The organism is Ekhidna sp. (genome assembly GCF_040220215.1).
Lineage (GTDB): Bacteria > Bacteroidota > Bacteroidia > Cytophagales > Cyclobacteriaceae > Ekhidna.
Map to the genome: position 1 here is coordinate 467,672 of NZ_JAVJTR010000011.1, position 57,671 is coordinate 525,342.

Below are 57,671 nucleotides of genomic sequence, written 5' to 3' on the forward strand. Positions count from 1 at the left end.
GACGTAACCCTTCGTTCGGGCATCAAAGAAGTAAACGAAGATCTGGAAAAGGAACTGGACGAAAGATTGGCGATAGCAGGCATTGAGATTCTGGAAGCCAGAATTGGCTACCTGGCTTATGCACAGGAAATAGCTAGTGCTATGCTTAGAAGGCAACAGGCTACAGCGATTGTTGCAGCCAGGCACAAAATAGTAGAAGGGGCCGTTAGCATGGTAGAAATGGCGCTCGATCAACTAAAAGAAAAAGAGGTGATAGACCTGGATGAGGATAAAAGGGCCGCAATGGTCAGCAACCTTATGGTGGTGCTTTGCGCTGATAAAGATGTAGCACCTGTTGTTAACTCAGGAACACTTAATCATTAAGCCAATGAACAATCATAAATTTCTAAAACAAAAAACGTTTGAGAGTCTAGAGAAATTCGAGAAAAGGCTACAAGAAACAATCAGTCAAGGTTGGAGGGTGCATGGTTTTACTTCTGATCATCGTACAATAATTGTTATGCTAGATAGAGACAGGTGAACTTAACTCGATATGAAAGGAAAGATCATTTTTAAAGAAGAGCAAAGTTTTGTTGGTACCTGGATGTGGTATCTGGTGATTGGGATTGCGTTATTGACAATCGCAGGTATAGCAATAAGTTTGACACAAGGGGTAGATAATGAGGGTATCAGCGGTCTGGTACTTGCCATTGTTGTTATCGCCGGAATTATCCTATTTCTCTACTTTGCTAAATTATATGTCACCATCGATCAGCATTCGCTTTATTATCGCTACCCTCCTTTTGTCAACAATGAGAAAAAAGTAACGAAGGATGATGTCGACGAAATCCATGTTAGAAAGTACCGGCCAATTTGGGAATATGGGGGGTATGGCTATCGCTTTCGTTTCCGATCAGGAAGGGCGATGAGTGTAGCTGGAAATGTAGGTGTACAGCTCATCAAAAAGGACGGCAAAAGACTATTAATAGGCACTCAAAAACCAGATGCGATGAAACAGGCAGTGAGGCGATTGAAAGAAAACTGGGAAATAAATGGCTAAGAAAAAACCATTTGCACTTCGACTAAATGAAGACACTATGAAGGCCGTTGAAAAATGGGCAGCAGATGAATTTCGCTCTACCAATGGACAAATCGAGTGGATTATTCATAAGGCTTTGAAAGAAAACGGGAGATTGAAAAAGTCGGAGGATTGAAGATGGAAGCTAGAAGTTTGAACCTACTTCTAGCTTCCATCTATCTCATTGCCCAACAAAAAACATTGCATTAACCAACAGCAGCTTCCCATTTTGCCAAAAAGAACGGAATAGTGGATTATCTACAATGTGAACGATTTGACCTCTGCCCTTTTCCTCCACTCCAAAAACCAGTGAACCTGCCATATCTTCTTTGGCATACTGACCTGTAAATCCACTCATCAGGTCGTCCTTATCTGTCACTATTCCCACGTTGTTTCCATCCAGGTAAGCCACTTTATTAGATCCGGTTTTCAATGTGTAATAAGTGTCCCCATAGCCAAAAGCCAGTGGATGTGTATTATCCATTTTCACTTTGTAAATAGCGCCCGGCGCAAATCCTTTAATGAATTCCCTTTCCTGATCTTCATAGGAAACCAGTCTTGCGGCCTCCTCACGTTTCTTTTCATTCTCCTCTGCCTTTTTCTTTTCGTCCTCATCTACATAGGCGGATAGTGAGGAATAATCAGAGTCTTTTAGTTTATTCAACGCATCTTCAACAGCTATCAGTTTTCCTCCGGCAGCTACCCATTCCATCATTTTTTTCATTTCTCGCTCTTCTAAACTACTGTACCATCCGCTCTGCATGAGTAAAACATCATATTCTGATAAGTCTATTCGATTGAAATAATCAGTCCCCAGGATAGTCACAGGGTACTGTAGTTCCTGCTCCATAAAATGCCAAGTCGCACCGAATGCTAGCGAGGAAGTTCCTTCATGTCCCAATAAAGCAATCTTTGGCTTCTTCAAATACCTTACATCTGAAGATCCGATATCAGGGCCGCCATCCATAAAACCTGTTTGAATGACAGACAAAGTACGTTCGTTTTCATTGGCTAATTGCGTAATCTTTGATTCAAAATCAGGCATGTTCTTATTGTCTCGTTTGGCTATTATCAAACTCCCTCGATCAAAGGACTCTCCCTTGTAATCCATTGGCTTTTGTGTGAAACGGACCTTTACATCGTTTTTCAATAGCCCGGCTAAAAATCGCGCATCATCCATACTATTCCACTTACAGATAAATGCGTACGCCTTTTCTGGCGCGACTACAGCTTTGAAGTCACTTTGGACAGACTTTGAAACCGCGATGTTTTGCTCAGATGCATAGGCTTGAATACCATAAGCATAAGGTACTCCCCAGGCGGTGATGTCATAGGTCACCGAATCAACCAGCTTGGTCTTAGGTTCAAAAAGTATATGTGCCAATGTCGCTTTTGGTTGGTTTGTGCTTACAACCAGGTCGGTTGAAGAGATAGTAAAATCTGTCATTCGTCCGGATTGATAATCATAGCCCTTGAGCTTGGCATTCGCGTTTCCATATTCAATCCCCTGATCATCAAGCCAAGCCTTTATCGCATTGAACTTGTCCTCATTTCCATCATATTTTAGCACAAAGGTTTTGTACTTTAAGCTAGCATTATCTCCAAAGAAGCTACCAAATTGCCTTAGAAGTCTGTCAGAATTATTAACTGCAATTTCTATGGTGGAAAGTCCTGTTGTGTAGTGATGAGCAATTCGATCCTTTAGCGTAAGCGTATCCCCTTCCTGCTTTATAATTCCCAATCCGGCTCTTCCATGTCCGGCCTGCTCATAAGTCATCCCAATGGCACCATTGTAAGTTGGGTAGGTATCCCCATAACTTGGGTACAACAGATCGAAAAATTGTTTGGTAAAATAAAACCAGTTGTTTTCGTCAAAATACTTTGCATGATTTCGGCCAATTTCCTTTTGGAAATCACGCTGAAACCCGGTGATCAATTCATGATATGGTTGGGCAGCCGGAGCAAAGTAATACGGAGAGTTGATTCCCTGCTCATGAAAATCTACATGGATTTGTGGTAGCCATTGATTGTATACCTTGATTCTACTTTTTGACTCAATTTGTGTTTGCCATGCCCAGTCTCTATTCAAATCAAATAAATAGTGATTAGGTCTTCCTCCCGGCCATACTTCATTATGCTCTATTGCATTTGGGTCAGGATTATATGGTTGGCTACCGTATTGCCAATAAAAATTCACATATCTGTCTCTTCCATCAGGATTGATACATGGATCGATCACGACAATAGCCTTTTCCAACCATTCACTTTTATCAGATCCTTCACGTATCAGTTCATAAATGGTAGCCATGGACGCTTCTGTAGATGAAGATTCATTCCCATGCACATTGTAGCTAAGCCATACAATTGGAATGTTAGTACCGGGTATTCCTTCAATAATTCCTGCTCTTTTTAGATTATCCCGCCGTATATTTTCCAGATTCTCCAGGTTTTCTTTTGAAGAAATAAATGCCAGAATTAGTGGCCGATCTTCGTAGGTTTTTCCATATTGTTGCAAGACTACAGCTTCTGAATTGCCAGATAAATGATTGTAGTAGTCTACTACCTGATGGTGTCTTGTGAATTTCTCACCCAACTCGTATCCTAAAAAATCTTTAGGACTTTGAATCTGAGCTACAAGTAATATGGGAAAAATGGCTAGGATACTAAAAAGCTTCTTCATCTGTGTCGGTTTTTTTTGCCACCAAGATAAATCGATAAACCTATCATGCAAACAGATAAGTGTTGGACGGTTCATTTCATTCAGCATTACCAAAAGATTATCTTTGGGTAATTAGGGCTTAATAACCATGAAGAGATTCACCAGCTTAATTCTCGTCATTCTTTCGCTAAACATCGTTTTTAGCCAAGGCAACAAGCTTGACAGCTTGAAGATAGCATTAGAAAATGCCAAAAGTGATACAGCTAAAATTACTACCTTGATAGGCCTGGCATATGAGTCAAACAACAACCCTGAGCAACAACTGGGATATGCCAAGCAGGCTTTTGAACTTGGAAAAGGCATTACTTCCATTAAACATAAGAGTAGATCAGAGCTGGTTCTTGGGTTGTTTTACTCCTCCACCAACTTAGATTCTGCAATTGTATTAATGGAACGAGGTGCTCAGAGGTACCTCAAAAATGAACTCTACAACTATACCGTAAATGCAAAATATGTCATAGGAATCACCTATGAAATAGAGAATAAGCTTGATTCTGCGATATCTAATTATACCAAAGCCTATGAGTTGGGTAAGGAACATGAAGTATTGCCTGAATATGGAAATGCTGCCTATGCTATTGCCAACATCAATAACCTAAGGGGTAAGAATGTTGAAGCGTTGAAATGGGCAATAAAGGCCAAAGAAGCTTACCAGGTAGGAGGGCTCACCAAAGAAGTTAGTCAGGCATTGAATCAAATTGGGATCATATATGATCAAAAGGGGCTTTATTCAGAAGCGCTTGAGAATTATCTACAGGCAAGGGATCTGGCTATCCAAAGTGAGGACGCTAATGGCGAAATCTTTATCAACAATAATATGGGGGTTATCTATGACAACATGAATAACCCTGACATGGCGATGCAGTATTATAGCAATGCACTAGAAAAAGCCCGTATTCATAATATGGCTGATAATGAAGCAACTCTTTTAAACAATCTTTCTTACATCCATTTAAAAAAAGGTGACACCACTAAAGCAATAAGTTTGCTGAAAAGCTCCCTAAAAATAGACCTTTCGGATACCTATCCCTGCTTTGAGAGTTACCCACTGGAGGGCATGGGATCTATATATATAGCAAAAGGGAAACTTGATTCGGCTGAATTTTTTCTACAGCAAGCATTAGAAACATCGACGGCCTGTGAAGATGTAGTAGTAATTTCTACGGTAAAAAAAGATTTGGGGCAACTCTACTCGAAAAGGGGGAATGCTACAAAAGCTGTTAACGCCCTAAACGAGTCACTTGCCCTTAGCAGAAATGCAAGCCTAAGGGCTGAGACAAAGGAAGTGCTGTATGCACTCTATGAATTCCACAAGAAATATAAAAACAGTAGCCTGGCCATGAAATACCTTGAAGATTACCAGCAGCTGACAGATTCTATTTATAAAGAAAATAATATCGAAAAAGCGACCCAACTAGCTTCACAGTACGAGTTTAAAAAGCAAGTAGCGATGATGGAGCAAGAGCGCTTGGAGTCGGAACAAAAATTCAGGGAAGAGCTGGAGACCAAATCGAGAGAAAACAGGTTGGTCCTCCTGGCTCTGCTTTTATTTTTTCTGCTCGCGGTGACACTCTCGCGATCCTACTTCCTTATCCAAAAACAGAATAAGAAGTTGAAGTGGCTAAATGACGAAAAAAATAAACTCATGGGCATTGTTGCTCATGACTTACGCAATCCACTGAACATGATCATTGGGTTGATGCCATTGTTTGAAGATGTGATCAAGACTAATTCCGATAAAAATCTAAAGAAGTATGTGGAGCTTTTGGGTGTCTCGTCAGAGCGAATGCGTAACATGATAGATCGTGTACTGGACATCAGTGCTATAGAAAACATGAAGGTAAATCTCAAATTGGAGAAGACCGATTTAACTTCCCTTACATATGAATCCATTCACAATTTTGATGTCATAGCGGCTCAAAAGCAAATTGAAATCATTGACAGTATTGACAAATCAAAAGAACTTTTTTCGAATGTGGATCCAAATTACCTTGTACAGGTCATTGATAACCTTCTTTCCAATGCAATCAAATTTTCAGATCGAGGCAAAAAAATCGAAGTATCCTTGATATCTGAAAATAATCACCATGAAATTAAAGTAAAGGATCAAGGCCCTGGCATCTCTGAGGAGGAACAAAAAAGCTTATTCCAGGCCTATACTACACTTAGCTCTAAACCTACCGCCCAGGAAAGATCTACGGGACTGGGGCTGTCCATCGCATACAAATTTATCCATGCAATGGGAGGACAGATAGAATGTCAAAGCAAACCGGGAGAAGGAACCACCTTCAACCTCATCTTTGATAAGGCCTAACCTATTTCTACCCTAATTCTATCCGTAAGTGGCTTACCTACGCATGTAAGTACATATCCTTCATCCAGTTCTTCTTGTGACAAGCCTTCAGCTTCATCAATGCTTATTTTACCTTCAACGCATTTTCCTCGGCATGCAGTACACAAACCACTCTGACATGAGTAAGGCATATCCAAATCATTATCAAGCGCAGTATCTAGAACGGAAGCGTTTTTCTTAACTGTGATTGAATATTCCTCTCCATCGAGAAGAATAGTAACCTCACTTTCTGACGCTCCTTCTTTGTCAATAATTTCAGATGGTGACGTTTTCCCAGCCTCAAAACTCTCCATTCTGATTTTGGTTTGATCTACTTTGGCCTTACCTAATCCTTCTGCAACAACATCCATCATTGGTTGAGGGCCGCAGATATAAAATTCCGTATTCTTATTGACTGAAATTTCTTCACAAATTTCATTTATCAAATCAGGAGTCGGCCTGCCGGTATAGTCTGCATCACCATCCTCCAAAATATGAAGTGCTTTGAATCGTCCTTCATATTTCTTTTCCAGGCTGGAAATAAGATCTTTGAAAATGACAAATTCCGCCCTTCGGTTTCCATAAACCAATGTAGTCGTGCTCTCTGGTTCTTTGAGTAGAATTGATCTTATTATTGACATCAGCGGCGTAATTCCGCTACCACCCCCAAAAAATACCGCATTGCGCTTATTCGAAGAGTCATACTCTGTGGTGAACATACCCATTGGCTCCATAATCTGAATCTGATCACCAGCCTTAGCGTTATCATTCAGATCATTTGACATAGCTCCTCCATCAACTCTTTTAACGGTCACTGCAGGATTTTCATCTTCGAATGGTGTGGTGCAAAGCGAATAAGCTCGTCTGATCTTCTTTCCGTTTACTTCTTTAATCAAAGTAATGAATTGACCCGGCTCGTATTCAAAATTGTCTGGCTTCTCAAAAACAAGATTTACAGCATCCTTTGCCACATTCACCACCTCCTTGATGGTCAGCGTCTGGTACCTGTCGTCTGTCTTGCTCTTTTTCTTTTTAAATAATGAAAATGCCATAGTGTAATTTTTAAGGGCGCAAAGGTAATTCTCTAATTGAGGCCAGACAAGTAAAACTTACCTCCCCTTTCAGCTATGGCAAGTAAACAGTATAGGGTACTTTTGTGTTCGTTTTTAGCCAACAATAAATCCATGGAATAAGCCATGATTCCCTGATCATCGATGGTAGATGAATTGTGAACCATGCAAGTTTCAAGAATCTCGTTGAAAATAATCTACTAATGAATTTTAATCCACTTGAAGGCATCTCGCCAATTGACGGGCGTTACAGATCCAAAGTTTCTCAACTTGCCGACTTTTTTTCTGAAAAAGCCTTGATTCAATATCGTGTTAAAGTAGAAGTTCTATACTTCATTGCCTTGCATGAAAGTGGCATTCCACAGCTTAAAAGCTACGATTCTTCGAACAACAAAAAACTAAAAGATATTTATGAATCTTTTTCACTCGAGGATGCCGAGTCAATTAAAGAAATTGAAAAAACGACCAACCATGATGTGAAAGCTGTGGAGTATTTCATTAAGGAAAAGTTTGATGGAATCGGGATTTCAGAGTTTAAGGAATTCATCCACTTTGGCCTAACATCTCAAGACATCAATAATACTTCCATCCCACTTTCTCTAAAAGAGGCGCTTGAGCAAGCATTTTTACCCAAACTGGAAGCCCTGATAATAGAATTGGAATCTAAAGCAAATCAATGGGAAAGCATACCCATGTTGGCTAAAACACATGGACAGCCTGCCTCACCCACTCGATTAGGTAAGGAAATAGATGTTTTTGTAGTACGTCTTAAAGAACAAGTTAAATTGCTAAAGCTAGTACCATTTGCCGCCAAATTTGGTGGAGCTACTGGGAATTTCAATGCGCATAGCATAGCATATCCTAATCATGACTGGCATGCTTTCGGGGACAAATTTGTGGGCGAAAAACTAGGTCTTAAAAGAAGTCATCCGACTACTCAAATTGAGCATTATGACCATTTGGCGGCTCTTTTTGATGCAATGAAGCGCATCAATACCATCTTAATTGATCTGAGCAGAGATGTCTGGCAGTACATTTCCATGAACTATTTCACACAGACCATTGCGAAAAATGAAGTGGGATCTTCAGCTATGCCACATAAAGTAAACCCGATTGATTTTGAAAATGCGGAAGGAAACTTAGGGATTGCGAACGCATTGTTCGAGCATTTGAGTGCTAAACTTCCAATTTCACGGTTACAACGGGATTTGACCGATTCTACGGTGCTAAGAAATATTGGTGTTCCTATTGCTCACACATTCATTTCACTACTTTCGTTGGAAAAAGGATTGTCAAAAATCAATGCAAATAAAGGAGTCATCAGAGCGGACTTAGAGGCTAATTGGGCTGTAGTGGCAGAGGCCATCCAGACCATTTTGAGAAGGGAAGGGTATCCAAAACCATACGAAGCATTGAAGGCATTAACAAGGACCAATGAAGCTATTACCGCTGATTCAATTAAAGTATTTATTGAAGGTCTGAATGTCTCCGATGAAATTAAAGGTGAATTAAAGATGATCACGCCTTTTAACTATGTTGGAAAATAAGCTAGCTACCTCCAGCTAATAGATAAAGCACTGCCATTCGTATAGCCACACCATTTTCCACTTGCTGGAGAATAATGGAGTGCTCAGAGTCTGCAACATCACTGGTAATCTCCACACCCCTATTGATTGGGCCCGGGTGCATAATGGTTATTTCCTTATTCAGTGAATCCAGTAATTGTTTATTGACTCCAAAATACTTGGAATATTCCCGTAAGGAAGGAAAGTATTTCATTTGCTGACGCTCAATCTGAATTCTTAGGATATTGGCTATATCACACCATTCTAAAGCTTTTCTAATGTTCGTTTCAACTTTAACCCCCAATTCACCAATATGCTTAGGAAGTAAGGTAGCCGGCCCACACACCATGACCTCTGCTCCCAGGGTCTGAAGTGCGAAAATATTTGAAAGCGCAACCCGTGAATGGAGGATGTCACCGATTATTACAACCTTCTTTCCTTCTACACTTCCACGTTTTTCCTGAATAGAGAATGTATCCAGCAATGCTTGTGTTGGATGTTCATGAGTTCCATCACCAGCATTAATGATATTTGCGTCAATATGTTTTGATAAAAAGTGGGGAGCTCCAGGACTTGGGTGTCGCATCACCACCATATCCACTTTCATCGCCAAAATGTTGTTAACAGTATCGAGAAGTGTTTCTCCCTTTTTTACCGAACTCCCGGAAGAAGAAAAATTGATTACATCAGCCGAAAGTCTCTTTTCTGCCAGCTCGAAAGACAGCTTGGTGCGTGTGGAGTTCTCAAAAAAGATATTTGCGACGGTAACATCCCGGAGTGATGGCACCTTTTTTATGGGCCTGTTTATTACTTCTTTGAAATTACTGGCTGTTTGAAAAATGAGTTCTATATCCTCCCTGTCGAGGTTTTTTATACCTAAGAGATGCTTGGTTTTTAATTGACTCATTCTTCTTTAGTGATTAACCAAATATGATCTTCTTTTTGCTTTTCATCCAGCTCCACCAATACTTTCTGAGATTGGATGGTATTTACTTTCCTTCCAACATAGTTTGCCTCTACAGGAATGTGCCTGCTGTATAACCTATCAATAAGCACCAGCAATTCTACTTTAGCCGGTCTGCCAAAAGTATTCATCGCATCAAGTGCTGCTCGCACTGTCCTGCCTGTAAAGAGTACATCATCGACAAGAATTACATTCTTGTTTTCTATCAGAAAAGAAATCTTAGTCTGGCTTGGGGTGATAGGCTCATCACGCCTTCTAAAGTCATCTCTATGAAATGTAGTATCGAGATACCCAAGATGAATGTCTTTATTGATTAATTTTTTAAGTTCTGCTTTGATGCGCTCGGCAACATATATACCTCGGGGCTGCATACCAATGATGACTGATTGAGAAAAATCCTCATGTACTTCAATGAGTTGCTGACACAATCGGCGGATTGTGACCTTAAGAAGTGGGCTATCGAAAAGCAGGCGCTTTTGCATGAGTAATTATTCCTGCAAAAGTAATAGTTAACTATTAATTGGGCTGTCTATCCAGGTCGTATTGAATCTTATTAATGTAAAAAACCTTTCGATTTGTTTTACCGCCTATTCCACTTACATTTTTAATGGATTGCTCACCATAGGCAAAAAGCGTTTCATCATACCACATTTTCAAGCCTTCCACACTTGGGTCTTTTGATTTGAGCTCGTCTGTTTCAAAGGAGAGTTTAACGGGGTTAAATGTTCTTCCTTCCACGATTTTATTTCCTTCAACAACTTTAGACCGAATCTCATTCTCTTCCAAATACATTAAAATCACTCGGTCTCCTGATGCACTGACTACTACATTTTCCTCTAACGAATACGTTTGGATATCCTCAATCTTAAAAGTTTGATCCCATAAAATGTTACAATTCTGATCAAATCCCAATACAACTGCATGTGTGTATTTATACCCCAAAAAGTACGGATTTGTACTTCCAAAACCACGGTTACCGAACCCGCCATAAGGGCTAAAGCTATTATTGCTAGAATAATTATATCTTGGATAATAGGCTTCCGCAATCATGATATACTCGCCATCCCGTTCTAGAATTTTATGAACCAGTAACCGATAATTGAATTTTTTCACTTTCCCCTTTGCCCGTTTGCGCTCTATTCTATTCATGATGCGTTCCTCACGCTTTGGCTTCATGTGACCAAAGAAATTATTTAAATCAGCAAAAGCGAAGTACTTGTTAAACTGCTGCTGACCATTAATAAACTTGCTCAGATAAAACCCTTGACTGTACTGTAAAGATTTTTTGGAGTGCGTGCCGGCCAGATATTGAAGCCCTCCTGAAAAGGTAGTACTAGCCGCATCTAATAAACTTTTCCTTTCACCAGGGTTGATCAAATTATCCTGAATGATATCCCCCTTATCTGTAAAGGTCTTCACACGAACGGTATATTTCTTGTTCCTCATCTTTTCAGACATGATGACAGTAAAAAGTTTAGAATCATCATCTACGGTGAGATCCAATATTTCATTTTTATTGTCATAAAATCCAGGAACCACTCGTGGAATCCGATCACTGATGTTGTAAGTGATTACAACCGGGCGGAAGTTAGCATAGCCTGCTATGAGCAATGTTTCACCAATAGATTCAAAGTGAAATATTTCTATAGGAAAAACTGTTGTGATTTCGTAGGTTATAAAATCAGGTGATTCTGCAGTAAACTGATAAACCAATAAGTCTTCACTTCTGTATCTACTTTTATTAAACAATAAATAAAACCTCCCGTCAAAATATTCATAACCAATAATTGACCCATCGGTAGGAATAACTAGGTTTTGAGACCATCTGACCTGAAGAGCTGTATCCACCATGCTTAATTTCCACTGCCATCCGCCACCACGTCCTGACTCTGACGTTTCTTCAACCACTAATATTCCGTCCAAATCACCTGGCACCACATAGAAATCTGAATCATCGCCATCTTTTTCAAACTCAATTCGTGTGGGCTGAATAATAACCGCACTGGTATCCCTATTCTTCTTCCGTTGCGAAAAACCAAGGATAGGTATTATTAATAGGATGATTAGTAAATTCTTCATTGACATATAAAACAATTACGTTATTGACCTCCCTATCGTTCGCTCATCGCCAGGATAATGTCGAACTCTTCTTTCTTAACTCCCTGTACAGAAAGTCGTGAGTACTTTACTAATTGCATCCCACTCAGTCTCTCATCCGCTTTTACTTCGGCCAAAGTAACCGGTCGTTTTAGCTTCTTTACAGGCACAACGTCCATCACATACCATCGGTGATCATCGGTTGTGGGATCTCTATAATACTCCTTTACAACCTCCGCAATACCAACAACCGCCTTTTCATTCACGCTATGATAGAAAAGACACAAATCACCAACCTTCATTTGCTTGATGTTGTTTCGAGCTTTAAAGTTTCTGACGCCATCCCAATGATCCCTTCCAAGCTTAACAAGATCATCCCATGAATAAGTGTTGGGTTCACTCTTTATTAACCAATAATTCATTTTTGACTTTTTTAATAAATCTAACTAAAAGCTCACAGGTGTATTTCTGTTTTATAATTGTTTTTTGAACATTTTACGTTTAATTCATTTTTTATATTAATGAAAATCCTAATAATTAAGTCAGGATCTATTGGAGACGTATTACTTGTTACACCCATCGCAAGAACATTAAAAACAGAGCTTGACTCAGATGTAGATGTAATAACCAGTAAAAGCTGTGTTTCAGTTTTTGATGAAAATCCCTACATCAACAGAGTCCACAATTATGATGATTCATTTTTTCCGGTGAGACATTTGATAAAACAGCAGATGTACGATTTTATAATCGATCTGGACAATAGCTTGAAATCAAAGTTTGTAAGCTTTAGGCTCACCAAAACCAAATACACTTTCTATGGTTTTCCATTTAAAAAATGGCTATATATCAAAACAAAAATTAACCTACTTCCAAAGACACATATCGTGGATCAGTATTTCAAACTACTGACTCCACTTGGGCTTAACCATGATCACCTTGGATTGGATTATTACATCCCGGATAAAGATGAGGTTGAAAATGGCTGGCTGCCTAAACAACATCAAAATGGGTATGCCGCTGTTGTGATCAGCGGCAAATATGTTACCCGAACACTTCCCGTCAATCGATTGATTGAGCTTTGTGATCGGATCAATAAACCGATTGTAATAATTGGAAACAAAGAGGATGAACATAAAGCAAATGAGATAGAGCGTTTCTTTCAACACGGAACCAAAGCAGAGGAGGAGGCGATTGAAGAGCTTAACAAAAAAGCAGTCATTTTCAACGCTTGCGGCAAATTCAACTTCAACCAGCAGGCATCCTTAGTTAAAAATGCTTCATGGGTATTTACACATGATAACGATCTTATGCATATTGCCTCAGCTTTCAAAAAGCACATTTTTTCTATCTGGGGAAATACAACTCCTCACTTTGGTGAATATCCGTATAAAACCCAGTTTACAGTCTTTGAGAATAATAAATTAAGATGCCGTCCGTGCTCTTCTAAAGGGTTTTCAAATTGCCCAAAAGGACATTTTAAGTGCATGAATGATGTAACTTTTGACTTTTATTTGCCAGATTAATGAAAACACTCTATTTAATCCGTCATGCAAAATCGTCCTGGTCATTCGATCTAAATGATCATGATCGTCCACTTGGTAAACGAGGCAGAAAAGATGTGATTAAAATGGGGCAGCATTTAGCCTCCAATCAACCCAATCCGGAAATATTCATTTCAAGTACTGCCAGCCGGGCCTTATACACTGCTTTACATATATGCGATCAAATGGGTGTGGATGAGGGGCAAATCAGGTTAGAAAAAGGTCTTTATCATGCAGGGGCTAACGAAATTTTACAAATCGTTCAAAGCGCACCGGAGTGTGATCGTTTAGCTGTTTTCGGACATAACCCCGGATTTACCAGCATTGCAAATGCAATGGCAAATAGCAGCTTCGACAATATCCCTACATGTGGTATTGTCGGGATTGATTTCAACGCGAAATATTGGAAGGATGTGAAGTTTGGAGAAGGGGCGCTATCTTTTTTTTACTTCCCAAAAGAGATTTAAAGAATATATCTACTCAAATCTTTATCCTTAACTAACCCTGCCAACTTCTCCTCAACCATGTTCTTGTCAATAACAATTTGAGCATTTGGCCCTATGGTATCAGGTATATCAAAAAGGATTTCATTAAGCAGCTTACTCATCACTGTATGAAGCCTTCTTGCCCCAATGTTTTCTACCTCCTCATTGATCTGAAATGCCATCTCAGCGATTTCCTCTAAGGCTTCATCCTGGAATGTTAGTTTTACTTCTTCCGCTGCAACCAGCGCTTCGTATTGCTTGGTGAGCGCATTTTTAGGCTCTGTTAATATCCTTAGAAAATCAGCCTTTGTTAAATTATCCAGTTCGACACGAATAGGAAAACGCCCCTGCAACTCAGGGATCAAATCGGATGGTTTACTAAAATGAAATGCCCCGGCAGCTACAAACAAGATGTGATCAGTATTAATGATTCCGTACTTAGTATTTACAGCGCTTCCTTCCACAATCGGCAATAAATCTCGCTGAACACCTTCCCTGCTTACATCCGGACCACCTTTGCCTCCGTCTCCTCCTTTCGCAATCTTGTCCACCTCATCTATGAATATGATTCCTGTATTTTCTGCTTTGAAAATAGCTTCCTCCTTCACTTCATCCATGTCGATCATTTTTGAAGCTTCCTCTTCTAAAAGAATTTTTCTGGCCTCCGCGATCGTCACTTTTCGCTTCTTCTTCTTCTTCGGCATCATATTGCCAATCATTTCCTGGATATTGATCATTGAAGCTTCATCCATGCCCCCACCGATCACACCCATATTTCCTCCGGGTGTTTGTGTTACATCAATTTCAATTTTTCGATCATCCAGCTCTCCATTTCTTATTTTATCGCGAAAACGAGCGCGCGTTTGCTCATTTAGCTCAACCTCATTTTCCGGCTCATCACTTCCTATTTTGGTGGCGTATGCATTGGGGCTTCCTTTTAAAGGCGGGATTAATGCATCAAGGATGATCCCCTCTACTACTTCAGCAGCCTTTTCCTTTACTTCTTCTTTCTTGGCAACCTTCACCATATTTACTGCCTGCTCAACCAAGTCCCTAACCATGCTTTCGACATCACGACCTACATAGCCCACTTCAGTGAATTTAGATGCCTCAACTTTTGTGAAGGGCGCGTCAGCGATTTTTGCCAGCCTTCTGGCTATCTCTGTTTTACCGACTCCAGTTGATCCTATAAGCAGAATATTATTGGGGACGATTTCACCCTGGATTTCCTCCTTCACATTCATCCTTCTCCATCGGTTTCTCAAGGCAATCGCTACATTTCTTTTTGCATCTTTTTGTCCGATGATGTACTTATCTAACTCTTCAACTATCTGTCTCGGTGTTAAATCGTTTTTTATTTCGCTCATAAAATTTTCTTAAAGTCATTTAAATCAGTCCGCAAGCTTATAAAACTGCTTCCGCCTGCCACATGATAGGTGGCCCGTGAAAATCGAAACTCAATTCGCTTTACTTTCACCATAAGTCCATACGAAAAACCGGCTCCTCCGCCCGTTTCTTTCAATCTCAACTCCTGCTTTCTTTTATGGCTATATCCTATCAGAAATTGAAAGTTCTTACTTAACAAAACCTCTGCTCCTAGGTTCACGCGCTTCCACATTTTATCTATAGACTTGCTGCTCCGTCCGGTGGACTCTTGTTCAAGGCTTAAGTTATCATCTACCAAGTTGGTACTGGTCAATGTAAATCGCAACGGCATATATTCCGGTTTAAATGTAGTTCCCAATTTAATGTCAAAAGGAATTTGGGGTGATGAGAATGGGGTGTATTCTGATACTCTAGCCCCTATATTTTTAAATACCATGCCTACCGTCCAGTTTTTATTCACCCGAAAAACACCACCAATATCCATTAATACAGCAGTAGATCCATAATTTTCTATAGAAGAATGCGTCAATTTAAGGTTAGCACCCAATGTAAACGGCCCTAGCTGATGTGCTTTGCCCACTAGAAAAGTGTAATCCTGGGCACTAAAAATTCCAAACTGGCCTCCTGTTTCATCCGTCAATTCAAATGAACCATAATTCACATAATTGATCCCCGAGGCAAAATTTCCCACATTTCCTATATTAAAAGTATATACACCTGAATAGACGAATACATCAGCAAAATATGGATTGAAATGAAAAAAAAGATTCTGCGATCGCACTGAATCCAGAGTGGCCGGGTTTTCAAAAAATTGTGAAACATCACCATCTGCCAAAGACACTGTAGTTCCACCGAGGGCTGCTGCACGAGGGTTGCTAGTAATATTTAAGGACTGATATCCAGACTGCCCTCCTATCTGCGTCCACCCGTATAGTGGAATCAAAAATGCTATAGCAATTAAAAATTTCAATCTTTCTTTTCTTCGGGAAGGATAAACTCAATCGGATTATCGGCTTTTTGCTTGGTTAACGCAATTTCAAGTACATCAGGTACATATTCTACAAAATGAATTTTCAAACCTTTCAGGTATACCTGATTTATTTCCTCTAAATCTTTTTCATTCCGTTTACACATTATAATCTCCTTGATGCCTGCTCTCCTTGCTGCCAGAATTTTTTCTTTGATTCCACCAACAGGAAGAACCTTTCCCCTAAGAGTAATCTCACCAGTCATAGCTAGTTGCTTCTTCACCTTCCTTTGGGTAAAAACAGATGCTAATGAGGTAAGCATTGTAATTCCTGCGGATGGCCCATCTTTCGGTATTGCTCCTGCTGGTACATGAACATGAAGGTCATAATTATCAAAAACCCTGTGATCAATACCCATCTCCTTTGAATGAGACCGTAAATAAGATAATGCAGCCACCGCTGACTCCTTCATAACATCTCCAAGCTGACCGGAAAGGGTAAGCTTACCTTTTCCGCGGCTCAAAGAAGACTCAATAAACAAAATATCTCCTCCAGAAGGCGTCCAGGCTAAACCGGTTACCACTCCAGGAACAGAGTTATCTTCATAGTTATCTTTATCAAAAGTCTCCGGACCAAGAATTTCTCGAACTCTAGTGGCATTAATTTTCTTATCGTATTCCTCTTCCATCGCCACAGATTTTGCAACAGATCGAATTACAGCTGCAATCTTTCTTTCCAGACTTCTAACCCCGGATTCACGGGTGTAATCATTGATTAATTTAGCAACAGCAGTTTTATCAAAAGAAATGTCAGTTCCTTTCAGCCCATGCTCTTTTCGTTGTTTTGGAATTAAGTGTTTTTTCGCTATTTCCACTTTTTCCTCCAATGTATAGCCACTTATATCAATAATCTCCATACGATCTCTTAAAGGAGGCTGAATGGAATCTAAAGAATTTGCCGTTGCAATGAATAGAACCTTAGATAGGTCATAGTCTACCTCCAGATAGTTGTCCTTGAAAGTTGAGTTTTGTTCCGGGTCCAGAACCTCTAATAATGCTGAAGACGGATCTCCTCTGAAATCAGAGCTTACTTTATCAATTTCATCTAAAATAAAAACCGGATTGGACGATTTCGCTCTGTTCAGATTTTGAATGATTTTTCCCGGCATTGCTCCAATGTAGGTTTTTCGATGGCCTCTCACTTCAGCCTCATCGTGCACTCCACCTAATGACATACGAACATATTTTCGATTAAGTGCATCGGCAATTGATTTTCCTAATGAGGTCTTACCTACTCCGGGAGGGCCGTAAAGACACAAAATCGGTCCCTTGAGATCTTGCTTTAACTTTCGAACCGCCAGATATTCAATGATTCGATCCTTCACTTTTTCCAATCCAAAGTGATCACGATCTAAAACCTTTCTAGCGTTTTTAAGATCGAAATTATCCTCAGTAACTTCATTCCATGGTAAATCCACAAGCAATTCTGCATAGCTCATAGCAACCGGAAATTCCGCTGCTGCCGGGTTCATTCGTGAGATTTTATCCAATTCTTTTTCGAAGTGTTCATTCACCTCACCCGGCCAGTTTTTCTTTTCTCCGCGCTTACGTAAGGCTTCCACTTCCTGATCAGGTCCGTCTTGACCCAGTTCATCTTGCAAAATCCTGATTTGCTGTCTTAGGAAGTAGTCTCTCTGCTGCTGGTCTATATCCGTGTGAACTTTTTCTTGAATCTCCTGCTTTAGCTCCAGCATCTGCAAATCCTTCAGCATAAACTGAAGTAGCTTCTCTGATCGGGCTTTTGGGTCGTCCATTTCCAACAGGGACTGCTTATCGCTAACCTCTGCGTTTACATTTGAGGAAAGGAAGTGGGTCAGGAAATTAAAGCTGTCAATGTTATCTACTGCTACCCTTGCCTCTTTAGGGATTTCAGGACTCAACCCCATGATCTTTGTAGCTGTGTCTTTCAGCGATTGAATAATCGCTTTTTGCTCTTTCTTTGGTAGCCCGTTCTTTTGATCAGGAAATAGCTGATAATTGACAATATGATGTGGCTCTTCCTGAACTTGCTCAGTGATTTTAAACCGTTTTTGTCCCTGAATAATAATAGTGGTATTTCCATCCGGAAGCACAATCATTTTCAATATTTTCGCTACGGTTCCTACGTCATACAAATCCTTGAATGAAGGTTCTTCTGTTTTCACATTCTTCTGAGCGATCACTCCGATAATCCGATCTCCTCTGTAGGCCTTCTTTACCAATCGGATAGATTTTGTTCTACCAACAGTAATAGGCAAAACAACCCCAGGAAAAAGAACCGTATTTCGAATTGGCAGAATAGGTAGGTTTTTCGGAAGGTCAGATTCAGTCATCTGAGTATCCTCCGGAGAAATGATTTGGATCAATTCTTCCGAGTCTTCATCTACAAATTCAGGTATAAAAATTGATTTTAAATTAGCGTCGTTCATAAAATGTCAATGTGTCAGATAATTCAAACACATCACTGCGTTTTTGTGAAAGGTATATAATTGTCAATCGCTATGCCAAAGTAGAAGCTGATAACAAATAGTGCTAACTTTAAATTAATTTTAATTTTTACTGACGAATCGACAGCATGCGCCTGAATTTCCATCGCCATATTGGACTTTTTTTAGTTCTAAGTACTTTTTGGGTGACTGCCCAAAGAGGCGGTAAGGAAGTGCAGATAGTCACTGATTCCGTTCCGAAAGATGCTGTTTTCAATGCATATGAATTTAAGGGAATCAATAAATATCCCGAATATTTTAACAAACAGAAATTAGAGCGGATCATTGAGCTGGATAGAGCTGAAAAATGGGAAGAACTATACGGAGCACTAAAAGACTATGTAAGTCGTTTTGGTATTCGAAATTTCTATAAAGATACAAAGCTAATTTGGCGGCTTGCCAAAATGACGGAACTCTTTGGTGATCCTGATGAAGCTAAAACACTCTATAGAATGGTGCTTCGTCATCACTATCAAGGTATCAATATTAAAGAAATTGAGCTGTATTATGACTCCCTGAACCGACAAGCCGCCGAGCAGTTCGTACCTATCGACTACTACTATGAACTTGTTGAGCATAGAAAATTAATTGATACCCTGCAGCCTCCAAGAGGAGTTCTTTTGAATATGGGCATGCTGGTGAATAGCTCCAGTGCAGATTATGGGCCTTCTCTCAATATTCATAATGATATTTTAGTCTTTACCTCAAAACGCAAGAAAGTGGATGAAACAATTCGATTCAGGGAGGATGAGGATCTGTTTTTTAGTCATAAGGATCCTTATGGAACCTGGTCAAAAGCTAAGCCAATTGAAAAATTAAACTCACATTATAATGAAGGTTCACCATGCCTGAGCGGGGACGGGAAAACTTTGGTTTTCTCTAGGTGTGATTCCCCAGACTCATATGGGGATTGTGATCTATTCATTGCCAAGTTGCAAGAGGATAGCACATGGACAAGACCAGAAAATTTAGGCGTTAGTGTAAATAGTTTGGCCTGGGACTCTCATCCGGCACTTTCCCATGCTGGAGATACTTTATTTTTCGCTTCAGACCGGTTAGGCGGATTCGGCCTATCTGATATTTATTATACAGTAAAAGATGAAAAAGGAAGATGGTCAGCAGCTCTGAATATGGGCCCGGTCATCAATACTCGTCAGAATGACGTGAGTCCATTTTACCATCCGGTTTACGAGGTGTTATATTTCAGCTCTCAAGGACAACTGTACAATTTTGGGGAATTTGATATTTATAAGGCTTACCATGTCAATGGCTATTGGACAGAGCCTCAAAATATTGGGCCATTGGTAAATGGTCGAGGAAGTGAGTTCTATTTTACTATTGACTCTGAATCTGAGTTACTTTTTTATGCACGTTCGTCCACCAGGGATTTGAATAAACAAGACATTTATTCATTTCCGCTTCCAATGGAGGCACAGCCGGAAGCAACCACTACAGTTACAGGAACACTAACCGATTCGCTTACCGGAGTGCCATTTCAGGGAATTGTGTCCATTATTGATTTGGAGAAGGGCAATGAAGTTGCACCCAAATTTCTTAAGTCTGACGGCTCATTTGAATTTGACTTAATTAATCAACGGAAATACCTTCTGGTTCTTCAGGGGGACGATTTCTTCAGAATTGAAGAAGTCTTCTATCTCGACGGTCCGATGGAGCTAAACAAGGTCACAGAACCTCTGGCCTCAAAAATGAAGTTTGAATCCATCGAATTTGATGTAGGGAAGGCAGAATTGAAAACGGAAATGTATGCTGATTTAAATAAGGTTGTCAACTTTTTATACGACAACCCTGACTTTAAACTTCGTATATCCGGTCATACGGATTCTGTTGGAGATCCCGCGAAGAACCTCCAACTTTCTAAGGAGAGAGCCCAGAATATCAGGGACTACATTGTGATTTTTGCTGGTATCATTAAGGAGCGAGTAGAAGCTGAAGGATATGGTGATACCAAGCCTATCATTGCAAATGAGGTCACTGAAGCAGACCGAAAACTGAACCGCCGAGTTGAATTTGAAATCTATAGAGAAGCTCCTCCAACACCAGAGTCAGAGGAGTCAGACAATGATTTTTAGAATAAGCTAATGGTATCGTTGATGATCACAAAAGCCATCAACGATAGTAGAATGACCATCCCTACTTTTTGAGCATTTTCAAGGAATCGATCCGATGGTTTTCTGCCGGTTACTATTTCCCATGTCAAGAACATAACATGCCCACCATCTAAAGCGGGAATTGGCAAGAAGTTCATGAAAGCAAGAACCATAGAAAGCAATCCTACTATTCTCCAGAAGTTGTTCCAATCCCAGGTGCCTCCAAAAAATGTAGCAATTCTGATAGGTCCTGACAAGGACTTTCTAACATCCACATCGCCGGCAATCATCTTCTGAAATCCCTTAATATTGAGCCATACGACAGCAAATGCATTGTAGGTTCCTTCGTTAATAGCTTCACCAAAAGTAAAATCGCGAGTCACATAATTTAGCTCCCTGTATTGATAAAAACCGATCGTGCCATCTTCACTCACTGGTATTTCCAGATCAATTTTTTCACCGCTCCTAAGAATTTCAAAAGAAGCAACTTCTCCTTTAAGTCCCTCTAGTGAGGTACTCAGCTCATCAAAATATTTGATCGGCTCTGCATTAATGCCAACAATTCTATCCCCGTCTTTAAGGCCTGCCTTATCGGCATTACTTCCCGGCATAACCGACTCTACGTAAAATGGCCACCTGGGAATAATAACGTTTTCTCGATTTTTCTTATCAGCGAATTTGTCAATGAAATCATTTGGCATCTCCACTTTGACTTCTTGTCCATCTCTCAATACGGTATAGTAATTATCAGAACCAAGCAAAAGGTCAGGGCTTAACAGATCCGAGAATCTTGAATATTCTTTACCATTTATTGACAGTACCTTGTCTCCTGTTTTGAATCCAAGCTGTTCGCCTAAATCATAGGCAACAATACCATGCTTATTTAATTCTTCTTTTGGCAAAAAAGCTTCACCGTTTGCTAAAGCAAGGCCAATGAAAATAATGATTCCGGTAACCACATTTACAATGATCCCGCCCATCATCACTATTAGTCTTTGCCAGGCTGGTTTTGCCCTGAACTCATAGGGCTCTGGCTCAGCGCTCATGCTCTTTGTATCCAAAGATTCATCGATCATCCCAGTGATTTTCACAAATCCGCCTAATGGAATAGCTCCAATTGAATATTCGGTCTCACCAATTTGCTTTCCCCAGATTTTCGGGGGGAAACCAATTGAGAACTTCTCCACACGCATTCCGAAGGCCTTGGCAGCCACCATATGCCCCCATTCATGCACTCCCACCAAGATTGACAGCCCCAAAAGAAGCTGCGCTACCATTATTAAAGTTTCCATTATCGTATCAATTCGAGCGCCCGGGCCCTTGTTTCTTTGTCAGTTTGAATAAAATCGTCTAATTCCGGGTTGCGAATATAGCTCACCTTTTTCAGGCAGCTTTCAATCACATCTGAAATCTCGAGGAAACCAACCTTATCCTCTAGAAATCCTTGAACAGCAATTTCGTTTGCAGCGTTCAAAATACATGGTTGATTTCCACCTTCTTTAGCAACTTCAAAAGCAAGTCCAAGGTTACGAAAAGTTTTTATGTCCGGTTTTTCAAAAGTCAATTCAGGATAGTTTATAAAATCAAACCTGGGGTAATCAGCTTTTAGCCTTGCAGGATATGACATGGCATACTGTATTGGTACACGCATATCAGGAAATCCCATTTGTGCCTTCATTGATCCGTCTTCAAACTGAACTATTGAATGAATAATAGATTGAGGATGCACTACCACTTCAATTTGATCCAGGGAAACTCCGAACAGCCACTTTGCCTCAATTACTTCGAGACCTTTGTTCATCATAGTGGCCGAATCAATCGTGATCTTCGCTCCCATATCCCAGTTTGGGTGTTTCAAAGCTTGTTCCTTTGTCACAGAAGCAAGCAATTTCCGATTCTTACCTCTAAAAGGACCACCGGAAGCAGTCAGAATCAACTTTTCGATTGGGTTCTGGAATTCTCCAACAATGCATTGAAAAATTGCTGAATGCTCGGAATCAACAGGTAAAATATTTACACCTCTTTCCTGAGCAAGCTTTGTTATCATTTCACCCGCTACTACCAGTGTTTCTTTATTAGCCAACGCAATTGTTTTACCGGCATTTATAGCCCTTATGGTTGGGAGCAATCCGGAGTATCCAACAAGCGCAGTTAATACCATATCAATTGATTCCATTTCCACAACAGAAGCAAGCGCATTTACACCAGCATAGACCTTGATATCATGCGGATCCAATGCATCAAATACTTGCTGATATAATGCTTCATTAGCAATAACCACACAGTTTGGTTTAACCTCAAGCGCCTGAGTAATTAAGAGGTCGGCACTATTTTGAGCTGTCAATACTTCTACCTGGAAATGATCCGGATGCCTTCTTATCACATCCAAAGCTTGTGTTCCTATTGAACCTGTAGAGCCAAGAATGGCTATATTTCTTTTCTTCATTTTCAACTTTCTTCACACCTTCCTTTACGAGGTGACCGGCAAAGGTAAGAGTTTGCATTTTTTAACAGTCCTATGGATCAATTTTTGCGACGATTCAGTTTAATTTCAAGCAAACTTCAACAAATGACCATGAAGACAATAAAGACAATAGCACTTGGCCTGATAGCAGGAATGTGTGGAGCACTGCTTGTAGATAGATTTACCAAAAAGAAAGAAAGTGAAGAATTTGTCCAACAGCCAATCGTGGAGGAATCGCCTACTCCTCAAATCAGCACGGTTTCCTATCCATCAAAAGTACCTAATGAAAATTTTGTTGAGGCCTCAGAGAAAAGCACTGGAAGCGTCGTTTTCATCCAAACACTCAGTGAGATAGAATATAGAACTGGGGGATGGATGGATTGGTTTTTCGAGCCAAGATCTTCACAGCGTGTTGGAAGTGGTTCAGGAGTTGTCTTCTCAAATGATGGATACATTGTTACCAACAATCATGTGATTATGGATGCTGATGAAATTACAGTGATTGCAGGTAAAAAAAGTTTTCAGGCTGAGCTCATCGGAAGAGATCCGAGTACGGATTTAGCAGTTGTAAAAATAAATTCCGGTGAGCTACCTGTCATTGAAAAGGGTGATTCTGAACAAGTGAAAGTAGGTGAATGGGTTCTGGCAGTTGGTAATCCTTTTAATCTCACATCAACGGTTACAGCTGGGATAGTAAGTGCAAAAGGGCGTAACATCAATATCCTGCGTGACAAATTTCCGATCGAAAGTTTCATACAAACAGATGCTGCGATTAATCCTGGAAATAGTGGCGGGGCATTGGTCAACTCTGCAGGTAAACTCATTGGAATTAATACGGCTATTCTTTCAAGGACAGGATCTTATGCCGGATATGGGTTCGCAATTCCGGTCAATATTGTAAAGAAAGTGTTCAATGATCTTGTGAAATATGGCGAGGTGCAGAAGGCTTTTACTGGTGCTGACTTCATTGATATTGACAGTGAGCTAGCCTCAAGAATAGGCATTGAAGACTTAGATGGGGTATTAATTACTGAGGTGAAGGATGGGAGTGCCGCTGACAAAGCAGGCTTGAGAAAGCGTGATGTCATACGAAAAGTAAGCGGGAAGCAAATAAATAATAAAGCAAACCTTGAGGAGTTGATTGCAAAAAGCTATCCTGGAGATAAACTGAATATGCTTGTGGAGCGTGATAATGAAATGCTTAATAAGGAATTGATTTTGACAAATCGCGATGGGACTACCTCCATCATAAAAAGAGATATCTATTTTGCAGAAGACCTTGAAGCTACATTCGAAAGTGTGTCGAAAGTTGAGCGGGACTTACTTGGAATCAATAGCGGTGTAAAAGTGATTGATTACAAGATTAATGGCTTTTTTGCGGGGCTTGGAATTCCTAAAGGTTTTATTATCACCCGGATCAACAACAAAGAAATAGACAAGCCAGAAGAGCTTGCCAAAATCCTTGAAAATATCAGAGGACGATTTGATGTAATCGGAATAGACGAAAGAGGAAGAAAAGTGTACTTTCCGTTTAGACGTTAAGCCGTACGCATTTTCAGCTTTTTCTTCAATTCATCTACAGAATATCTGAATTTCGCATCAGTGTCCATCATGTCATTTACTGACTGAAGGGCATGAATCACTGTACTATGATCTCTTCCTCCAAAATGATACCCTATTGATTTTAGGGAATGATTGGTGTAATCTTTGGAAAAATACATCGCAACCTGACGAGCGATCACTATTTCCTTTTTGCGAGTTTTCGCTTTCAGATCATCCTGGCCTACATGGAAATAGTCAGAAACTGTTTTTTGGATGTAATCAATCCCAACCTCTGAATCAATTTCTTTCACGATGTTCTTAAGTACCCTCTTAGCCAGCTCAAGGTCTACCTCAACACGCATTAGTGAGGCATGGGCAATCAGTGAAACAATCACTCCTTCCAGCTCCCGGATATTGGTGTCGACCGTATAGGCAATATATTCGATCACCTCTTCCGGAATGTGAATGCCATCTTCCTGAATCTTTCGTTGGATAATGGCCATTCTGGTTTCAAAAGCAGGCTGTTGAAGATCGGCAGTAAGACCCCATTTAAATCTGGAAACCAAACGCTCTTGCAGGCCTTTCAGGTCTTTAGGTGCACAATCGCTTGTCATTACGATCTGCTTTCCGGATTGATGAAGGTGATTAAATATATGAAAGAAGATTTCCTGTGTCTTTTCCTTATCTCTCAAAAACTGAACATCATCGAGAATAAGAATATCCACTCCTCTATAATAAGAGATGAAGCTCTGAACATTATTATTCTTTAACGAATCAATAAATTGATTCGTGAATTTTTCAGAAGCCACGTATATGATTTTCTTCGATGCATCTTCCTTTTTGATGTGATTGCCAATCGCTTGCACCAAATGTGTTTTGCCCAAACCTACTCCACCATAAATCATAAGAGGATTGAATGAAGTAATCCCCGGCTTTTTCGCAACAGCATATCCAGCAGAACGTCCTAGTCTATTGCAATCCCCTTCAATAAAATTATCAAATAAGTAAGTGGGATTTAAATTATTTTCATTCTTAAGATCGTCGATAAATGCAGTATTGATGCCATTAGCATTACTTCCATTCCTATCAGCTAGGTGGTTGATTTTCAGGGAGGTGGGCTGAGTTTTCTTTGATTCTTCGTTTTCTACAACAACAGAATATTCCAATCTTGCATCCTCCCCCATCTCCTTGGCAATCGCCTCTTTTAGGATATGAACATAGTGCTCTTCTAACCACTCATAGAAAAACTGACTGGGGACTTGAATAGTAAGAACGTTACCCTCTGACTTTAAAGGGTTTATCGGTTCAAACCAAGTGCTAAAGCTTTGGCTTGGAATCCGCTCTTTTATATACTCAAGGCAGTTTTTCCATATTAATTCATGCATTTTCGATTAGCGTTATAAGTGGTTTATATTGGCTTAGGTGACCCTCTCATTTTCGGAAAGGGCATCAAATATGTTTGATTTTTTTTTCTTAAAAAAATGGATTTACCCCTTGACTTTTTCAAATAGTTTCCTATGTTCTAATAACAGCATTTTCAATTGAAAATTCTTTAAAAAATACAATTTTTCTTAAGGTGCTGTTTCTGGTCTAATTTCGTGAATTATTCATTGCAAAAGCTACCATTTTGAAAGATCTTAACTTAGATATATTTCCAGCAACAAATAAGGAACAGTGGAAGCAATTGGCTGAAAAACAGCTTAAGGGAGCTGATCCTGACAGAGAGTTGACCTGGAAAAACAATGCAGAAATTAACCTCGAGGCTTACTATGATACCAGCGATCTTGACGACCTGAAATATTTGCAAGACTACTTTGAAGGCATTGGGTCACACAAGTGGAAACTTTATGAGGAAGTAGAAGTAGATGATGAAAAAAATACCAACAAAAATATTCTAAAAGCATTAATGGGTGGTTGTGATGGAATCATTCTTAAAGTGAACGAGGATGTTGATTTTGAATCAGCTTTAAAAAATGTGGACAGGGATATTTGTGATATCGCTATACGCTCATCTAAATCCTTTGATTTAAGGGGAATTAATGGCTTCCTTAGTGCTCCAGAGGGGAATTGCTTTGAATCACCTATTTCAACGAACCCGATTTCTCAAATATCATCGATACTAAAAGGCCTTTCGGACAAAACTCATATTTACCGCACTGCCTACTCAGATTTCTTTTTGGAAATTTCTTCGCTTCGGGCTTTAAGATTTTTATTGAATCGATCTGATGTTCAAATTCACACAAACGTACCTAAACACAAATCTGATGAACATCAATGGTTTGTTAACACAACCGCCGGTCTCGCCAGTATTTTAGGTGGTACTCATTCTATCGATTTTTCAACAGTCACCGGGGATTCAAGGATTAGTAGAAATACAGGTAACCTGATTCGTGAAGAAAGTGGAATTGAAGAATATTCAGATCAGTGCGGTGGGTCTTACTATGTAGAAGTTTTGACAGACAGAATTATTCAAGAGGTAAAAGAAAAGCTGAAATAATGAAAGAAATAAAGTTTTTACAGGAGGGATTTTCAGCTGGAGCACCACCTTTTCTACGGGGGCCATACGCCACTATGTATACTTCTCGTCCATGGACTATTCGCCAATATGCCGGTTTTAGTACAGCAGAAGAATCCAATGCCTTCTACAGAAGAAATCTTGCAGCCGGCCAAAAAGGACTGTCAGTTGCTTTTGACTTAGCCACACATCGTGGGTATGATAGTGACAATCCTCGTGTAAAAGGAGATGTAGGAAAGGCAGGAGTAGCTATTGATTCGGTGGAGGATATGAAAATCCTCTTCGATCAGATACCACTGGATAAAATGTCCGTCTCGATGACCATGAATGGCGCAGTAATTCCGATAATGGCCTTTTTCATTGTAGCTGCTGAAGAGCAAGGTGTATCACCGGAACTACTCACCGGAACTATTCAAAATGACATTTTGAAGGAGTTTATGGTGCGGAACACCTATATATACCCACCAGCTCAATCGATGAGAATCATTGCTGACATCTTCAAGTATACCTCTCAGAAAATGCCCAAGTTTAACTCCATTAGCATCAGTGGATACCATATGCATGAAGCTGGAGCCACTGCGGAATTGGAAATGGCATTTACGCTTGCTGACGGACTGGAGTATGTGAGAACTGGGATAAAAGCGGGAATAGATATTGATTCTTTCGCTCCACGGCTTTCTTTTTTCTGGGGAATTGGAATGAATTTCTTTACCGAGATAGCCAAAATGAGAGCTGCGCGGGTATTGTGGGCACGAATAATCAAAGAATTCAACCCTAAGAATGAAAAGTCCATGGCGTTGAGGACCCACAGTCAGACTTCAGGCTATAGCTTAACAGCCCAGGATCCCTATAATAATGTGGCTAGAACTACCATTGAAGCACTTGCTGCAGTCCTCGGACACACCCAATCACTACATACCAATGCCTTGGATGAAGCTATTGCATTGCCAACCGACTTCTCGGCTAAAATTGCCAGAAACACTCAAATTTATTTGCAGGAAGAAACCAATGTAACCAAAGTGGTGGATCCGATGGGCGGATCGAAGCATGTTGAGAAGCTGACTCACGATTTAATTGGGAATAGCTGGAAAATCATACAGGAAGTTGAAGAAATGGGTGGCATGTCAAAAGCCATTGAGGCAGGATACCCGAAAATGAAAATAGAAGAAGCTGCAGCTCAAAAACAAGCTCGAATTGATTCAGGTGAAGAATCTATCATTGGAGTAAATAAATTTATCACCGATGAAAAAACAGAGATGGAGCTACTGGTTGTGGACAATAATCAGGTTCGAAAAAAGCAAATAGATCGAATCAATAGTGTCAAATCTTCCAGAAATGAGGATAATGCTCAACTTGCATTAAAAAACCTTGAAGAAGGAGCGAAATCAAACGGAAACCTATTGGAATTGGCCATAGATGCCGCTCGAGAGCGTGCCACACTTGGCGAAATTTCGCTGGCTATGGAAAAAGTTTTTGGTAGATTTCAGGCCACAAATCGAACTATATCCGGCGTGTATTCATCTGCAATTAAAAATAATGAAGACTTCAAGAAAGCACTCGAGCTTTCGGATAAGTTTGAAGAATTTGATGGTAGACGTCCACGAATAATGATCGCTAAAATGGGACAAGACGGACATGACCGTGGAGCCAAAGTGATTGCAACCTCCTTTGCCGACCTAGGATTTGATGTAGATATTGGGCCGTTATTTCAAACCCCTGAAGAGGTCGCAAAGCAAGCCATTGAAAACGATGTGCATATTGTTGGAGCTTCATCCCTGGCTGGTGGCCACCAAACATTAATTCCAGAATTGATAGAAGAGTTGAAAAAACAAGGACGTGGAGATATTTTAGTTGTAGCAGGTGGTATTATTCCTGAAAGTGATCATGAAGGACTGCTTTCAAAAGGGGTTACAGACATCTTTGGTCCAGGTACAATCATATCTAAAGCAGCAATTAGAATTCTTAACAAAATGATGAGCTGATAGTTCTCGCTTTTTCGATAACTTTATTCGATAGAAAATCCAATTTGAAAATGAAATATTTCCAAACCGCCATAGTGGTAGTGCTGTTGTTATGCTACACCACTACAAATGCACAATATCAAAAGTACATTGAGAAAGCCGACGAAAAATACGAATCGGGTGATTATTCGAAGGCCAGAAAACAAATTGAAAAGCTAAAAAAGAAAGCTACCAAAAGCTTAAGCTACAATAACCCATACAATGCTATTGGTCTTGTGAAAGAAGCTAAAATCAATGTTGGGCTGGGGGAACTGGTCAGTGTCATGAAACCATTAGAGGAAGCAATCACTATGAGCGAGCAAGTGAATGGTGTTGAAAGTGCGGAACATGGTTTCATATTAATGGAAGCCGCTGGTGTACTTATCTCTTATGGAAATTTTAAAACGGCTGGTGAGTTTATATCAAAAGCAGCTACCGCTTTCGAGGCTTCAGGATCATTAATTGAAGATATTCAAGCAGAGCTGGATGTGAAGAGGGCTCAGGTGTTGTCTGGAAAAGGTTTCTACAGAGATGCCATTAAATTGGTAAATCAGCAAACCAACTATTATTTACAAAGAGCAATGTCATCTGCCGGTGACAAGGATGAGCAGGAAGAGAGAAAGGAAGAGTTTGCTAAGATGATGATCGTAAAAGCCAACTCACTTAGGCACATGGGAGATTATCAGTCAGCAGATTCTGCATTTATTACTAACCTGCAATGGGTTGATGATAACCTGAAGAAAAGTCACTTGCTATGGTCACAAAATGCATTTTTGAATGCTAAACTCTTAGAAGAAAACGGATTGTCTATTGACGCTCAGGCGAAACTGTATGAGGATGCATACATCTGGGCGGTAAGAAAGTATGATCTATCACACAATACAGTAATGACCATGCAGGCAAATCTGATGCGGGCTTACTATCGGAATGGACAAAATGCCCGACTAAAAATAACCGCTGCAGATTTCAAAAAATCACTTAGAGAGTTTGATAAAACCAGTGTTTTCAACCTGGCTGAAGATAAGATGGATTTGACCTTTGATCTAGCCGATCAGGACATTAGAAGGATGGAGGATAAGATTAATAAGATGCTCGCTAGTCCAACCATTCCCGAGTTCCACTCAGAGCGAATAGAGTTGCTAGAGTTAGCTAAAAGGGTTGCGTTGTATGCTGGACGGCATAAAAATACTGAAGCTTATGATACAGAAATTCTTAAGATCAAGGAGTTTTTACTAGGCTCAGATGCCCCGGAATACCACTTAAGTAAAGTAGGACTCGCTAATTACTACGTCGACTATACGGATAAATTTACTGAGGCAAAGGAAATCTATGATAAGAGTTTCCATGAAATTGTAGAGCCGGAAATAACCAAAGGGCATTTTGAATACCTGAACATCATGAATCACCTGGCAAAATTTTACCAGGAAACTGACAACTATGGCAAAGCTTCTGAAATCCTGGATGATGCTTTGTTGGCTGCTCGGATAAAGTTTGACAATCAGGATATTGAATATGGAAAAGAACTTGAAAAGATAGCAGGTCTTCAAATTAGTATTGGTGAATATGAAAAGGCAACCAAGAATATCGATGAGGCTATTCGAATAATAGGAAATGTCAAAACCGATGAAGCTAAAAGCTACCTCGGTTCTGCTTTCATTACCAAAGCAAAATTGCTTACAATCAAAGGAGAGTATGACGAGGCAGAGGATCATATTTATGATTCTGAGGACTTGCGTAGGTCCGGGGCACTTACTACGGATGCATCTGGCCTGAGCTTTCAGGATGATTTAGGAGGATTATATACAAGCATTGGTAGATATTCGGATGCTGCAGAGTTGCTGAACGAGTCTTTAAAAGAAAAAACAGATCAATTTGGAAATACAAGTCGTCACCTCAATCAAACACTTGTGCTCAATGCAAGATTAAACCTGATAAAAGGTGATTATACTGCGGCAGAACAACAGGCTAGAAGAGCTAATACAATTTCTACAAGCATTTTTGGAGAAACATCATCAAAAGTAGTTCCTTCCATACTCCAGTTGGCAGATGTTTACACCATGATTGGTGACTATGATAAGGCTGAAACCTTGCTAAAAAACGCGATCAAAATCCAAAAAGACAAGTTTGGCCCTGAGCACGTGGATGTCGGGAACTCAACATCAAAACTGGCACTTGTGTATTTTTATCAAGATAAGCCACTCCCTCAGATTCAAACTTTATTTCAGGAAGCAGAAAATATCATTGGTAAAAAGCTAGGGTCAAGTAATCCAACGTACGCTGAGATTTTAAAGAACATGGCAATAGCCAACATTGCTGCAGGCAATTACTCGCTCGCCTTCACCTATCTCAATCAGGCTGAAGCAATTTGGAAGAAAAAAATAGGTAAGCGAAACAACATTAACGCAGCTACTGCATTGGTATTAAAAGGTGATATTTTTTACAAGCAGAAAAACTATGCGCAAGCAGAGGATTATTATGAAGACGCCCAAAAGCAATATCAGCGCGTATTCAACAATACACACCCGGAGTATGTGAAGGTTCAGTCAAAACTAAGCAAGACCTATTTCATGCAAGCCAATTATAAAAATGCTCAAAGTGAAATGGAAGCTGTTTTGGCTAACTATAAGAACTTTATTCGGGAATATTTTCCTGCCCTAAGTGAGCGTGAAAAAGCAAAGTTTTGGAATACCATAAAAGGCGATTATGAGTTTTACAATACGCTGATTGTAAGTAGGAACAGAAGTTCAAAATATATCGGCGAAATGTATAACAACGCCCTTCTGACGAAAGCCTTGCTACTTAACTCCTCCATTAAGGTTCGTCAGCGAATCATGAATAGCAATGACGAAGAACTCATTGATATGTACACCAAATGGGTTGATGACAAAGAACTCCTAACAGCTGCTTTGTCCATGAGCACTCAGGATTTAGTGGAAAATGGTATTGACCCTGTTAAACTTTCTAATGACGTTGAGTTACTGGAAAAGAATATAAGTTTAAAATCGGAGCTATTCTCCCAAAGTGCTGATAGCAGGCAGGTTTTATGGGAGGATGTGAAGAGCGCATTAGGCGAGAATGAAGTAGCCATAGAAATGGTGCGATTCAGGGTTTTTGATCATGTATTTACTGACTCAGTGATGTATGCTTTGCTTTATGTAAAAGGTAATCCAAGATCAGAACCTAAAATGATCCTCTTGGAAAATGGAAAGGATCTTGAGAGTAAGTACTTGAAAACGTACCGCAATAGTATTAAGTACAAGATCGAGGATAAGTATTCTTATGAATCATACTGGAAACCTATTCAGGATGAAGTTGGTGCCGTATCTACTTTGTACCTTTCTCCGGATGGGGTTTATAACCAAATTAATCTGGAAGCCATACCTACACCGGATGGAAAATATGTGCTTGACAACTCCAACATCCTGTTGATTAGTAATACAAAGGACCTTTTCATGAACAAAATCAGGACAAAAGTGGTGGCTGAAAAGGAGTATGCCATGATGTTCGGAAATCCTCAATTCTATCTGCAAACCCAACCCGGACAGCCTTTAGCGACTTCAGGTTTGACCAGAGCTACTGCTGAAGTAGTGAGTCCGCTCCCAGGAACAAAAGCAGAAATTGAAGAACTGAATGAACTTCTGGTTAGAAAAGGGTGGAGTATTGATAAGTTCACAGAGATACAAGCCAGTGAGACTTCTATTAAAGAAGTATCAAATCCAAGAGTGTTCCATGTGGCCACCCATGGTTTCTTTAAAGAGGCCCCCAAAGCAGCAAACCTGGATCAGGAGTATAACGAAACTGCAGCTTATGACAACCCGCTTTTAAAGACTGGCCTTCTACTTGCGGGTGCAGGAGATATCCTGAATCAAACGCAGTATAACTACAATGTTGACAATGGGATTCTAACAGCTTATGAAGCAATGAACCTGACCCTTGATCAGACAGATTTAGTGGTACTCTCAGCTTGTGAAACAGGACTTGGTGAGGTACAAGCAGGTGAAGGGGTTTATGGACTCCAGAGAGCTTTCCTTGTCGCTGGAGCACGTACGATCGTCATGTCCCTCTTTAAAGTAAGTGATGAAGCCACTCAGCAACTGATGGTGAAGTTCTATAGAAAGTGGATTGAGACCGGAAACAAACGTCAGGCATTCATTGATGCGAAGAAAGAAATACGAAACGAATATCGTGATCCAATCTACTGGGGTCCATTCGTGATGATTGGATTGGATTAAGAATCATTAAAAATCAGATAAGAAGGACACTCAATTGGGTGTCCTTTTTTTATATCCGGTTATTCATTGGGCACTCTTTACAAAAGAGCATTAGAGAGCTAAAAAAACTGAGCTTAAGTTTAAGCGATTGTCACGTAATAGAAACCCAATAGAAAGGATGTTTAGGGTGTGGATAATGCGAATCACTTAGATTTTTCACATTCCTTAAGTGCCATTCTAATTGAATCTATATTTATAATAAGAACATCATACTCAATTGATTTATTTGCCAAAGACTTTCTTAAATCGGAGATTTCACCAATTAATTCATGCTTATGATCATTCAAGCTATTAATTTCCTTGTACGATCTACTAGCACTCATAAAATAAATTATAGTGATAATAATTGAGTAGGTTATCAAAATAACCTTGAGTGTTCTTCCTTTCATAGTTGAAATTATTTCTCTCGCTAATGCAGTTTGCAACGAGTATTAATTATAATCATATAAAACAAAAAACCCTGGTCCATCCGGACCAGGGTTTCGAAAATTAGTTTCTATATGAGGAGGAAGTCTTATTTCTCCTCGTAAACTTTAATACCATTTCTTTCGATGATGTCCTTCTTAAGGATTTTGAAATCATCTACTTCAGGGTTCATTTTGATTGCTTCTTCGATAGCTGTCAAAGCATCTACAATCAATCCATTTTCTTCGTAGAAAGAAGCATAGATCACTTTGTTAAGCGGGCTGTCTTCATCCACTTCAGCTTTCAGGCTGCTAAGTCCTTCATCGTACTGAGATGGATTTTCAGGTCGCTTGATTGCAATATCTCCTGAAGTAACATCCTGGTTTTCCTTAGCTTTTACATTGATGATCCAAAGACCTTCTTCATTCTGCATTTGGCTGGAAGTGAAGTCAAGCTCGATAGCATTACCCATCACTTCTTCCTTCATTATTTCCTCGTCAAAAATGTTTTTAACAGTCACAATGAACGTATTTTCTTCCATTCCTTCCGGAGTATCCCAGTTTAAGATGGCATTGTCTCCAAGTACACTTGCATCCTCAGCAGGAATCAATACTTGAATTTGCTCGTCACCGGCCAAAGCTCTTGAAACCGCTCCCGTAGCATTCAATTTAGCCCGGTAGTTTGGCTCCTCTTTCTCATTCATCTTATTGGCTAAGAATTTAGCATATCTGCTTGATACGCTGGCAGATTTAGTATCTACCATTTTAGCTAAATCGGTTACTTTCTTAGTGCCCGGAGTTCTTACTTCCAGTGTCTTACCAGACTTGTGCATTAGTCCGATATAAGCGCCTTGAGATGCAATCAATTCATCACCATCGCTAAGGGTAGCTCCGGTTTTCAATGCGACTGCAGTAGTGGCACCATCTTTTTTTACTTGGTTCTGACCCTTATTGGCCAAAACTCTAAACGTGTATCCCTGACCATTGGCAAATCCAAAAGCAAAGACCAGCATTGTTGTGATAGCGATAGAAACAAACTTTCTCATAATAGTTCCAATTAATATTTGGTGTTTATAAAATTTATAATCTTGATACTTTAAATAATTCTTTTCTTCCTTCCCTGGATAGTGAATTTTTCACCACTCCATAGAATACTTCCAGACCATCGCCCGAAAGTGCTACTGCGAACAGTAGATATGTTAAATCCAATTTCATACTGAAGATATCCATGAAGTAAACCATCAGATAAATCAGCCCCACAAATTCAATTACCTGGATAATCTTTGTTATCCCATCATACCATTTTGGCAACTTCTTGTAAATCCACGAGAAGACCATGATATTCAAAAACAAACCTATGAAGCCTACTAATATTTTCTGCCAATCTTTCAGGTAAAAAATATAGTTTTCATTCATGATCATTGAGACAATATTTGCATGAATCACTCCTCCATACATATCCGGGAAAGCTCTTCCTATATACACCTCATTCAATGGAGTGAAAAATTTATCTTCAAAATTTTCCCTATCACCCAGATATTCACCTAGAAAACAAAAAATCACAACTTTACCTTCAATAATATCCGGTGTGTAATTACTTCCAAAGACATCTCCTACGTCCAGCGCATAATATTTATTCCCAAACTTTGTAGCTCCGTAATCAAGCACGTTACCCCGGTAATTAATTACTTCTACTTCGTTTCCTCTTTCAATAAATTTCTGAGCCTTTTCAGGTGCCACATAGGAGGCTAGTTTCACAGCAAATGCTTTATGAACAGAATCATCCGAAGTTGTTATAGTCGGGAAAAACTCCCTGCACATTTTCAAATCTTCCTGCACATCTGCATCTGTTATCAGATTAGCAAATGCGGGTTCAGCATTAAACGTAAACCATGGCCAAGACATATGGACTGAGTCAATTTCATCTGTACGTGGATTATACAAAACCTTTGTTACCATGACCAGGTTCTCTACCCTACTCAATGCATCCATCAACATCATATCCCCAAGAGTATCTTCTTTCGGATAATCAAAAAATGAATCCATTCCGATAACCGCCGGGTTATGCTGACTAATCGAATCGATCATCATCGCTATTCCAGCCCTTGACTCTAACCCTATATTCACTAGAACCACATTCTCATCTGCTATAGGATCGTCAAGCAATTGGGAGAAATAGATGTCCGTGAACTCCATATCCTCAAAAGCATCCCCAATTGGATCAAACATGTCAAAGACCTTGAAAGCTGCTACTGATCCTAAAAAGACCATTAAGCTTATAATAAAAAACGTTCCCAGGATTACATCCCGCCAGAATCTTCTAAACATTGTCTATTCGTTGGTGAGTTAGTTAGTTTCAGATTATATATGCAATTAAAACATTTATCACTAACGATCACAATTGCCATATTAGAAGAGTTCTATTTTTTCTTCAAATTACGCAATAAAAACTTACATAATCGTCCTATGGATTCAACTTTTCGGCGAACACCTGATATTCATCTACAAGACTTAATAGACGGCCTATTGAACGGAAACAGGGTTTTTCTAAGTAAGGCCATAACATTGGTGGAAAGTAAAAGATCTGATGATCGGAAGTTAAGTGCTGAGCTTATTGATCGAGTTATTGATTCAAATGAGGATAGTCTCCGCATAGGAATAACCGGTGTGCCCGGTGTTGGGAAGAGCACATTCATTGAATCTTTTGGAAAAATGCTGACAAGTCTGGGAAAAAAAGTCGCTGTACTTTCCGTTGACCCCAGCAGCAATCGTACAAAGGGGAGTATTCTTGGTGATAAGACCAGGATGGATGAACTCTCAAGAGATCCCAACGCCTTTATTCGTCCTTCTGCATCGGGATCAAGTTTGGGTGGTGTAGCGCATAGCACAAGAGAAACAATCTTGCTTTGTGAAGCTGCAGGATTTGATGTTATTATTATTGAAACAGTAGGCGTAGGACAAAGTGAAACTGTAGTGAAGGATATGGTTGATTATTTCCTCCTACTTATGCTGGCAGGTGGTGGTGATGAACTGCAAGGGATCAAAAGAGGCATTATGGAAATGGCAGATCATATACTCATCAATAAAGCAGATAAGGATAATCTAAAAGCTGCAAAGCAAGCCAAGGAAGATTACAAAAATGCTGTTCACCTTTTCCCTCCTAATGAAGCGGAATGGGTAGTTCCGGTCGGATTATGTTCAGCACTTGAGAAAACCGGAATAAAAGAATCGTGGGAGGAAATAGAAAAATATGTATCGAAAACTCGCTCCAATGGCTGGTTTAGTGAAAACAGAAAAAGACAAGCATTAAAATGGTTTCATGAACGTATCCATGCCCGGTTAGAAGATGACTTTTATTCGAAACCTGAAATAAAAGAAGAGATAAAAAAAAGGGAGAAGTTGATCTCCTCCCAGAAAATTTCCGTGCGTAAAGCTGTGGATGAGCTATTTAATTAAACTGGTATTTGATACCAATTCGATAATTTCTTTCCATTGAATTGAATCCATAAATAGCTTGATATTGCTCATCAAGAATATTATTGATACTTCCCGAAAAAGTAAAGTTCTGATACCTGTATGAGGCAACTAAATCCAACAAATCGAAAGCTTTTAACTCTGCTTCTTCTACAGTAAAGGTGGTATTATCAAAATACTGTTGCCTACGGTCTCCCGTGTGGAGGTAATTCAATGAAATGTTTAATCCTTTGAGCGATTGATATCCTAAAGAAGCACCATACTTATGGGATGGAATTCTGTAAAGTCTGGAATCATCCAGCCTTCTGACAAACGCGTAGTTTGCAGATAAGTCAAACTTCTCTGAAAGGTCATATTGACCATTAAGCTCGATTCCATCTGTTTCAATCATTTCGCCTGCATTCTCATATTGATCCGTGAAAATGATTAGGTTTTCATCCTTTCGATAGAAATACACTGCCTCCATTTGAATGCCTCCCTGCCGAACTGATATTCCTCCCTCCGTAGATTGAGATTCTTCAGGTTTCAATTCTGTATTAGCTCCAAAGGGGCCAAACAATTGATAAAGAGATGGGGCAATAAAGGATGTTGAGTACGAACTGAAAATCTTAATCTCTGTACCATCAGCATCGATCCGGTAAGATGGGTTTACATTCCAGACAAAGTTGTTTCCATATTCGCTGTGGTTATTAAGTCTTGCTCCCACCTGAAAATTGAAGTCTGATTGATCGAAAATCAATGAAACATAGGGATCAATCATGGTAAAGTCAGTTTTATCAAAGTTTGGCTGACTGTATGCTAGCTTTTGGTAATTTATTCCTCCAATTAACTTAAAATTTTCATTCAGATTTTGATCAATCACTATATCTGCCTGCTCATTTGTTGCATCATATTCATCAACAGATCGTGCGTTGGGATCAAAAAAGTCAGGTGAATTAAACAAACGATCCAGTTTGGTGATGAAAAAGTCACCTTTAAGATTTCCATTTTCCCATTTATAGGTCGTAGAAAGACCGACTCGAATTTGCTGATATTCCGAAAAATTATCTCCATCCGTAAATTGTCCCTGATCATAATCTGTTTCAAAGTCATCCAGAGCGCCTGTAAAACCTAAGGAGAGGGATTCTGAAAAATCATATCCCAACTTTCCTAAAAAATTATACCCCTCAAACCCATCATCATCAAAATTACCGGTACCCGATTCATCTCTGGCTGTTGAGAAACCATCAGATTTTTGATAACCGCCATTAAAAACATAATTTATTTTATTCTCTCGTCCGGTGACATTGAGGTTGGATTTTATTGTATTAAAACTACCATACTCAAACCCTATAGTTCCCTGAACTCCTTCCTGAGAAGACTCTTTCAGCTTGATGCTAATTACTCCTGCCGCCGCACCTGTACCATAAAGAGTACTCAACCCACCCTTCAATACTTCAATGGACTCAACCTGATCCAAATCCAATAATCGAAAATCATACGTTTGATCAATACCTGACGGGTCATTGAAGGGAACCCCATCGATGAGCACAAGCGTACCCTTACTGGAAGCTCCACGAACAAAATAGCCGATATTTGTTCCCATAGGTCCAAAGTTGCCATCCATCTGAACACCGGGCACTTCATTGAGCAGGTCAGCAACCGTCCCTGCTCCACTGGATTCAATGTCCTTTCTGGTGATTTTATAAATGGATTTACCTGATTTTTCAACAGGAATTTCTGATTTGGTGCCTGTAATCACCACCTCATCCAATCGGACGGTCTTGAGGGAGTCCTGTGCCTTGACAGTCCATCCCGTGCATAATAATGCAATAATTAATTGTGTTGTTCTCATAGTTGTTTGGTTACTATGAGCCTCGTAGAAAGAATGGAGTTAACCCCTTCCTCTGCCTTCACCCGAAGCTTAGATTATTTCTTATGACCGTGGCAGGTCTCCTGGCTTGTCTGGTTTTGGCTTCCTTCCCATCCCAACCAATTGTCGGAACAGTGGATTTTGTCGCCAAAACATTCTACAGACTTACAGTTGCGGGGACAGCTCTTGATTTTAACAAGATTCCCATTTTAATTCTGATCCGCCAGCTGGCGGATCAGAAACCATAGTCGAACACAAAACTAAAGAACATAACCTGCTGATGGGCTACTTTTGAGCTATGATTAGACGCATTCTCGGAATAATAATTGTTTTGGGTAGTTGTTCTGCCCCGGAAAAAGGTGATTCTTCTGATAAAACAACGAATGAGGTGAAATACGCCAGTGGTTTCCACTTTGAAACTACGAATAACCAAAACTATCTGGTGATTGACGAGCCTTGGCCAAAAGCGACCAAACCCATTAAATATCTCCTATCGGACAACCCAAAGCGGATTGTTTGTACTTCTACCTCACATCTTCCTTACTTTGAAATGCTCAATGCGGAAGACCTTGTCATCGGTTTTCCCAACCTAAATTATATAAGCTCTGAAATATTTATTAAACGAGCTGAGGATGGATTACTCACAGATCTTGGACCCGATGGAAGCATCAATATGGAACTACTTCTTGGTATAAACCCGGATGCAGTTATAGCTTTCGATATGGGAGGTGAATCGCTGACCCTTGATAAAATAGAGGAGTCCGGGATCCCTGTCTACTACAATTCTGACTTTCTGGAACAATCTCCTTTAGGCCGGGCTGAATGGATAAAATTCTTTGGTGCCCTCATTGGTAAAGAAAAACAGGCCGATTCCATCTTTTCTTCCATTGAATCAGAATACATGAGAGTCAAGGAACTTGCAGAAACGGCAAAAGACCGACCTTCTATTTTGAGTGGTGTAGTCTACGGTGATACCTGGTTTTTACCCGGTGGAAATAATTGGGCGGCTACTTTTTTTAATAATGCTGGTGGTGAATATCTGTGGGATAATGACTCTACTTCCGGATGGCTGGAGCTAAGCTTCGAATCAGTCTATGAAAAGGCAAATGAGGCAGACATGTGGATTGGTACTTCCACTTTAAATTCCATGGATGAAATGTTAGGTCAGGATGACCGATATAGCTCATTCAAAGCTTTTGAAGATGGTGAAGTGTTTAATTACAATAAGAAAATTGGCCCGAATGGTGGATATGATTTCTTCGAATCTGGCTATTCCAGACCTGATTTAGTACTTTCCGACCTGATTAAGATTTTGCACCCTGAGTTACTCCCTGAGTACGAAACGGTATACTTTCAAAAGCTGAAATGATTGAAGCACAACTTGACGAGTCAAGAAAAAAGTGGAGAGTAATATTCATCATTCTTACACTAACTCTGATTTTCTGTTTCCTCCTAAGTATCTCTCTTGGATCCGTTGATATCTCTTTAGGTTATATTTTCCAATACTTTCTTGGCACTCCTGAGAATGAAGTATGGTCAAACATTATTCGGAATTTTCGAATTCCAAAAGCACTCACCTCCATGTTGGCAGGTAGTGCCCTGGCAATAAGCGGGTTACAGATGCAAACGCTTTTCAGGAATCCATTGGCTGGTCCGTTTATTCTCGGGATCAGCTCAGGAGCAGGATTAGGAGTTGCACTTGTGATTTTCCTTGGGGTTTGGCTTGGTGGCTTTATTGGTATGACGGGGATTGGCAGGAGTTGGTTATTGGTTGGTGCTTCAGGTATCGGATCCTTTTTAGTACTCTTTGTAGTGCTGATTGCTTCTTTTAGAATCCGATCCGGAGTTTCACTGCTCATTATTGGATTGATGTTCGGATCAGCTATGAGCGCTTTAGTAAGCATTCTACAATACTTCAGTCAGGCTGAAAACATTCAGGCCTATGTCATCTGGTCTTTTGGCAGTTTAGGAAGTCTTTCCTGGTCAGAGCTATCCATAATGGGACCTGTAATCCTTTTTGCACTGGCCTTATCATTTCTGCTTTCCAAGCCACTTAACGCATTATTGCTTGGTGAAAATTATGCCGAATCACTTGGGCTAAACCTAAAACAGGCACGGATGCTTATCATTATCAACACCAGCTTACTGGCTGGAACAGTGACTGCCTTCTGTGGCCCAATTGCTTTCATTGGTTTGGCTGTGCCACACATTGCAAGGATGCTATTCAATACAGGAAACCACCTCCTACTCACGCCATTGGTAATTTTATTAGGAGGTATTTTACTTCTTATTTTTGACATCATCGCACAGCTACCCGGTTTACAGGAAACACTCCCAATCAATGCCGTGACTTCTCTTTTCGGTGCACCTTTTGTCATTTGGTTGATTCTTAGAAAGTCTAACCTTAATTACCGATTCTGATGGAGCTGCTCAAAATAGATCAATTGAGTATTGGGTATGGGCATGAAAAAATTCTGGCCAAGAACATCAACCTGTCCGTTGAGAAAGGGGATTTGGTGGCCTTAGTAGGTCAGAATGGTGTAGGTAAATCAACACTCATCCGTACAATCTGTGGACTTCAACCTGCTATTGGGGGGCACACGTTCCTTGATGGAACCAATGTCAAAGAACTTACCCCAAAAACCATTGCCCAAAAAGTGAGTGTAGTGCTTACCGGCAAACCCGACTCGTTAAACCTTTCTGTCTTAGAGCTCATTGCCCTGGGACGTCACCCGTATTCCGGATGGTTGGGGAGTTTAAAGAAAGATGACAAGGAAAAAATTGATGAATCCATTTCTCAAATGGAGATCAATTATTTAGTGAAGAAACGACTGTATGAATTGAGCGACGGTCAGCTTCAAAAAGTAATGATTGCCAGAGCATTGGCACAGGACACTGACCTGATAATATTGGATGAACCAACTTCACACCTTGATTTAAAAAATAAAATTGAGGTTTTACATCTACTGAAGAAAATAGCTGAAGCCGGAAAAGGAGTATTAATCTCCTCTCATGAGATTCAGTTATCAGCTCAAGTTTGCGATCAGTTCTGGTGCATGGATTTTGGTAAAGAAATGTTGGTAGGAAACCCAAAGGAACTTATCAAATCAGGTGTATTGCAGGATTATTTACACATTCCTCGGGAGATTCTAACATAAAAAAAGGGGATCCGGGAGGATCCCCATTATATGGATGGGATAATCGTAACCTAACCTAACCGAATAGAAACGTGCCTTTGCACGCTAACCCACCCATTTCACCTAATCACCAATAGTTGGTACGTAAATAACTGAAATAAGATCAGGAAGGTTTAAAGAATTTTTTGTCAACCCATTGACAAACGCTCATGTATCTGGTTAACTTGAATGATCAAGCATTTTTAATCAGCGTATTATTGATCTTTAAATTCACTCAATGCAAAAAATTGTCATCATTGGAAATGGAGTTGCAGGAATAACTGCCGCCCGGCATATTCGGAAATTATCAGATGATCAAATCACGGTAATATCAGGTGAGACAGACCATTTCTTTTCCAGAACGGCACTCATGTATATCTACATGGGTCACATGAAATATGAGCACACCAAGCCTTATGAGGATTGGTTTTGGGAGAAGAATAAGATCGACCTGAAAAGAGCCTGGGTGAAATCGATTGACTTTGAAAAAAAGACTCTGCAGTTTGATGGTGGTAACTCCATGGAATATGATAAGCTTATTCTGGCCACAGGGAGCCAGTCTAACATGTTCGGGTGGCCCGGGCAGGACTTGAAAGGTGTTCAGGGGCTCTATTCATATCAGGATTTGGAATTGATGGAAGAAAACACCCAAAATATTGAAAGGGCAGTGATTATTGGTGGCGGGTTGATTGGCGTTGAAATGGCCGAAATGCTCCATTCCAGACATATTCCTGTTACTTATCTCATCCGTGAAAAACATTTTTGGGACAATATGCTTCCTCAGGAAGAAGCAACCTTAATCGACAAACATCTCTTCAAGCAAGGGATAGATCTGAGACAAGAAACAGAGCTGGAGGAGATTTTAGATGATGGCCATGGAAGGGTAAAGGGTGTAAAAACCAAGTCCGGTGATATCATTGATTGTCAGTTTGTCGGTCTCACCGTAGGTGTTCATCCAAATATCAAACTGGTAAAAAATTCAAAAGTGGAAACCGACAGGGGCATTTTAGTCGATGAATATTTACAGACGAATATTCCAGATGTATATGCTGTTGGTGATTGTGTTCAGCTCAAAAATCCTCCTCCACATAGAAGAGCAATCGAGGCAGTGTGGTATGCCGGCCGTATGATGGGGGAAACCGTTGCGAATACAGTAACTGGGAATGAAACGGAATATAAGCCGGGTATCTGGTTCAACTCTGCCAAATTCTTTGATATCGAGTATCAGAATTATGGCATTGTACCGCCACAGTGTCCGGATGGTTCAGGCTCGTTTTACTGGGAGTGTGATGATGGGGAAAAGTGCATAAAGATTATCTATAAAAAAGAGACGCTCGAGGTTCAAGGTGTGAACCTTTTTGGTGTTAGAAACAGACATGAGGTATGGGACAAATGGCTAAAGGAGAAGCGAACGCTGGATTATATCATTGCTAATCTTCCGAAAGCCAATTTTGACCCGGAGTTTTTTAAACATTGGGAAGGCGAGATTCAGGAGAAATTCAATACTGAGTTTCCTGACAAGAAAGTGGGCGTGAGGAAGAAGGGAATGTTAGAGAAAATACTTGGTTGAGATTTTAACCGCAGAGATAACTGAGAGTTGCACGGAGCAAACAGAGATAAAGTTAAAACCACAGAGAGAACTGAGATATGAACAGAGAAAACGGAGAGTTATGAAATTGAGCATAAATCCTCCCCCTACCCCCTCCAAAGGGGGATATTGAATCAATGCGTGGTTAAATAAAAAGATTATGAAAGCAATCAGATATACAGGACTTATACTATTTCTCTTTTCATTGGGATTGTTCCTGGGAAGTTTTTTTATGTCGACCCTTACTCTGACGGAGGAAACTTTTAACTCTATTGTTAAAAGTGAGCATCAGGAATCCCTTAGACCAGCACTTTCGGAAGTGTTTGGAAACAAATACTCCACCAGCATTCCATTAGTTAAGGAAATCAACAATGTAGTAGAGGAAATTAACACTCAAGCCAGAGCTAATCAGGAATGGGATAAGGTCATTTATGATGATTACGCCGGGTCACTGGCTAGAGCATCGGCTGAAGGATTGGTTCCGAATAATAAAGTGCTATTTTTTATCCTGATCTATGTTGTGGGAGCCATCGGGGCATTGATGTTCATCCTGCCTCAAGTGAAATTAAACGGCCCTCCCGGGATTAAAAACAATCATATTTTCCATCATGCACTCAACAATAAAGGTTGGATGGGAATCCTTACAGGCGCATTGTTAATCGGCTTTTATATCCTTCTTTACTTCTTTCCTGCGTACATCACCAACTGGATCATTATTGTTGATCCATTACAAAAACTGATAAACCCATCAGCCACTTCAAGTCAATGGTTTCTTTATGGCTTCCTTTACACGTTCGCTGTGCTAGTGATGGGCGTTCGGATGCTTATTAAGTATCGACACAGCAAATACCAGATTTTCAGAACTACCTCTGTGATGTTTTTCCAGCTGGCCTTCGCTTTCCTGATTCCGGAAATTTTGGTTCGCTTGAATCAGCCCTACTTCGACTTCAAAAACATGTGGCCACTCGATTATGATTTCTTCGATGCATGGCACATCAATACGCTTACATCAGCTGGCGGGATAGGACTTTTCATGTTTGTATGGGGAATCACGCTTTTTGTGGTAGGCGTTCCCGTGTTTGTTTATTTCTTCGGCAAGCGTTGGTATTGTAGCTGGGTGTGCGGCTGTGGAGGATTGGCTGAAACTGCCGGTGATCCATTCAGGCAGCTATCTGATAAATCTTTAAAAGCATGGCAAATTGAGCGCTATCTCGTACATGCTGTCCTTGTTTTTGCGGTGATTATGACAATCGGTGTGCTCTATACATTCATTACAGGAAGCAACACCATCATGGGATTGGATACCTATACCTATTTACGAAAGCCTTATGGATTTGCTATTGGCTCCATTTTCTCAGGTGTGGTTGGAACCGGATTTTACCCGTTGATGGGCAATCGTGTGTGGTGCCGATTTGGTTGTCCACTTGCTGCGTACCTCGGATTGGTACAGCGATTCAAATCAAAATTCAGAATCACTACCAATGGTGGTCAATGCATTTCCTGTGGCAATTGCTCCACCTACTGCGAAATGGGTATAGATGTAAGATGGTACGCTCAAAGAGGCCAAAACATCATTCGCTCTTCATGTGTGGGCTGTGGAGTTTGCTCCTCGGTTTGTCCGCGAGGCGTCCTTAACCTCGAAAACAGAGACGAAGATGGGCGGTTTAATCAACCAATTTTACTGGGTAACGATAGTTTTACCGTAAGTAAATAATTATGAAACTGATAATTCTTTTGGTACTTGTAATTCTGGCTGGTTGTGTTGGTCAGGATATTGTGATAGATGAAGTATCTCCGGAGGTACGAATTACCAATGCTATTTCGAATATGGAAATAAACACCACCTGGCAGTTTGAATACATGTTTTTAGATAATGTTGGATCAGAAATTACACCTGATGAAATGACCTGGTCCACCTCTGATGCTGACATTGCCATCGTTGATCAGGACGGATTGGCTACATCGCTCGACTATGGGAATGTGGAGCTCACACTTTCAGCTGTGATAAATGAACAAGCGGTTGATACCACAATCATGTTTGAAGTATCGGATAATCCGACCATGCTATCACAGAATACACGTAGCGGCGAAATTGCCACCACAAGCAGCTACGAATTAAAAGGAGATTTTGAAATATCAATGGATGGAAATGACCTGATCATTCAATTCTCTTCAAACTACGTTGCTGATCAGGGGCTACCAGGGCTATATGTATATCTCACAAACAACCCCAATACACCATCGGGTGGATATGAAATAGGTGCCGTTGAAGTTTTTTCCGGAGCGCATCAGTATCGGATTCCTGACACAGACCTATTTGACTATGATTACCTATTCTACTATTGCAAACCATTTAAAGTAAAAGTTGGCCATGGAGATATTGACTAAACTCAGACAGACATTTCTGCTAATCTTACTTGTTACTCCTTTTATACTACGTGCCGGTGGCGGATGGCCAAAGGAAAAAGGAACTGCTTACTACAAAGTATCACAGTGGTGGGTGGTAGCAGCCAAGCATTACACCAGCAATGGTGGCATTGATCCAAACGCTACAACGGGCATTTTCAATTCTTCCTTTTATGGAGAATATGGAATTACCGACAGGGTCACGGGGATCGTTTACTTTCCATTTTTCAGCAGAACATTTAGAAATGAACAAGTCTCCGGAACGACCGGAATGGTCACCTCTCCAGGCGAGTCTGTAAACTCTATAGGTGATACAGATATCGCTGTTAAATATGGCATCAGTAAACCGGGCAGCAAATTCGCTTTTGCCGGAACTTTTCTCTTAGGATTGCCACTAGGTAAAAATGATGGTGGTAGTGATGGCTCGCTTCAAACCGGAGACGGTGAATTCAACCAGATGTTGAGGTTTGACCTGAGTCGCTCATTTTCAATAGGCAGTGTGAATGCCTATGGAAATATATATGCCGCATTCAATAACCGAACTAAAAACTTTTCTGACGAATTCAGAACAGGAGGTGAAGTAGGTGCTTCTTTCCTAAAAAGTAAGCTCTGGACCATCCTAAGGCTGGATGCAGTAGAGTCGCTTCAAAACGGCCTGAGTTCTGCGGAAGGAAGCAGCGGAACGACCATTTTTGCCAACAACACAGAGTTTGTTGCTTACACCTATGAAGTTGCTTATTACGCAACTGAAAAGCTTGGTTTCTCTGCTTCATACGGTGGTGCTTTTAGTGCCAGATTGATTTTGGCAGCTCCATCCTATTCTGTAGGAGTGTTTCTTGACTTGAAATAACTCAATTCGGGTTGAGAATATTGAATCAAACACGTCGAAACACCCCTGTAGTCCCCTCAAGGGGACATTGAAGCGTCTAACCAAACCTGCGTGACATTAAAATAACTGTCCATTTAATGACTACCTTCTCGTCTTAATCAAAAAAGCATGGGACAAAAAGGAGATATACATACCAATGAAGCTCAATTAACCGCTGACCTACTGCTGGAGAAGTTAAGCTCGCTCAATGGGATTACTTCCAAAAAAATGTTTGGTGGACACGGCATTTTCCATAATGGAAAGATGTTTGGTATGGTCGATTCAAATGGGAATTGTGCATTAAAAGCGGATGGAGCGTTAGAAAAAGAGTACCAAAATATGGGTGGTCAAAAACATGGAAAGATGCCATACTACACCATCCCTGATAACATCTTTAGCTCAGAGGAATTTATTAGCTGGGTTAAAAAGTCAATTGCCATAGCCTAAAGCTTAATTCATGGGTAATTCTTATGTTGCAGTATGCTATATGAGAAGTTTGTCCCATCTGATTCATTAAAGAACCTGGTCAAGGAATATTGGATTTTTGAAAATGACAATCCTGAAATAGTAACTCAAAAAATCATTCCGGATGGATATAGTGAAATCATCATCCATTATGGAGACCCGTATAGAATCAATCTCCAGGGGAAATGGGAAGTTCAGTCCTCAATGCTTTTTTCTAACCAGATTAGTAAATACTTCTTTCTTGAAAACACCGGAAAATCCGGCATTATAGGCATCAAACTTCACCCTGCTGCATTTTATGAACTTTTTGAAAAAGACATTTCAACATTTACCGACCGGGTTGTTCCCCTTGAAGGTTTGATTGGGAGTAAAGTTTTGCACCTGAAGAAAATTCAGGCTAAAGGACTTGCTGTAAAGGACAAAGTAAGTATTGCAGAATCATGGTTAGCTTCTTTTTTGCACGAGCTTAAAACTCAGTCGAGAGTGAGACAAAGTCTTCAAAAGATTTTCGAAACTCATGGCATGACCGACATGGATGGCATTGCAAATGAAATCCAAATCAGCACCCGTCAACTAGAACGTCAGTTTAAAAAAGTCATTGGGCTTACCCCGAAGTTTTACAGTAGGATTGTACGGTTCAACTACATTTTTGAAGTGATGAAAGATCAAAACGATTCCTGGATCAGGACCGCACTGCAATCGGGTTACTTTGATCAATCTCATTTTATTAAAAACTTCAAAGAATTTACTGGTGAAGAACCCTCCTCCTACGGTTTTGATGAAATGAATCTGGCTAATTTTTTTCTGAAGAAATGATTCTTTGCTATCTCTCGACGGAATGCTTGATGGTGACAACACCATCAAAGGCTGAGAAGTAAGTGTTTTAATGGTTTGTGTGCATAGCACGTGTCCCGAAACGCTGAGCTATACACTATGTTGTGCTCAGTTTTATTCTTTTTAAATTTTCCTCAATTAATTCAAATACCCTGTGCTTTGGGTCAATTGTTCCTGAAAAGCAGTGTTTTGCTTTAGAAAAATATTTTTTGGCATCTTGTTCCTTATTAATCGCAGAACATAATAGTCCTAAATGATAGTTGAAATTCCCTTGAGCTTCTTTGTTATCAAAATAATCAGAAATCTTTCTGTTCATCACTTTGAAAAAATCATCAATCTTATTGTACTCAGAAAATAAGTCAATGATGTCAAGGCAAACAGTTGGATTAGTTGGATCCAACTGGCAAAAATCGTCAATTACTTGATTCAATTCAGCTTCTGATCTATTGGTTAAAAGATATAAATCAATTTTACCCTTCATTGCTCCATACGATGAGTTTAAGAGTTTCATACTTTCATTGTATTTGTTTTCTGCCTCTTCAAATCTTTCAAGTTGTTTCAAAATATTTCCTTGTCCGATATAGATTTCAGCTTTTGTAACTATATCCTCTGTTTGTTCCATTTGACGTTCTAGAGCACTCAAGTTGCTTTTTAGAACACTTTCAACATTAACTTGGAAGGGGAGAACTTTTGAAATTATATGCTCTAATTTTTTTATATTCTTTTCTTTAAGTTCTTCTGGCGTAAATAACACACAGAAGAAGATGAATTCCTCGAACTCTACAAATCCAGTAAATTCTGGTGTTGGATATGAGTCAAATTCAATAAGTCGTAGAAGAGTATTCGCATCCTTTCGTTTAATAGTCTTTTGATAGCTGATTTTTGCATCAGGCATATTATGCAAGGTGTCTGATTCGTGCATCTTGCAAAATGTATCTAAATCATTTATTTCATCAGTTTTACTAAAGATCTTCACGTACATCCATTCCTTGTTTTTTCCCGCTTCTTCTAAAGTCAACCCCCTTTGGTATAGAGTAGCTAAAAAACCATCTCGTCGCGTTGCATCTATTACCCAACCAAATGGACTAGGCATAACAACTCCATGTTTGCCACTATAAGGAAGAGCTCCAAATCCTTGAAATTGTTTTAGTTCTTCAAAATTCAAGATGTCTAATTCTATGCGACTTGGATCATTATGAGCTCTCATAATGGCTGCCTTGGAATACCCTTTTTGAGTTATAAGTAGTCCTTTGTCTACACTAACATCCTGCATCATTCCGATAAAACACTCAACTTCTTTTACGTCAATGTTTTCCGAGAAATATTTACCATCAACCATAATTCGAATTCTGTCACCTGCGACATAGTCTTCGATCAATACGTCTATCTGCCGGTCAATTTTTGAGTATCTCCCAGGCAAAGTAGTGTTATGCGTTATTTCAGCATCAGGGTACATTTCCTGAAACTGTTGATGTATTTCTTTCTCGTAATCTCTCCAGTTCATTTCTTAATTTTATCCTTTGTTGTTGTCTCCAACGAACCGTATTTCTAAACTAATTGATTTTAATAAATTCTTTTCAGCTTTCATTTGATGTGGGTTTGTTAGCTCAAATCGCACGTCTATCGATGGCAACACCACAGAGTCGGAAATCACTAAAACTTGTCTTTCCGACCTCAGGAGAAATATTTACTTGTAAGACTTTATTAAAGTAAGCTCATATAAGATTTCTATAGCCCAATAGATATTTCATTTTCATTCAATATGACAAGTTTTAAAGTGCATATGTGTCGGTTTTTTACAATATCCGTAACTCTACCACTACTATCATTGCTTTAAAAAAGATGAAAACAATATCACTAATTCTGATCGCATTTTGTGGCACTCATATAGGTTTTAGTCAATCGCTGAAAGACTTCAAATGGCTGGAAGGAAAATGGGAGCGCCACAATGTAAAACCCGGAACCACTGCTTTCGAAGTATGGGAGAAAACGAAGGATGGATATGAAGGCATTGGAGTTTCTATGAAAGGGTCTGACACTACTTTTGTGGAAAAACTGAAGATTGAAGAAAAGGAAGGAAGCATTTATTATGTGGCTGACGTAAGTAGCAACGCAGCACCCACTTATTTTAAGATCACTTCCTACTCTAAATCAGGATTTGTAAGTGAAAATCCCGAACATGATTTCCCAAAAAAGATTGAGTACATGCTGGAAGGAGACAGAATGACGGCCATCATCTCTGCTGGTGAGCAAAAGATGGGATTTGTGTTTGAGAAAATGAAGTAGGCTAATGTCTTGGAAACAACACGATTGAACTTATTATAAACCTACCTTTGCGCCTCACTAAAGGAGCGTCCATTGAGTAAACCAGACATTCGCGTAATTATCCCGGCATTTAACGAACAAAATGCAGTAGGTCTGGTCATCGATGAAATTCCTAAAGATTGGGTCTCTGAGGTCATCGTAGTGGACAATGGCTCTACGGATGACACCTTTGAACAGGCTAAATCAAGGGGCGCTACAGCACTCAAAGAACCCACCCGTGGCTATGGTAATGCCTGCCTCAAAGGCATGAAACACATTGCCGAATCCGAAACTCAACCTGAAATTGTTGTATTCCTTGATGGAGATCATTCAGACTACCCGGAACAGATGGTTGATTTGGTAAAACCTATTATTGCCAATGAAGCCGATATGGTGATTGGTTCCAGAGCTTTGGGACAAAAAGAAAAAGGTAGCATGACGCCTCAGCAGGTTTTTGGCAACTGGCTGGCCACCACACTTATTAAAATTTTTTATCGTAAGAAATACACTGATCTGGGGCCATTCAGAGCTATCCGATATGAAAGCCTCTTGACAATTGATATGAAAGATCGCACCTATGGATGGACTGTAGAGATGCAATTAAAAGCAGCTAAGCTAAATTTGCGAACGAAAGATGTGGCAGTGAATTATCGACAGAGGATCGGCGTTTCGAAGGTTAGTGGAACGATAAAAGGAACATTGGGTGCAGGGTATAAAATCATCTATACAATTTTTAAATATTTATAAAAGGTGGAGTGGTTAGTCATCGTACTATATGGGGTCACATTGTTGATCATTTGCCTTTTTAGTTTAGGCCAGTTCAATCTTACCTGGCATTATTTACAGGCAAAGAAGCAGAAAGAGGAATTGTTTGAAGAGCTTTCTGAGTATCCTGTGGTCACCATACAACTACCTGTTTTTAATGAGCGGTATGTGGTTGAGCGTCTAATAGATGCTGTGATGAAAATCCAATACCCGAAAGACAGGCTAGAGGTTCAGATTCTGGATGACTCAACGGATGAGACCGTCGGAATTATAGCTGAAAAAGTCAGTGAATACCTGGCGGATGGCTGGGATATCAAGCAAATCAGACGTCCTGAACGAGTTGGATTTAAGGCCGGTGCATTGGCCTATGGCCTGGAGAAAGCCAAAGGTGAATTCATCGCCATCTTCGATGCGGATTTCGTTCCCAATCCACAATTTTTGATGCGCACACTTTCGAAATTCAAAAACGAAAAAGTGGGCATGATACAGACCAAATGGAGTCACCTGAATACAGACTATGGCTCGCTGACAAAAATTCAGGCCTTCTGGTTGGATGCTCATTTCACGGTAGAACAAAAGGGTCGGGAGCATGCAGGAAGCTTCATTAACTTTAATGGGACAGCTGGCGTATGGCGAAAAGCTTGTATTCAGGATGCCGGAGGATGGCAATACGATACAATCACCGAAGATTTAGACCTTAGTTACCGTGCGCAATTGAAAGGATGGAAGTTTGTTTATCGGGAAGAAATTGAATCCCCCGCAGAACTTCCGGTTTTGATCCCGGCTGTGAAGTCACAGCAATATCGCTGGAACAAAGGTGCCGCGGAAACAGCACGTAAAACATTGGGCAAAGTGCTCACATCTAACATTGGCTGGAATCACAAAATCAGAGCGGTATTTCATTTACTAAACAGCTCCGTATTTCTATTGCTTTTAATAGCTGCGGTACTAAGCATACCTATGCTTTACATCAAGGAATACAACCCGGATCTGGCTCTCGTTTTTGATCTGGGAAGCATTTTCATCATTGGATTTCTCGCGATGGGATTCTTTTACTGGGTAGCTGCAAAAGCCACACATCCGGAATACACCTTTCGCTATTTCATCAAAAATTTTCCGATTTTTTTGGCCTTCTCTATGGGGATGGCGCTTCACAACTCCATTGCGGTTGTTGAGGGATACCTTGGTATCAAAACACCCTTTGTTCGAACTCCAAAATTCAATGTGCGATCCAAAGGAGACTCCTGGAAAGGCAATCAATACCTAAGCAAGGTGCTAACTCCAGTCACCTTCATGGAAGGCCTGCTTTCCATTTATTTCATTTACGGAATCTTTTCAGGATTCAAACTTGAAGATTACGGACTCATGCTTTTTCATGGCATGCTGGCGATAGGTTTTGCCTATGTTTTTATCTTGTCGGTGAAACCGATGAACAATGCCTAGGCAGCACAATACAGGTTATTATACTTTTTTAGCAATATTCCTATTGACCATTTTCTCGATTGGTAACTGGATAGAACGGCATCATACCCTCCCCCTTTTATTGGCCTATTCAAGTGCATTTTTAGGATACATATTTCTGCAATTGAAAAATGAGAATTCAAATCTCCTTCTGGGCACAGGGATACTGATTCGGGTTTTACTATTTCTTAGCCTGCCTTCTCTTTCCGATGATTTGTACCGTTTCATTTGGGATGGAACGCTGCTGAAAAATGGCATCCATCCTTTCAGTGAATTACCGGGATATTACCTGAATCAAAACATTCCTGGATTAGATCAGGAGCTATTCAATAAGCTTAATTCTCAAAACTACTTCACCATCTACCCTCCGCTCAATCAGTTCATTTTTTGGCTGAGCATCACTGTTACAGATTCTGATTGGCTCGTTTCAGCGAATATTATTCGCCTATTTCTTTTCGCAGCTGATTTTGGGTCTTTCTATTTCCTGAAGAAACTGCTTATACACTATAAAAAACCTCAGAAGTTGGCTTTTTGGTATTGGCTGAATCCCCTGATCATATTGGAATTCACTGGCAATCTTCACTTTGAAGGACTCGTGATCTTCTTTTTACTGGCAGGGATTTACTTCTATGAAAAAAACAAGAATTGGCTCTCAGCAACAGGACTTGGACTGGCAATTGGCACTAAACTTCTTCCACTGATTTATTTACCATTTCTTTTTCTAAAAGGACTCAGCGAAAAAAAATGGATCATTTCAATCATGGCTGGAATCATGGGGTTGGCAACCCTTCTTCCGCTTCTAAATGAAACCTTTATTCAGGCAATGAGTCAAAGCCTGGACCTCTATTTCAGATCTTTTGAATTCAATGCAAGTATTTACTTCATTGCAAGAGAAGTAGGTTATTGTATTTATGGATATAATAATATCGCATTGATCGGACCTACTCTTTCAATCATTTCTTTTCTATCCATCCTTTCTATTTCAGCAATTGCCTACTTTAAGAAATGGAGTATCCCAAAATCCTTCCTGTTCGTATTGACAGTCTATTTGCTCTTCGCCACAACAGTACATCCATGGTACATTTTACCGCTTATTGCATTCGGACTGTTATCGGGCTATTGGTATCCAATTGTTTGGTCATTCCTGATCTTTTTAACTTATGATGGCTACACTAAAAATGGTTTTGAACTACCTATGTACATCGTTGTTGTGGAGTATCTCGTAGTTATGATCGTGATCCTGTTGGAATTACGTTTTCACAGTAATGATTAAATTTATCATATGAATCCTGAAATGAAACTTGATCTCATCAGCAAGATTGCGCAAAGCAATGATTCGCTATTATTAGAGGAGATTAAGAAGCTACTCGAGTTAACTGACTCAGATAAAATTTATCAATTGTCCGATTCGCAATTAGAAAGCCTCAAAGCAGCGGAAAACGATATCAAATACGGGAATGTTATTGATCATGAAGAGGTAAAAACAATGACTTCAGAATGGTTAAAGAAGTAGTCTGGACGCAGACAGCTTATTCTCAAAAGATTGAAGTTTATGAGTACTGGAATAAAAAGAATGGATCTTCTTCGTTTAGTGAGAAACTTGAGAAAACGATCAATGATGCGATAGATCTAATTAAAAAATTTCCACAGCTTGGTGTAAAAACGCAGTTGAAAAATGTTCGGATTAAAATTATCAAAAACTACTTGTTGATTTACCGTGTTTCTGAAGACACCTTATTCATTTTGCTCTTCTGGGATTCCAGACAAAATCCTAAGGATCTTGATCGATTAATTAAGCTTTATCAATGAAAAAACTGATTCCACCCTTCATCCTGCTACTCATTTCCACTATTACATCATGTGGTCAGAAAACCTTTGATGAGAAAATGGAAAGTCTGTACAAAAAGACTGTTCCACTGATCAAGGCAGATTCATTAAAACCTAAACTGGCTGGAGTTGTTATTCTGGATACCCGGTCAGAAGAGGAATATCAGGTGAGCCATATAAACGGAGCTCGTTTTGTCGATTATGACAATTTTGAAGTGGGGCAGGTAAGTAACATTTCGAAGGATACAGAAGTGATTGTTTACTGCTCAGTGGGATATCGAAGTGAGCGAGTGGGTGAAAAATTGCAAAAGGCCGGATATACCAATGTGAAAAACTTGTACGGTGGTATTTTTGGTTGGAAAAATGAAGGATTTGAAGTGGTTGGGATGAACAATTTGCCCACCGATAGTGTACATGTATACAATCGACTGTGGGGAAAGTGGCTATTTAAAGGAACTAAAGTTTATTAAAAGAGAGTATTAGAAATGAGTGACAGTCTGTTAATGATTTTTGTGAAGAATCTGATTCCCGGAATGGTGAAAACGCGCCTGGCGGAGGATATCGGTATTGATAAAGCACTTGATGTTTACCATGAGTTGGTGCATCACACCCACAAAATCACAAAGAAAATTGAGGTAGACAAAGCAGTTTACTATTCCGAATATGTTGAGATAGAAGATATCTGGGACAATGGAGATTTTAAGCTTACCTCCCAAAAAGGTTTTAAACTCGGGGAGAAAATGTCTAACGCTTTTGACGAGGCATTTGACTCTTACAATAAGGTTATTATAATCGGAAGTGACTGCTATGATCTATCGTCCAAACACATCAAATTAGCTTTTGAAATGCTGGAAGAAAATGACTTGGTTGTCGGTCCGGCGAAAGACGGTGGCTACTATCTACTTGGCATGAATGAGTATCTTCCTCAGCTATTTCAAGATAAAGAATACAGCACTGATTCTGTCCTAAACGAACTGCTTGAAGAAGCGGAAGAAATGGAACTTTCTGTTTACAAGCTCCCAACACTCAACGATATTGATACGCTGGCAGACCTAAAAGAAACGGATATCGACTGGGAAAATCTGGGTGCTGACGCAGAAGTCGATGATGAAGGAGAGGCTTATTAAGCCCTCCTAATCACCTATTCGTACCTCAGTGAATCTATGGGGTTAGCACCAGATGCTTTCCATACTTTAGCTCCTATCGAGGCTAAAGCAATGATTATAGATACAAATCCGCCCAAAATATAAATCCACCAAGATATTTCCGTTTGATAAGCAAAATCCTCCATCCACTTGCTGATTACATAATATGAAATAGGCGTAGATACTACAAATGCGATTACAATGAGAAGAATAAATTCTTTTGACAGGATAGTGCCAATCTGCATGATAGAAGCTCCCAATACTTTACGAATTCCCAGTTCTTTCGATTTTTGAACAATCGTGAAAGATATCAGTCCAAACAATCCCAGGCAGGATATCAAAATTGCAACTCCTGTAGCTGTAGAAGCTAATTTTGAAGCTCTTCTTTCAGTTTCGTAAAAACGCTCAACTGTCTCATCCATAAAGTAAACTGTCAAAGGGTTATCGGGATATACCTCTCTCCATTTATCGGTAAGCTTATCTATGGTTTGTTCAATTTGATCCCCTTTCACCTTCAATGCAATACACCTTAACTCCTCCCGATACTGGTATAGCATTGGCTCAATTGGATGATGAAGTGAACGGAAATGAAAATCCTCCACCACACCAACAGCTGTATGTTTCTTGTTGCTATATTCAAAAGTAGCCCCTACTGCCTCTCTGGGGTCATCAAATCCCAGATCACGCATGAATGTTTCATTGATCAGCAATTCAGGTAAAGTGTCATTGGGCAAGAGGTTTCTTCCAGCTAACAACTTGATATCATAAAACCTTAAATAGGTAGTATCTCCTGTTTTTTGATGAGCGCTTGTTACTACTTCACCTTTCTCAGATTGATACTTTACTGTTGAGGTAGAATATCCGTTTTGAACCGGTGGGGTACTTTGCAATGCATAGTCCATCACCTCAGGCATCTCATCAAGATGATTTTTAATCAGTTCAGATTTATTGTATGACTCATAGTAGGGTGTGTAGAAATAAATGATCCCGTCTTCCTTGAACCCTAAATCCTTGTCCAACATAAAGGATATCTGCCAACCAATTGCCAGGGTTCCTACAATCAGGAGCTGAGAAAATAGGAATTGAAATAAAATCAGTGTTTTTCGAATTAAAGAGCCTCCGGGATTATTAGAACTTGCACCTGGTCTCAATGCTCGCACAGGCCTGAATGAAGAAATAACCCATGATGGATAAATCCCTGCGATCAATCCTACCAGAAAAGTCAACAGGGCCAGTACCATCCAAAAAAATGGATTTCCATAATCAAGCGCCACTCCTTCAGGCAAAAACTCTTCGAAATAGACGAATCCATAATGTGCAATGGGGATCGCTAACACAACGGCAAAAAGAGAGATTAAAATGCTTTCAGTAAGAAACCTTCCTACCAATTGACTTCTCGGGCTACCCAGCACTTTTCGCACCCCAACTTCCTTGGATTTTGATGTTGACTGGGCAGTCTCCAGATTCACAAAGTTGAAAATAGCAATGAGAAGA

47 protein-coding genes and 1 riboswitch (2 of these 48 running past the window's edge) are annotated in these 57,671 nt (G+C 39.9%); of the genes, 30 read left to right on the top strand and 17 right to left on the bottom strand.

Annotated elements, in window-relative coordinates; translation table 11 throughout:
* The 3 genes from RIC88_RS06525 to RIC88_RS06535 form a co-directional block, all read left to right on the top strand.
* A protein-coding gene (locus RIC88_RS06525; protein ID WP_350216707.1) for an SPFH domain-containing protein crosses the window boundary here: on the top strand, nucleotides 1-363 show its end. Its footprint begins 495 nt before the window's first position; the window shows 363 of its 858 coding nt (coding positions 496-858); its start codon lies off the left edge, out of view; the stop codon is at nucleotides 361-363.
* Between the two features lie 169 nt (nucleotides 364-532).
* Nucleotides 533-1,039 carry a hypothetical protein gene (locus RIC88_RS06530; RefSeq protein WP_350216708.1) on the top strand — a complete coding sequence of 169 codons (507 nt, stop codon included), beginning with the start codon at nucleotides 533-535 and terminating at the stop codon, nucleotides 1,037-1,039.
* Nucleotides 1,032-1,193, top strand: coding sequence for a type II toxin-antitoxin system antitoxin (locus tag RIC88_RS06535; protein ID WP_350216709.1), 162 nt, complete (start codon nucleotides 1,032-1,034; stop codon nucleotides 1,191-1,193). The genes RIC88_RS06530 and RIC88_RS06535 overlap by 8 nt, the downstream gene beginning before the upstream one ends.
* 45 nt (nucleotides 1,194-1,238) lie before the next feature.
* On the opposite strand, the gene RIC88_RS06540 is transcribed toward RIC88_RS06535, so the two are convergent.
* Nucleotides 1,239-3,737, bottom strand: a complete 2,499-nt coding sequence (locus RIC88_RS06540; RefSeq protein ID WP_350216710.1) for a M14 metallopeptidase family protein — start codon at nucleotides 3,735-3,737, stop codon at nucleotides 1,239-1,241.
* Nucleotides 3,738-3,864: 127 nt separating this feature from the next.
* On the opposite strand from RIC88_RS06540, the gene RIC88_RS06545 reads away from it, so the two are divergent.
* Nucleotides 3,865-6,090 (top strand): tetratricopeptide repeat-containing sensor histidine kinase, encoded by a 2,226-nt coding sequence (locus tag RIC88_RS06545; protein ID WP_350216711.1) that lies wholly within the window; start codon nucleotides 3,865-3,867, stop codon nucleotides 6,088-6,090.
* On the opposite strand, the gene RIC88_RS06550 is transcribed toward RIC88_RS06545, so the two are convergent.
* Nucleotides 6,087-7,160, bottom strand: coding sequence for a 2Fe-2S iron-sulfur cluster-binding protein (locus tag RIC88_RS06550; RefSeq protein ID WP_350216712.1), 1,074 nt, complete (start codon nucleotides 7,158-7,160; stop codon nucleotides 6,087-6,089). The two genes, RIC88_RS06545 and RIC88_RS06550, sit on opposite strands and share 4 nt — an antisense overlap.
* A 221-nt stretch (nucleotides 7,161-7,381) precedes the next feature.
* On the opposite strand from RIC88_RS06550, the gene purB reads away from it, so the two are divergent.
* Nucleotides 7,382-8,725 (top strand): adenylosuccinate lyase, encoded by a 1,344-nt coding sequence (gene purB / locus RIC88_RS06555; RefSeq protein WP_350216713.1) that lies wholly within the window; start codon nucleotides 7,382-7,384, stop codon nucleotides 8,723-8,725.
* A gap of 1 nt (nucleotide 8,726) precedes the next feature.
* On the opposite strand, the gene RIC88_RS06560 is transcribed toward purB, so the two are convergent.
* The 4 genes from RIC88_RS06560 to RIC88_RS06575 are packed head-to-tail and all read right to left on the bottom strand — an operon-like array spanning nucleotide 8,727 to nucleotide 12,226.
* Nucleotides 8,727-9,650, bottom strand: coding sequence for an aspartate carbamoyltransferase catalytic subunit (locus RIC88_RS06560; RefSeq protein WP_350216714.1), 924 nt, complete (start codon nucleotides 9,648-9,650; stop codon nucleotides 8,727-8,729).
* The gene (gene pyrR, locus RIC88_RS06565; protein WP_350216715.1) at nucleotides 9,647-10,189 is read right to left on the bottom strand and encodes a bifunctional pyr operon transcriptional regulator/uracil phosphoribosyltransferase PyrR; all 543 of its coding nucleotides are present in this window, start codon (nucleotides 10,187-10,189) and stop codon (nucleotides 9,647-9,649) included. Before pyrR ends, RIC88_RS06560 begins: the two co-directional genes overlap by 4 nt.
* 34 nt (nucleotides 10,190-10,223) lie before the next feature.
* Nucleotides 10,224-11,786 carry a hypothetical protein gene (locus RIC88_RS06570; protein ID WP_350216716.1) on the bottom strand — a complete coding sequence of 521 codons (1,563 nt, stop codon included), beginning with the start codon at nucleotides 11,784-11,786 and terminating at the stop codon, nucleotides 10,224-10,226.
* Between the two features lie 32 nt (nucleotides 11,787-11,818).
* Entirely contained in the window at nucleotides 11,819-12,226 is a 408-nt protein-coding gene (locus RIC88_RS06575; protein WP_350216717.1) for an EVE domain-containing protein, read from the bottom strand.
* A 99-nt stretch (nucleotides 12,227-12,325) separates the two neighbouring features.
* On the opposite strand from RIC88_RS06575, the gene RIC88_RS06580 reads away from it, so the two are divergent.
* Together RIC88_RS06580 and RIC88_RS06585 are read left to right on the top strand one after the other, a co-directional pair.
* Nucleotides 12,326-13,327 carry a glycosyltransferase family 9 protein gene (locus RIC88_RS06580; RefSeq protein WP_350216718.1) on the top strand — a complete coding sequence of 334 codons (1,002 nt, stop codon included), beginning with the start codon at nucleotides 12,326-12,328 and terminating at the stop codon, nucleotides 13,325-13,327.
* A complete protein-coding gene (locus RIC88_RS06585; protein ID WP_350216719.1) occupies nucleotides 13,327-13,812 on the top strand; it encodes a SixA phosphatase family protein in 486 nt (161 codons plus the stop codon). The genes RIC88_RS06580 and RIC88_RS06585 overlap by 1 nt, the downstream gene beginning before the upstream one ends.
* On the opposite strand, the gene hslU is transcribed toward RIC88_RS06585, so the two are convergent.
* Genes hslU through lon form a run of 3 tightly spaced genes read right to left on the bottom strand, consistent with a single transcriptional unit; the run spans nucleotide 13,809 to nucleotide 18,651 of the window.
* Nucleotides 13,809-15,197, bottom strand: coding sequence for an ATP-dependent protease ATPase subunit HslU (hslU, locus tag RIC88_RS06590; RefSeq protein WP_350216720.1), 1,389 nt, complete (start codon nucleotides 15,195-15,197; stop codon nucleotides 13,809-13,811). The genes RIC88_RS06585 and hslU overlap by 4 nt on opposite strands.
* The gene (porQ, locus tag RIC88_RS06595; RefSeq protein WP_350216721.1) at nucleotides 15,194-16,186 is read right to left on the bottom strand and encodes a type IX secretion system protein PorQ; all 993 of its coding nucleotides are present in this window, start codon (nucleotides 16,184-16,186) and stop codon (nucleotides 15,194-15,196) included. The genes hslU and porQ overlap by 4 nt, the downstream gene beginning before the upstream one ends.
* On the bottom strand, nucleotides 16,183-18,651 hold the full coding sequence (lon, locus tag RIC88_RS06600) for an endopeptidase La (protein WP_350216722.1): 2,469 nt from the start codon (nucleotides 18,649-18,651) through the stop codon (nucleotides 16,183-16,185). Before lon ends, porQ begins: the two co-directional genes overlap by 4 nt.
* 203 nt (nucleotides 18,652-18,854) lie before the next feature.
* Between lon and RIC88_RS06605 the strand changes: the two genes are divergently transcribed.
* Nucleotides 18,855-20,798, top strand: a complete 1,944-nt coding sequence (locus tag RIC88_RS06605) for an OmpA family protein (RefSeq protein ID WP_350216723.1) — start codon at nucleotides 18,855-18,857, stop codon at nucleotides 20,796-20,798.
* On the opposite strand, the gene rseP is transcribed toward RIC88_RS06605, so the two are convergent.
* Both rseP and RIC88_RS06615 read right to left on the bottom strand, forming a co-directional pair.
* Nucleotides 20,795-22,108 carry an RIP metalloprotease RseP gene (rseP, locus tag RIC88_RS06610; protein WP_350216725.1) on the bottom strand — a complete coding sequence of 438 codons (1,314 nt, stop codon included), beginning with the start codon at nucleotides 22,106-22,108 and terminating at the stop codon, nucleotides 20,795-20,797. The two genes, RIC88_RS06605 and rseP, sit on opposite strands and share 4 nt — an antisense overlap.
* A complete protein-coding gene (locus tag RIC88_RS06615; protein WP_350216726.1) occupies nucleotides 22,108-23,262 on the bottom strand; it encodes a 1-deoxy-D-xylulose-5-phosphate reductoisomerase in 1,155 nt (384 codons plus the stop codon). Before RIC88_RS06615 ends, rseP begins: the two co-directional genes overlap by 1 nt.
* Nucleotides 23,263-23,391: 129 nt before the next feature.
* On the opposite strand from RIC88_RS06615, the gene RIC88_RS06620 reads away from it, so the two are divergent.
* The gene (locus RIC88_RS06620; protein WP_350216727.1) at nucleotides 23,392-24,822 is read left to right on the top strand and encodes a trypsin-like peptidase domain-containing protein; all 1,431 of its coding nucleotides are present in this window, start codon (nucleotides 23,392-23,394) and stop codon (nucleotides 24,820-24,822) included.
* On the opposite strand, the gene dnaA is transcribed toward RIC88_RS06620, so the two are convergent.
* Nucleotides 24,819-26,207, bottom strand: coding sequence for a chromosomal replication initiator protein DnaA (gene dnaA / locus RIC88_RS06625; protein ID WP_350216728.1), 1,389 nt, complete (start codon nucleotides 26,205-26,207; stop codon nucleotides 24,819-24,821). The two genes, RIC88_RS06620 and dnaA, sit on opposite strands and share 4 nt — an antisense overlap.
* Nucleotides 26,208-26,449: 242 nt before the next feature.
* Here dnaA and RIC88_RS06630 point away from each other — a divergent pair, with 242 nt between their 5' ends.
* From RIC88_RS06630 to RIC88_RS06640, 3 genes are read left to right on the top strand one after another with little or no spacing between them, the layout of a single operon-like run.
* The gene (locus RIC88_RS06630; RefSeq protein ID WP_350216729.1) at nucleotides 26,450-27,319 is read left to right on the top strand and encodes a methylmalonyl-CoA mutase family protein; all 870 of its coding nucleotides are present in this window, start codon (nucleotides 26,450-26,452) and stop codon (nucleotides 27,317-27,319) included.
* The gene (scpA, locus tag RIC88_RS06635; protein WP_350216730.1) at nucleotides 27,319-29,319 is read left to right on the top strand and encodes a methylmalonyl-CoA mutase; all 2,001 of its coding nucleotides are present in this window, start codon (nucleotides 27,319-27,321) and stop codon (nucleotides 29,317-29,319) included. Before RIC88_RS06630 ends, scpA begins: the two co-directional genes overlap by 1 nt.
* Nucleotides 29,320-29,369: 50 nt before the next feature.
* Complete coding sequence (locus tag RIC88_RS06640) at nucleotides 29,370-33,569, top strand: CHAT domain-containing protein (protein ID WP_350216731.1); 4,200 nt, start codon at nucleotides 29,370-29,372, stop codon at nucleotides 33,567-33,569.
* 553 nt (nucleotides 33,570-34,122) lie between these two features.
* Here RIC88_RS06640 and RIC88_RS06645 read toward each other — a convergent pair.
* Both RIC88_RS06645 and RIC88_RS06650 read right to left on the bottom strand, forming a co-directional pair.
* Complete coding sequence (locus RIC88_RS06645) at nucleotides 34,123-35,058, bottom strand: hypothetical protein (protein ID WP_350216732.1); 936 nt, start codon at nucleotides 35,056-35,058, stop codon at nucleotides 34,123-34,125.
* 34 nt (nucleotides 35,059-35,092) lie between these two features.
* On the bottom strand, nucleotides 35,093-36,340 hold the full coding sequence (locus RIC88_RS06650) for a CHASE2 domain-containing protein (RefSeq protein ID WP_350216733.1): 1,248 nt from the start codon (nucleotides 36,338-36,340) through the stop codon (nucleotides 35,093-35,095).
* 138 nt (nucleotides 36,341-36,478) lie between these two features.
* Between RIC88_RS06650 and meaB the strand changes: the two genes are divergently transcribed.
* A complete protein-coding gene (meaB, locus tag RIC88_RS06655) occupies nucleotides 36,479-37,468 on the top strand; it encodes a methylmalonyl Co-A mutase-associated GTPase MeaB (RefSeq protein WP_350216734.1) in 990 nt (329 codons plus the stop codon).
* On the opposite strand, the gene RIC88_RS06660 is transcribed toward meaB, so the two are convergent.
* Nucleotides 37,461-39,320: a TonB-dependent receptor plug domain-containing protein gene (locus RIC88_RS06660; RefSeq protein WP_350216735.1), complete on the bottom strand. Its 1,860-nt coding sequence runs from the start codon at nucleotides 39,318-39,320 to the stop codon at nucleotides 37,461-37,463. The two genes, meaB and RIC88_RS06660, sit on opposite strands and share 8 nt — an antisense overlap.
* A 74-nt stretch (nucleotides 39,321-39,394) precedes the next feature.
* Nucleotides 39,395-39,600: riboswitch (cobalamin riboswitch) on the bottom strand.
* Between the two features lie 36 nt (nucleotides 39,601-39,636).
* Between RIC88_RS06660 and RIC88_RS06665 the strand changes: the two genes are divergently transcribed.
* The 9 genes from RIC88_RS06665 (at nucleotide 39,637) to RIC88_RS06705 (ending at nucleotide 48,657) form a co-directional block, all read left to right on the top strand.
* Nucleotides 39,637-40,707, top strand: a complete 1,071-nt coding sequence (locus tag RIC88_RS06665) for an ABC transporter substrate-binding protein (protein ID WP_350216736.1) — start codon at nucleotides 39,637-39,639, stop codon at nucleotides 40,705-40,707.
* Nucleotides 40,704-41,759, top strand: coding sequence for an iron chelate uptake ABC transporter family permease subunit (locus RIC88_RS06670; RefSeq protein ID WP_350216737.1), 1,056 nt, complete (start codon nucleotides 40,704-40,706; stop codon nucleotides 41,757-41,759). Before RIC88_RS06665 ends, RIC88_RS06670 begins: the two co-directional genes overlap by 4 nt.
* Nucleotides 41,759-42,496, top strand: coding sequence for an ABC transporter ATP-binding protein (locus RIC88_RS06675; protein ID WP_350216738.1), 738 nt, complete (start codon nucleotides 41,759-41,761; stop codon nucleotides 42,494-42,496). Before RIC88_RS06670 ends, RIC88_RS06675 begins: the two co-directional genes overlap by 1 nt.
* 256 nt (nucleotides 42,497-42,752) lie before the next feature.
* Entirely contained in the window at nucleotides 42,753-44,084 is a 1,332-nt protein-coding gene (locus tag RIC88_RS06680) for an NAD(P)/FAD-dependent oxidoreductase (RefSeq protein WP_350216739.1), read from the top strand.
* Nucleotides 44,085-44,262: 178 nt separating this feature from the next.
* Nucleotides 44,263-45,816 (top strand): 4Fe-4S binding protein, encoded by a 1,554-nt coding sequence (locus RIC88_RS06685; RefSeq protein ID WP_350216740.1) that lies wholly within the window; start codon nucleotides 44,263-44,265, stop codon nucleotides 45,814-45,816.
* A 2-nt stretch (nucleotides 45,817-45,818) separates the two neighbouring features.
* Nucleotides 45,819-46,490, top strand: a complete 672-nt coding sequence (locus RIC88_RS06690; RefSeq protein WP_350216741.1) for a DM13 domain-containing protein — start codon at nucleotides 45,819-45,821, stop codon at nucleotides 46,488-46,490.
* Nucleotides 46,474-47,358, top strand: a complete 885-nt coding sequence (locus tag RIC88_RS06695) for a hypothetical protein (protein ID WP_350216742.1) — start codon at nucleotides 46,474-46,476, stop codon at nucleotides 47,356-47,358. The genes RIC88_RS06690 and RIC88_RS06695 overlap by 17 nt, the downstream gene beginning before the upstream one ends.
* A gap of 147 nt (nucleotides 47,359-47,505) precedes the next feature.
* Nucleotides 47,506-47,823, top strand: coding sequence for a TfoX/Sxy family protein (locus RIC88_RS06700; protein WP_350216743.1), 318 nt, complete (start codon nucleotides 47,506-47,508; stop codon nucleotides 47,821-47,823).
* Between the two features lie 33 nt (nucleotides 47,824-47,856).
* Nucleotides 47,857-48,657 (top strand): DUF6597 domain-containing transcriptional factor, encoded by an 801-nt coding sequence (locus RIC88_RS06705; RefSeq protein WP_350216744.1) that lies wholly within the window; start codon nucleotides 47,857-47,859, stop codon nucleotides 48,655-48,657.
* Nucleotides 48,658-48,772: 115 nt separating this feature from the next.
* Here the strand turns inward: RIC88_RS06705 and RIC88_RS06710 are convergent, their stop codons facing one another.
* Entirely contained in the window at nucleotides 48,773-50,179 is a 1,407-nt protein-coding gene (locus tag RIC88_RS06710; protein WP_350216745.1) for a restriction endonuclease, read from the bottom strand.
* Between the two features lie 338 nt (nucleotides 50,180-50,517).
* On the opposite strand from RIC88_RS06710, the gene RIC88_RS06715 reads away from it, so the two are divergent.
* The 8 genes from RIC88_RS06715 (at nucleotide 50,518) to RIC88_RS06750 (ending at nucleotide 56,159) form a co-directional block, all read left to right on the top strand.
* The gene (locus RIC88_RS06715) at nucleotides 50,518-50,961 is read left to right on the top strand and encodes a DUF6265 family protein (protein WP_350216746.1); all 444 of its coding nucleotides are present in this window, start codon (nucleotides 50,518-50,520) and stop codon (nucleotides 50,959-50,961) included.
* A 72-nt stretch (nucleotides 50,962-51,033) separates the two neighbouring features.
* On the top strand, nucleotides 51,034-51,726 hold the full coding sequence (locus RIC88_RS06720; protein ID WP_350216747.1) for a glycosyltransferase family 2 protein: 693 nt from the start codon (nucleotides 51,034-51,036) through the stop codon (nucleotides 51,724-51,726).
* Nucleotides 51,727-51,729: 3 nt separating this feature from the next.
* Complete coding sequence (locus RIC88_RS06725; RefSeq protein WP_350216748.1) at nucleotides 51,730-53,187, top strand: cellulose synthase family protein; 1,458 nt, start codon at nucleotides 51,730-51,732, stop codon at nucleotides 53,185-53,187.
* Entirely contained in the window at nucleotides 53,180-54,478 is a 1,299-nt protein-coding gene (locus RIC88_RS06730; RefSeq protein WP_350216749.1) for an MptA/MptB family glycosyltransferase, read from the top strand. Before RIC88_RS06725 ends, RIC88_RS06730 begins: the two co-directional genes overlap by 8 nt.
* 21 nt (nucleotides 54,479-54,499) lie before the next feature.
* Nucleotides 54,500-54,718: a hypothetical protein gene (locus RIC88_RS06735; protein ID WP_350216750.1), complete on the top strand. Its 219-nt coding sequence runs from the start codon at nucleotides 54,500-54,502 to the stop codon at nucleotides 54,716-54,718.
* Nucleotides 54,703-55,014 carry a type II toxin-antitoxin system RelE/ParE family toxin gene (locus tag RIC88_RS06740; protein WP_350216751.1) on the top strand — a complete coding sequence of 104 codons (312 nt, stop codon included), beginning with the start codon at nucleotides 54,703-54,705 and terminating at the stop codon, nucleotides 55,012-55,014. Before RIC88_RS06735 ends, RIC88_RS06740 begins: the two co-directional genes overlap by 16 nt.
* On the top strand, nucleotides 55,011-55,502 hold the full coding sequence (locus tag RIC88_RS06745; RefSeq protein ID WP_350216753.1) for a rhodanese-like domain-containing protein: 492 nt from the start codon (nucleotides 55,011-55,013) through the stop codon (nucleotides 55,500-55,502). The genes RIC88_RS06740 and RIC88_RS06745 overlap by 4 nt, the downstream gene beginning before the upstream one ends.
* A 15-nt stretch (nucleotides 55,503-55,517) precedes the next feature.
* Nucleotides 55,518-56,159, top strand: coding sequence for a TIGR04282 family arsenosugar biosynthesis glycosyltransferase (locus RIC88_RS06750; RefSeq protein WP_350216754.1), 642 nt, complete (start codon nucleotides 55,518-55,520; stop codon nucleotides 56,157-56,159).
* Nucleotides 56,160-56,173: 14 nt separating this feature from the next.
* Here the strand turns inward: RIC88_RS06750 and RIC88_RS06755 are convergent, their stop codons facing one another.
* Nucleotides 56,174-57,671 carry the 3' portion of an ABC transporter permease gene (locus RIC88_RS06755; protein WP_350216756.1) on the bottom strand. It continues 1,160 nt past the right edge of the window, so only the last 1,498 of its 2,658 coding nucleotides appear in the window; its start codon lies off the right edge, out of view; its stop codon occupies nucleotides 56,174-56,176.

Coding starts and splice junctions, on each gene's coding strand:
- hslU (WP_350216720.1), bottom strand. CDS start 15,197: ATGAGCGAAATAAAAAACGATTTAACACCGAGACAGATAGTTGAAGAG.
- meaB (WP_350216734.1), top strand. CDS start 36,479: ATGGATTCAACTTTTCGGCGAACACCTGATATTCATCTACAAGACTTA.
- RIC88_RS06670 (WP_350216737.1), top strand. CDS start 40,704: ATGATTGAAGCACAACTTGACGAGTCAAGAAAAAAGTGGAGAGTAATA.
- RIC88_RS06660 (WP_350216735.1), bottom strand. CDS start 39,320: ATGAGAACAACACAATTAATTATTGCATTATTATGCACGGGATGGACT.
- RIC88_RS06550 (WP_350216712.1), bottom strand. CDS start 7,160: ATGGCATTTTCATTATTTAAAAAGAAAAAGAGCAAGACAGACGACAGG.
- RIC88_RS06615 (WP_350216726.1), bottom strand. CDS start 23,262: ATGAAGAAAAGAAATATAGCCATTCTTGGCTCTACAGGTTCAATAGGA.
- RIC88_RS06730 (WP_350216749.1), top strand. CDS start 53,180: ATGCCTAGGCAGCACAATACAGGTTATTATACTTTTTTAGCAATATTC.
- rseP (WP_350216725.1), bottom strand. CDS start 22,108: ATGGAAACTTTAATAATGGTAGCGCAGCTTCTTTTGGGGCTGTCAATC.
- RIC88_RS06535 (WP_350216709.1), top strand. CDS start 1,032: ATGGCTAAGAAAAAACCATTTGCACTTCGACTAAATGAAGACACTATG.
- RIC88_RS06640 (WP_350216731.1), top strand. CDS start 29,370: ATGAAATATTTCCAAACCGCCATAGTGGTAGTGCTGTTGTTATGCTAC.
- RIC88_RS06620 (WP_350216727.1), top strand. CDS start 23,392: ATGAAGACAATAAAGACAATAGCACTTGGCCTGATAGCAGGAATGTGT.
- RIC88_RS06700 (WP_350216743.1), top strand. CDS start 47,506: ATGGGACAAAAAGGAGATATACATACCAATGAAGCTCAATTAACCGCT.
- lon (WP_350216722.1), bottom strand. CDS start 18,651: ATGAACGACGCTAATTTAAAATCAATTTTTATACCTGAATTTGTAGAT.
- RIC88_RS06545 (WP_350216711.1), top strand. CDS start 3,865: ATGAAGAGATTCACCAGCTTAATTCTCGTCATTCTTTCGCTAAACATC.
- purB (WP_350216713.1), top strand. CDS start 7,382: ATGAATTTTAATCCACTTGAAGGCATCTCGCCAATTGACGGGCGTTAC.
- scpA (WP_350216730.1), top strand. CDS start 27,319: ATGAAAGAAATAAAGTTTTTACAGGAGGGATTTTCAGCTGGAGCACCA.
- RIC88_RS06585 (WP_350216719.1), top strand. CDS start 13,327: ATGAAAACACTCTATTTAATCCGTCATGCAAAATCGTCCTGGTCATTC.
- RIC88_RS06715 (WP_350216746.1), top strand. CDS start 50,518: ATGAAAACAATATCACTAATTCTGATCGCATTTTGTGGCACTCATATA.
- RIC88_RS06735 (WP_350216750.1), top strand. CDS start 54,500: ATGAAACTTGATCTCATCAGCAAGATTGCGCAAAGCAATGATTCGCTA.
- RIC88_RS06530 (WP_350216708.1), top strand. CDS start 533: ATGAAAGGAAAGATCATTTTTAAAGAAGAGCAAAGTTTTGTTGGTACC.
- RIC88_RS06745 (WP_350216753.1), top strand. CDS start 55,011: ATGAAAAAACTGATTCCACCCTTCATCCTGCTACTCATTTCCACTATT.
- RIC88_RS06750 (WP_350216754.1), top strand. CDS start 55,518: ATGAGTGACAGTCTGTTAATGATTTTTGTGAAGAATCTGATTCCCGGA.
- RIC88_RS06560 (WP_350216714.1), bottom strand. CDS start 9,650: ATGAGTCAATTAAAAACCAAGCATCTCTTAGGTATAAAAAACCTCGAC.
- dnaA (WP_350216728.1), bottom strand. CDS start 26,207: ATGCATGAATTAATATGGAAAAACTGCCTTGAGTATATAAAAGAGCGG.
- RIC88_RS06675 (WP_350216738.1), top strand. CDS start 41,759: ATGGAGCTGCTCAAAATAGATCAATTGAGTATTGGGTATGGGCATGAA.
- RIC88_RS06665 (WP_350216736.1), top strand. CDS start 39,637: ATGATTAGACGCATTCTCGGAATAATAATTGTTTTGGGTAGTTGTTCT.
- RIC88_RS06680 (WP_350216739.1), top strand. CDS start 42,753: ATGCAAAAAATTGTCATCATTGGAAATGGAGTTGCAGGAATAACTGCC.
- RIC88_RS06580 (WP_350216718.1), top strand. CDS start 12,326: ATGAAAATCCTAATAATTAAGTCAGGATCTATTGGAGACGTATTACTT.
- pyrR (WP_350216715.1), bottom strand. CDS start 10,189: ATGCAAAAGCGCCTGCTTTTCGATAGCCCACTTCTTAAGGTCACAATC.
- RIC88_RS06685 (WP_350216740.1), top strand. CDS start 44,263: ATGAAAGCAATCAGATATACAGGACTTATACTATTTCTCTTTTCATTG.
- RIC88_RS06575 (WP_350216717.1), bottom strand. CDS start 12,226: ATGAATTATTGGTTAATAAAGAGTGAACCCAACACTTATTCATGGGAT.
- RIC88_RS06710 (WP_350216745.1), bottom strand. CDS start 50,179: ATGAACTGGAGAGATTACGAGAAAGAAATACATCAACAGTTTCAGGAA.
- RIC88_RS06645 (WP_350216732.1), bottom strand. CDS start 35,058: ATGAGAAAGTTTGTTTCTATCGCTATCACAACAATGCTGGTCTTTGCT.
- RIC88_RS06740 (WP_350216751.1), top strand. CDS start 54,703: ATGGTTAAAGAAGTAGTCTGGACGCAGACAGCTTATTCTCAAAAGATT.
- RIC88_RS06695 (WP_350216742.1), top strand. CDS start 46,474: ATGGAGATATTGACTAAACTCAGACAGACATTTCTGCTAATCTTACTT.
- RIC88_RS06570 (WP_350216716.1), bottom strand. CDS start 11,786: ATGAAGAATTTACTAATCATCCTATTAATAATACCTATCCTTGGTTTT.
- RIC88_RS06650 (WP_350216733.1), bottom strand. CDS start 36,340: ATGTTTAGAAGATTCTGGCGGGATGTAATCCTGGGAACGTTTTTTATT.
- RIC88_RS06705 (WP_350216744.1), top strand. CDS start 47,857: ATGCTATATGAGAAGTTTGTCCCATCTGATTCATTAAAGAACCTGGTC.
- RIC88_RS06540 (WP_350216710.1), bottom strand. CDS start 3,737: ATGAAGAAGCTTTTTAGTATCCTAGCCATTTTTCCCATATTACTTGTA.
- RIC88_RS06690 (WP_350216741.1), top strand. CDS start 45,819: ATGAAACTGATAATTCTTTTGGTACTTGTAATTCTGGCTGGTTGTGTT.